The organism is Massilia sp. YIM B02443 (assembly GCF_030411955.1).
Classification (GTDB): Bacteria; Pseudomonadota; Gammaproteobacteria; order Burkholderiales; family Burkholderiaceae_D; genus Telluria.
On the sequence record NZ_JASNRA010000002.1, the window covers coordinates 57,241 to 114,911 of the forward strand.

The following is a 57,671-nucleotide window of genomic DNA, read 5'->3' on the forward strand; positions in this document are numbered from 1 at the left end:
GACCTGTGGCTGGATCAACGCGCCGGTTGCGCGCGCAGCCAGTCCATGTACCTGGCCACGCCGGTCGCCACGTCGGTGAACGGTTCATCGTAGCCGGCTGCGCGCAGCGCCGAGATGTCGGCCTGGGTGAAGCTCTGGTACTTGCCCTTCAACTTGTCCGGGAACGGCAGGTATTCGAGCAGGCCCTGGTCCAGGATCTGCTGCAGCGACAGCGGCGCATTGCCCTCGTTGGCCAGCGCATTCACGGTGGCCACCGCCAGGTCGTTGAACGGCTGGGCGCGGCCGGTGCCGAGGTTGAAGATGCCGCGCTGCTCCGGGTGATCCAGGAAGAACAGGTTGACCTTGACCACGTCCTCGACGTAGATGAAGTCGCGCATCTGGGCGCCAGCGTCGTAGCCGTCGTTGGCGCCGAACAGCTTGACCTTGCCGTCCTTCTGGAACTGGTTGAACTGGTGGAACGGGACCGAGGCCATGGTGCCCTTGTGCCCTTCCAGCGGACCGTAGACGTTGAAGTAGCGCAGGCCGACCACCTGGCTGCCGCTATCCTTGCCCTTGGCCTGCCAGTAGCGGCGCAGGTACTGGTCGAACAGGAACTTGGAGTAACCGTAGACGTTCAGCGGACGCTCCAGCGGGCGCTCTTCGCGGAAGGTGGTGCCGGCGCCGTAGACGGCGGCCGACGAAGCGTAGATGAAGGGGATGCCCTGGCGCTGGCAGAACTCGAACAACGCGACCGTGTAGTCGTAGTTATTCTTCATCATGTAGCGGCCGTCCATCTCCATCGTGTTGGAGCAGGCGCCCTGGTGCAGCACGGCGCTGAACTTGTTGTCGAATTCGCCGGCCTTCAGGCGCACCAGGAAGTCTTCCTTGTCCGCGTAATCCGCGATCTCGGCGTCGACGATGTTGTGGAATTTTTCGGGACGCGACATGTTGTCGACCGCGAACACGGAAAACGGCTGGCGCGCCGACAGGGCGTGCACCAGGTTCGCGCCGATGAAGCCTGCTGCGCCTGTGACCAGAATCATGGGATGTCCTCTTCAGTAAATCGTTCGAGCGGCCGCGCGCGCATTGCCATCGACGGCGGCCGCGGCGGCCAGCATGGGTTGCAAGGGCTGCCACACGGCCGCCGGCAGGATCTGCTTCATGCAGTTCTGGTGCCCCAGCGGACACTCGCGCTGCTGGCACGGCGAGCATTCGATGTGCAGCCACAGGATCTGCGCCAGTTGCGACAGGGGCGGCGTGTGGCGCGGGTCGGTGGGGCCGTAGATCGCCACCACCGGGCGGCCGAGGGCGGCGCCGATGTGCATCAGGCCGGAGTCGTTGGTGACCACGGCGGCGCACTGCGAGATCAGGGCAATCGCCTCCGACAGCGAGGTCGAGCCGGCCAGATTGTGCGCCCGCGGCACGATGGCCGTGATCTCGTCGCACACGGCGCGGTCTTTCGGGGAGCCGAGCAGCAGGATCTGCGCATCCGGACGATTGGCCAGGATGGTCTGCGCCAGCTCGGCAAAATAGGATGCGGGCCAGCGCTTGGCCGGGCCGAATTCAGCGCCGGGGGCGAAGGCCACGTACACGCCGGCGGGCAGCTGCAGGCGCGCGATCGCGGCTTGCGCTTCGCCCTCCTTCACCGTCATCCTCGGCTCCGGCAGGCGCTCGGGACGCGCAAGCGCGCGCACCGGCTGGGCGGCCAGCGCCTCGTAGAACTGCGCCATCGGCCGCGGCGCCGCCTTGTCGTCGTGGTGCATCACGTTGACCAGGCCATAGCGCATCTCGCCCTTGTAGCCGACGCGCTTCGGGATGCCGGCCAGCCACGGGATCAGGGCGAACTTCAGGGTGTTGGGCAGCACGTAGGAGTCGGCATAGCCGCGCGCCTTGAGCATCCTGGCGAACGCCTTGCGTTCCTTCCACTGCAGCGAACCGTGCTTCAAGGGCGACTCGATCACCGTGTCGACTTCGGCCATCGCACGCCATACCGGGGCGACCCAGGTCGGCGCCAGCACGTCGATCGGACGCTCGGGATGGCGCTCCCTGAGCCGGCGCAGCAGCGGCTGCGCCATGACGGCGTCGCCGATCCAGTTCGGGGAGATGACAAGGGTGCGCAGCATGGTGTCGTTTGGTTGAATGCGATGGGTCTTGGCCTGCGGCCACAATCCCCGATTATAGCAACCGTCGGCACGGCTCGCGGACCGTTCAGCATTCCTCCAGGCGCCAGCCGGCGCTGGTCGCCGACAGGCGGTGCGTCAGCCCGATCCGCTCCAGGAACACGCGGTCGTGCGATACCAGCACCAGCGCGCCGCCGTAGGCGCCCAGCATCGCCTCCAGCGCGCCCAGCGACGCCAGGTCGAGGTGGTTGGTCGGCTCGTCGAGCAGCAGCAGCGCCGGCGGCGGATCGGCATACAGGACGCAGGCCAGCGCCGCCTTCAGGCGCTCGCCGCCGCTCAGCTGGCCGGTCGGCTGCGCGATCAGCCGCGCATCGAGACCCAATTGCACCAGCCAGGTGCGCAGCATGTCCTGGCCTACGCTGCGGTTCACGGCCAGCAGCTGTTCGAGCGTGGAGCGCGCCGGATCGAGCGTGGCCAGTTGCTGGTCGAGCCAGGCGACGTCGGGCGCCAGGCTGCAGCGGCCGGCGACGGGCGCCAGGCGTCCGGCCAGCACCTTGAGCAGGGTCGACTTGCCGCAGCCGTTGGGGCCGACGATGGCGATGCGCTGGCGTCCGCTCACGGTCAGGTCGATGCGGTCGAGCGGTGCGGGCAAGAACGGCAGCGTCACCGCGTCCAGTTCGGCCACGCGGCGCTGGGCCGATTGCGTGAACTCACCGACATGGATGCGCACCGCGTCGATATCAAGTGCGTGGCTGGCCGCGTCGCGCACCCGCGCCAGGCCCTCGCTGCGCGCGGCGTCGTGCTGCCGTTGCAGGCGTCCGGAGCTGCCTTCGCTGCGTTCCTTGCCGCGACCCAGCAGGATCGCGGCCTGGTTGGCGTCCTTGCTGTCACGTGTGCCACGCGCCTGGCGCCGCTCCTGGCGTTCGCGCTGTTCGCGCCGCGCCTGCTCGTCGCGCTTGAGTTCCAGGCGCGCGTGGGCCAGCGCCTGCTGCGCGCTGTCCTGCTCGTGGCGGCGCGCCTCTTCATAGAAGGCATAGTCGCCGCCGTAGCTGCGCAGGCCGTGCGCCGACAGTTCGACGATGCGCTCCATCTCGCCCAGCAGTTCGCGGTCGTGGCTGATCACCAGCAAGCCTTTCGGCCACGTGCGCAACTGGGCGATCAGCGACTGGCGGTGCGCCCTGTCGAGGTGATTGGTCGGCTCGTCGAGGATCAGGATGTCGGGGTCCAGCAGCATGGCGCCGGCCAATGCCACGCGCATCGCCTCGCCGCCGCTGAGTGTGGTCACCGGCGTGGCGAGCGTTACGTGGCCCAATCCTTGCCGTTCGAGCGACTGCTGCAGGCGCGTGGCGATGTCCCATTGTTCGCCGACCGCGTCGAAATCGGCAGGGTCGCTGCTGCCGGCTTCGATGCGCGCCAGCGCACGCGTGATGGCGCCGATGCCGGCCAGGTCGCCCACGGAATGCGCGGCGCCGTCGCCGGCCTGCTGCGACAGGCAGGCGACCATGCCGGCGCGGCTGCAGCGGCCATGGGTGGGAGCGAGTTCGCCGGCGAGCAGGCGCGCCAGCACCGACTTGCCGGCGCCGTTGCGGCCGACCAGGCCCGTACGGCGGCCGTCGCATTGCCAGTCGAGATCGGAAAAGAGGGCCCTGCCGTCGGGCAGGATGAAAGCGACGCCGTCGAGCGTCAGGAGAGGATTCGTCATGTGATTTTTTCCATGGATGCCCGAACGCTTCCCGCTGAATCAGGGGAAGAGGAAGAAGAACCGTCATGTGGACGGCGGCATCGGGAAAAAATTACACAAGCGTCTCCGGCAGGAATCGAACCCGAATGGTAGCAACGACAACAGGCCGTGGCAAGCGCCGGGGGGCGCGGCGATCGGACAAATTGACCACCCGTGCGCGCCGCTCTGCGGCCGGCGCTATAATTTTCACATGCACACGCTTCGCACAACGCGCGTTTTTTATGGCTGGACCGTCCTCCTGGCGTTCCTGTTCGGCCTGTTCGCGCCTGCGCTGTCGCATGCCATGCCGCACCATGGGTCAAAGGCCGACCCGTCGTACATGACCGAGATCTGCAGCGCTAGCGGCACCCGCCACGTGATGGTGCTGGCAGACGACAACGCGCCGGCCGTGCCGGCGGTGCCGGACATGTCGCACTGCGACCTGTGCTGCTCGCACCACCACGCCGCGCTCGCCCCGCCGCCGCCGCTCGCGCCGGTGCTGGTGCCGGGTCAGCAGCGCGACCCGTATCCTGCCCTGTTCTACCACGCTCCCAGCCCGCAGTCGCCTGGTCGCCCACGCAGTCGCGCGGGCCGCCGTCTTCGCTTTCCTGAGTTCCTCCACGATTCCGCGGCGCCCTGTCCTGCCATCGGCAGATGCACGTCTGTCGCCGGAATCCCGTTGACCACTGCCGTCCGCACTTGCCTTCGGCAAGCGCCATGCCGCGCAACCAGGAAGCATCATGAAGATCAGTATTACCCCAACCCGGCGCCGGCTCGCGCTCGCCGTCGCCTGCGCCGCTGCCGCCTGGCAGGCGCAAGCCCAGACCGGCGACGCCAAGGCTATCCCCACCGTCGAAGTCAGCGCCGAAGCGCCGCGCGCCAACGGCCTGCTCAACCTCGACACCCCGATCGACACAGGCAGCCGCCTGGGCTTGAACTCGCGCGAGACGCCGGCCAGCGTCACTGTGGTCGACCGCGGTATCATCGACGTGCGCGGCGCCGCCGACACCCAGGAAATCCTGCGCGCCATCCCCGGCGTCACCGCGCACAGCGCGCCGGGCAATATCGGCGTCAGCTACCGTGGCTTCGGCAGCGGCTCGGTGAGCCAGCTGTTCAACGGCATCAACGTGCAGTATTCGATTGCAGCGCGGCCGGTGGACAGCTGGATCATCGACCGGGTCGAGGCGATCGGCGGTCCGTCCAGCTTCCTGTTCGGCTCCGGCGCGGTCGGCGGTTCGATCAACTACGTCACCAAGCTGGCCGAACGCCGCGACTTTTCGGAGGCGCGCCTGCGCCTGGGTGCGGACGACCTCAAGGAAGCCTCGGTCGGCCTGAACCGCCAGGTGGGCGACGGCCATGGCGCCCATTATGCGCGCATCGACGTCAACCACCGCGACGGCGGCAACCCGACGGACGGCACCGACAGCCGCTCGACCCAGCTGGCGGCCTCGTTGCGTTCGGACTTCGGCCACGGCTTCACTCACGTGCTGGCCTATGAATACCAGGAAGAAGACGTCGACCGCCCCTACTGGGGCACGCCGCTGCGCAATCCCGTCGCCGGACGCCTGCAGGTGGATGAGGGAACGCGCTTCAAGAACTACAACAGCCAGGACGGCGTCTACGACCAGCGCGTCAACTGGCTGCGCTCGATCGCCGGCTGGAAGGCGAGCGACGCGCTGCAGTTCACCAACACCTTCTACGTCTACGATGCGCTGCGCGACTACCGCAACGTCGAGACCTACCGCTTCACGCCCGACAATACGGCCGTGGTCCGTTCCGCCGCCCTGCTCCAGCGCCACGACCAGCGCCTGCTGGGCGACCGCATCGACGGCTTCTACAAGAGCCGCATCGGAGAAAGGCGCAGCGACTGGGCGTTTGGACTGGACTACAGCATCAACAAGCAGACGCGCTTCCCGAACAGCCTCGCGGCGACGGTGAGCACGGTCGACCCGTACGACTTCGTCACCGAGCGCTTCTTCGAGGTGCCGGGCATGACGCCGGGCTTCCGCCCCGACCGCGACAACAAGGTCACCACCACCGCGCTCTACCTCGAAAACCGCACCGCCCTGCTGCCGACGCTGAACCTGGTCACTGCGTTGCGCCACGAACGCATCGAACTGGATCTGGCCAACCGGCGCGAAGTCACAGCCACCAACCCGGCCACGTTCTCGCGCCGCTATTCGCCGACCACCGGACGCGTGGGCCTGGTGTGGGATGCGACGCCGAACATGAACGTGTATGCCACGTATGCGACGGCCGCCGATCCGCCGTCGGGCGCGCTGTCCACCGCCTCGTTCGCGGACGTGCGCAACAACAGCGAGCTGACCACGGGCCGCCAGGCCGAGGTGGGTACCAAGCTGGATTTCTGGCAGGGCAAAGGCACGGCGACGCTGGCCGCGTACCATATCACGCGCAAGAACATCGCGACCCAGGATCCGGACAACAGCCTGCTTACCATTCTGGTGGGCGAGCAGTCGTCGCAAGGCGTCGAGCTGGCGCTCGGGCTGCAGCCGACGCGCCAGCTCTCGGTGCAAGGCAACTTCACCTGGGTCGATGCCGAGTACGAGAACTACCGCCAGGGTGGCATTTCTCTGGCCGGGAAGACGCCGAACAACACGCCATCGAGCGTTGCCAACATCTGGCTGTCGTACGCGTTCACGCCGGCGCTGCAAGGGCACGTGGGCGTGCGCCACGTGGGCAAGGTGTATGCGGATGCGGCCAATACCCAATATTGGCCGGACTACACCTTCGTCGACCTGGGCCTGAGCTGGCAGGTGAATCGCAACGTGACCCTGGTCGGACGCGTGCGCAACCTGACCGACCGCCTGTACGCGGCCAACGTGACCAGCACCATGGCCTACCTGGGCGCGCCGCGCACGGCGGACGTCTCGCTGCGCCTGGCCTTCTGACGCGGAGTACAACATGCAAACGCACTTCAAGCGCTGGCTGTTCCTGATCCACCGCTGGCTCGGCATCGCGGTCTGCGTGCTGTTCGCGATGTGGTTCGCGTCGGGCATGGTGATGATGTACGTCGGCTATCCGAAGCTGACGGACGACGAGCGGCTGCAGCATCTGCTGCGCCTGGACGCGAATGCGGCGCTGCTGGCGCCTGGCCAGGCGCTGGCGCGGGCCGGCATCGCCGGGCCGCTGGACGAACTGCGGCTGGCTGCGGCCAGTGGCGGCCGGCCGGTGTACCTGGCCACGCCGCCGCGCGCGGCCGGCGGTGACGCGCACAAGCCGCCGCCCAAGGGGACCGGCATGGTGGTGGTCGACGCCGTCACCGGCGCCCGCCTGCAAGGGGCGGACCGGGCGCATGCCATGGCCAGCGCGGCCGCCTTCGCCGGACCGGGCGTCAAGCTGGGCTACCTGGGCGCCGTCGATGAGGATGCGTTCACCCATTCGCGCGGGCTGGACGCGCATCGCCCGCTGCACAAGGTGCAGATGCTGGACGATGCGCGCACCCTGCTCTGGATCTCCAGCCGCACCGGCGAAGTGGTACGCGACGCGCCGCGTACCGAGCAGCTATGGAATTACGTCGGCGCCTGGATCCACTGGCTGTATCCGTTCCGGGGCAACGCGTTCCAGCCCTATTGGACCGAGATCGTCAACTGGTCGTCGATCGTCGGCGTGGCGGTGGCGCTCAGCGGCACCGTGGTCGGCATCATGCGCTGGCGTTTCAGGAAGCCCTATCGCAGCGGGGCGCGCACGCCGTATCCGTCGGCGCTGATGCGCTGGCATCACATCAGCGGCATGTTGTTCGCGCTGGTGACGATCACCTGGATCTTCAGCGGGCTGATGTCGATGAATCCGTGGCGCGTGTTCGACACCGGAGCGCCGCAGCTGCAGCTGGACGCGCTGCGCGGCGGGCCGCTGGTCTTGTCGGACCGGGATGCGGCGCCGGGCGCACTGCTGCGCGCTGCAGGCGGCGACGTGCGCGAACTGCGCTGGGTGCGCGTGCTGGGCGAGAACCGGGTGCTGGCGCAGCGCGCCGGCGGGCAGCCGGAGGTGTTCGACAGCGCGGGCGCGCAGGCGCTGGCGCTCGATGCGGCGGCGGTGCAGGATGCGGGTTCGCGCCTGGTGGCGGCGCCGCTGGCGCGGGTCGAGCGGCTGACGCAGTACGACCTGTATTACTACGCGCGCGATGCGCACACGATGATGGGCGGCGTCGACAAGCCGCTGCCGGTGCTGCGCTTGGTGTTCGCCGATCCGCATGCGACCTGGGTGCACGTCGATCCGCATACGGGGGCGGTGCTGGGGCAGCTCGACAGCGGCAAGCGCGCCAGCCGCTGGCTGTTTGCGATGCTGCATTCGTGGGACTGGCTGCCGTTGCTGGAGCGGCGGCCGTTGTGGGATGCGGTGTTGATCGTGCTCAGCCTGGGCGGGCTGCTGCTCAGTGGGACGGGGGTGGTGATCGGGTGGCGCAGGTTGGGGAAGAAGCTGGGATCCAAGAGTGAAATTCGCGGAAACCTCGGCGAGCCTGCTGACAGCACGCCGATGGTCAGCCCCGACCAACGACCGGCTTAGTTAGCCCGCAATCCGTCATTCCCGCGAAGGCGGGAACCTAAGTTCTGTCTGCACAGCTACAAGCGCAATCGTAGGTGGCGGAGCTTGGGAACTTAGGTTCCCGCCTTCGCGGGAATGACGGATCAAAGGGTAACAATGGAAGGGCCTTTCCACTGCCCGAACGTGCACGTATTGCCAGAGGTTCGCTTATTGCCCCGCCGCCCCCGCCACATGCCGCCGCACGCGCGGCTGATCCGCCGCCGGCAAGCGATCATGATTGATCTTCACCAGCTTGAGCAGCGACAGCGAGCGGATCACCAGCCACCCCGCATCGAACTCCCACCACTTCATCGACAGCTTGGCCGACGCCGGATTGGCGTGGTGGTTGTTGTGCAGCTCGGCGCCGCCGAAGATGATCCCGATCGGGAAGAAGTTGCGCGAGTCTTCCTTGGTCTGGAAGTTGCGGTAGCCGACCACGTGGAAGATGCCGTTGATGAAGCCCGAGGCCCAGAACGGCAGGATCGACAGCTGGAACAGCCAGATCCAGAACCCGTTGGCCACGCCGAACACCATCATCTCGAGCGCCAGGAAAAACAGCGCGCCCTTGAAGCGGTGCCTGGTGTACAGGTGCTGGTCCATCCAGTCTTCCTTGATGCCGACGCCGTAGGCTTTCACCAGGTCGGCGTTGCGCGCGGCTTTGCGGTACAACAGCGTGCCCTTGGACAGGATGGTCCACAAGCCGTGGATGCGCGGGCTGTGTGGATCTTCTTCGGTGTCGCACTTGGCGTGGTGCTTGCGGTGCACCGCGACCCAGGTCCTGGCGGTGACGCCGTAGGTAGTGAGCCAGATCCACATGCGGAACAGCTGGCACAGCAATGGATGAAAGGTGATCGCGCGGTGGCTGCGCGAGCGGTGCAGGTACAGCTCGCTGGCGAACACGGTCATGATGTACGAGCCTGCCATCGTCAAGGCGACGCCTGTGGCGCTCAGTTGAATGAATCCTTCGAACACGGTGTTTTCTCCCTGGTTGAACGAACCGGACGTTTTAACGTCCTGAAATAATGAGAGAAGAATAGCGTTCTACTGCTGAGTTCGAATTGGTAAGAAGAGCGGCTTTTAGGCGCTAATTGCTTCAATAATGTCAAAAGATGGTCATGGGTTTTTCATGCGGTTTTTGTTACCGGCCGTGTAGCAGGCATGCGGGGAGCGCGGGTCTCGCCAATCGGACACCTCGTCGGCGGTCGACGTGCACGAGGTAGCAAAAGAATAAAATTGAGCAGCTGTTATAGTTACCGCTGATGCAATTTTTGTGAAGTGCCCCCATGCTGATTTGCCCGGACCCACGCGACCAGCTTGTCGCCCTGCTCTACCAGGCCATGCCGCCGCCAGTCATCAACGGTATCCGCAAGGATCCGAAGCCGGGCGGTTATTCCGATAGCGGCGCCGACATCGCCTTCGCACTGCGCAACGCCGGTGTGCGCATCGTGACGCCGCAGCCCGATCCCGATCCTGCCGAGGCGATGGACTGGGTTTTCCCCGACACGCCGGAAGGCATCGCCGCCGCGCTGGATGCCGGCGCCACCCTGCTCTTCGCCAACACCGTGCTGTTCGCCGGCCATCCGCTGGAAAGCGTGATGGGCCGCTGCTGGATCGTCGGCCAGTTGCCGGCGGCAATGCAGGCGGCGGACGACAAGTTCGCCACCAATGCCCGGCTGCGCGCAGCCGGATTGCCGGTGGCCGCGTCGGTCCTGGCCGCGCCCACTGCGCGCGACAACGTCCATGCACTGGAGAGCTTAACGCCGGAGAAGCTGGCGACGCTTGGCCTCGCCTTCCCGCTGATCGTCAAACCGGTACGCGGCCGCGGCAGCCAGGGCGTGACGCTGGTCGACGACCACGCGGCCTTCCAGCGCGCCAGTGCAGAGCTGATCGACTCCGGCCGTTTCGGCGACGAACTGATCGTCGAACAATTTTTGAGTGGCACCGAGATAACGGTGACCGTGATGCCGCAGCGGTTCGGCCAGGACGGTGTGATGCGGGCGCCACGGCCGCTGCCGCCGGTACGCCGCTTCAACCACGAGCACGGCGTGGCGCCCTACAACGGCATCGTCGCCGTCACCAGCAACAGCGTCGCCCTGACCGGCGCGGAGCAGGCCGAGCCGGCAATCAGCGCCATGCTCGACGCCTGCGTGCACGCCGCGCGCCTGGTCGAGGCGCGTGCGCCGATCCGTATCGACTGCCGCGCCGACGCCGATGGCACGCTGCGCCTGTTCGACCTCAACATGAAGCCGAACATGACCGGCGCCGGCCGGCCGGGCCGCGCCGACCAGGACAGCCTGAGCGCCATCGCGGCGCGCGCGTGCGGATGGGATTACAGCGAACTGCTGTTGCGCATGCTGGACGATGCGTGGAAGGAAGTGTGATGTGCCGCTGCGGCAAGGCGCCGCAGCGTGAGACAGCGCCGGTGCACGGGATGTGCGCCGGCTTTCTACCGCTTACGCCTGCGCGGGCGGCTCGTCGGCGTCGGCGTCGATGCGGGTGATGAGCACGGTCGCGATGCGGCGCTCCAGCACCTGCACCACCTCGAAGCGCAAGCCCTGCAGCTCGATCGCCTCGCCCGGCTGCGGGAGCGAGCCGAAACGTTCGAGCATCAGGCCGGCCAGCGACGTGTAGTCGTCGTTCTCGCTGACCAGTTCATTCACTTCGAGCACCTGCTCCAGGTAATGCAGGTCGGCGGTGCCGTCGACGCGCCAGCGTCCCGGGCCGTCTTCCTGCACCACCGGCTGCTCGTCCTCGTCCGGGAATTCGCCGGCAATCGCTTCCAGGATGTCGATCGGCGTCACCAGGCCCTGCAGCGTGCCGTACTCGTCGGCGATCAGCACCAGCTGGCCGTGCGAGCGCTTGAGGCGCTCCATCACCTTGAGCACGCCGCTGCCCTCGGGCATGATGATCGGCGCGCGGATGTGGGCCGGGTCGATCGCGCCCAGCTGGGTCAGGTCGCCGATCAGGTCCTTGGCGCGCGCCATGCCGATCACCTCGTCCAGTTCGCCCCGGCAGACCGGGAAGAAGCCGTGCGGCGTGGCCAGCAATTGCTCACGGATGACTTCGGCACTGTCCTCGATATTGATCCAGGAAATGTCCGAGCGGTTGGTCATGATCGAGCGTACCGAGCGCTGCGACAGGCTCAGCACGCCGCTGACCATATTCCGTTCTTCGTCCTCGAAAGCCGGCTCGACGGCCGTGTCGGCCACCGTTTCGGTTTCATCGCTCTGCTCGCTGTGACGCTTGCTGCCCAGCAGGCGCAGCACGGCGTCGGCGGTGCGGTCGCGCAGCGGGATGTGCGCTTCCTTCTTGTTGAAGTTGCGGCGCGCCAGCTGGTTCAGGGCTTCGATCACGACCGAGAAACCAATGGCGGCGTAGATATAGCCCTTCGGGATGTGGAAGCCGAGGCCTTCCGCGATCAGGCTCAGGCCGATCATCAGGAGGAAGCTCAGGCACAGCACCACCACCGTCGGATGCGCGTTGACGAAGCGCGTCAGCGGCTTGGAAGCGAACAGCATCACGCTCATCGAGATCACGACGGCGGCCATCATGACCCACAGCTGCTCGACCATGCCGACCGCGGTGATCACGGCGTCGAGCGAGAACACGGCGTCCAGGACAATGATCTGCGCCACCACGGCGGCGAAGCTGGCGTATTCGCGCTTGCCGGTCTGGACGTGCGACTTGCCCTCGACCCGCTCATGCAGCTCGAGCGTGGCCTTGAACAGCAGGAAGATACCGCCCAACAGCAGGATCAGGTCGCGGCCGGAGAACGACAGCGCAGCGATGGAAAACAGGGGTTGCGTCAGCGTGACCATCCACGAGATCACTGACAGCAGGCCGAGGCGCATGACCATGGCCAGCGACAAGCCGAGGACGCGGGCTTTCTCGCGCTGGTGCGGGGGGAGTTTGTCCGCCAGGATGGCGATGAAGATCAGGTTGTCGATGCCGAGGACGATTTCGAGCACGACGAGAGTGAGCAGGCCGACCCATATATTCGGGTCTAAGAGCACTTCCATTAGGGTAAGTTGGTAGTTAAGGAGGGGTCATTGTACGACATCGCGCCCGAACATCGGCAAAATGCCGGCCCGGGCGCCCCGTGAAACGTATCAGGGTGCGGCCGTCGCGGCACTGCCCTCGCCCGCCACCGGCACGCCGCGCAGCCATACCGAATGGATCTTGCGCGTATTGCGAATATCTTCCAGCGGATTGGCGTCCAGCACCAGGATGTCGGCCTGTTTGCCCGCCACCAGCGATCCGCGCTCCTTGTCGATGCCCAGGATCGCCGCATTGACCGAGGTGCCGGCCTGCAGCGCCTGCATCGGGGTGAAGCCGGCAATCGTCAACAGTTCCAGTTCGCGATGCTCGGCAAAGCCCTGGATGCGGGGAATGGTCGCGCCAGAATCGGTTCCCAGCCCAACCTTGATGCCCGCCTTGTGCAAGGCCAGCGCATTGGACTTGGCCATGGCCAGGTCCTTCTTCGAAACTTCCTTGACCTTGTAGTTCGGGCTGTTCAGCCATTCCCACACGCCGGCATCGAGCGCCCCCTTGAAGAACGGCTGCTGCATCCAGTCCGGCTTGTCGGCATAGACGAAGAAGGCCTCGTCCAGGTCGAGCGTCGGGATATAGGCGACGTTGTTCTTCTTCATCAGCGCGATCAGCTCGGCGTCGACCGGCTTGTCGCGCACGCTGTGGCCGAACAGGTCGACGCCGTCGCGCGCCAGACGCTTGGCGTCCTCGAGGTAATACACGTGGGCCGCCACCTTCAGGCCGTGCTGGTGCGCCTGCTGGATGACTTCGCGGTACAGGGCCGGATCCATCTTGCTGGTCTTCTTGTCGCCGAAATCGTCGACCCAGACCTTGACCAGATCCGGCTTGAGCGCGACCAGTTTCTTGAAGTCTTCGCGCACCGCGGCGATCGTGGTCGGGCGATACACCCGGTCCATGCCCATGGCGATCGGCGGCGCGCCATCCTTGACGCCGAAGCCGTGGCCGGCGGTAAGGATGGTGGGCAGGGTCAATTGGCCTGCGCGCTGTTCGTCGCGCATCTTGAAAATGAAATCGTGGTCGGTGCCGAACACGGCCACCGTGCCGATGCCGTGCCGCATGTACTTCTGCAGCTGGCGCGTGACGTTGGCTTCGGTGATGTTGGCCGCGCCCGAGGTCGCGCCATTCGTGATGCCGAGGTGGGCGTGGCCGGCGATCAGGGCCGGCATCAGGGTCTTGCCGCGCACGTCGACCACCTTGGCGCCGCTCGGCGGCTGCACGCCCTTGGACTGCACTGCGTCGATGCGGCCGTTGCGGATGACGATGTTGCCGTCCATTGGCGCTCCGCCATTGCCGTCGATGATGCGGCCGCCCTGCAGCACGGTAAGCTGGGACGACGACTGAGCCATGCCTGGCGCCGCCATGGCAAAGGAAACGGCGCCGGCCATTGCAGCCAGCAACTTGTGAATACGCATCGGGCACCTCGGTCTGAATGTGGCTAACTTTTTAATGTTAGCCCATCAACAAGGATCGTGCCGTGCGCTTCGCGCTTTACACTCGCGTCGGCATGGCCTTGCGGGATGGAAGCATTGGGTCGAGTAATTGCCCTGTCAGCATGTCCGCATGCGGCGTGTCAGTGCCCACTTCGGCCGGCCAATGGCTTGGCAGATAGTGGCTGCCGAACAGGCGGTCCAGGAAAGGCAGCGTGGACGCGTAGTTGCGGTCGATGTGGTCGTGGCGGGTGTGGTGCCAGTGGTGAAAGGCCGGCGTGGTCACCAGCCATTCGAGCGGCCCCAGGCGCCAGCGCAGATTGGCGTGGATGAAGAAACCCCACAGCGTGCCGAGCACCAGCAGCGCCGCCGGCGCCCCGCTGCCGGCCGCACTCGGACTGGCCAGACCCAGCAGGTACAGCGGCACCAGGCCGAACAGACGCGTAATGACCATGTCGACCGGATGGCTGCGCGTGTTGGCGAGAAAATGCATGCGTTCGGTGCTGTGGTGCAGCGCGTGGAAGCGCCACAGCCACGGCAGTTCATGGCTCAGCCGATGGCCCCAGTAGAAACCGGTCTCGGCCACCAGGAAAGCCAGCGCGAGGCGCACCGCCAGCGGCCAGGCGGCAATCGTTTCGACCAGGCCGGACGGCACCAGGTGCCGGGCCAGCGTTGCCAGCAGCGCCATCGGCACGGTCAGGAGCACGATCGGCACCAGGCTGCTGATGAAGTAATACGCGAGGTTGTGGCGCAGCTCGCCGTTCGGCTGCGCGTGGCGCAGGCCGAACCAGCGTTCGAGCGGGACGAACAAGGCGGTGAGCAGCGCCAGCCAGATACACAGGCGCAGCGCCGCGGTGGCGAACTCGACGAGCGAAAAATGCACGCGCGACAGTCCTGAATCAGGTGGCGGAACCCATGCGGCGGCGCGCCAGGAAGGCCAGCAGGCCGAGGCCGCCCAGCAGCATGGTCCAGGTTGCCGGTTCCGGCACGTCGGCCGCCAGGGCCACGTCGTCCAGCAGCATGAACGGCGGCGCGCCCGGCGCGGTGCCCTTGGCCAGGAACGACAGCACTTCGCTGACGCTCGTCGCGGTGAAGCTCATGGTGGCCGTCTTCCAGCCGCTGAAGCCCCCGTCTTCCAGGCTCAGCAGATCAGTGTTGCGGGTGGCCGAGCCGAAGCCGACTTCCCAGAAGTTGTCCTTGTTGGTGCCTTTGAAGCCCGTTTGCTGGGCCATCGCGTAGTTGAAGGTCAGCGTGTAGGCCTTGCCGATGGTCAAGCCGTTGACGGTTTGCGACAGCACGCCGGGCCAGTACAGAGCGTCGGACGCGAACACGTTGCCGCCGCCGGGCGATGCGCTGTAGCCGTTGCCGTTGTCGCGCAGCCAGATCGCCGAATCCCAGGTATTGGCTATGGCGCCGTTCAGCACGAAGTTGTAGCCGCCGTCATTGCCGTTGCTGCTGGTCCAGCCGGTGAGCGTGGTGCGGTCGCTGCGGTTGGTGACGTGCGAGGACAGTTGCTTGTTGCCGCCGTTGGTGGTCGACTCGAAATTGCCGTTGACCAGGATCGGCGTGGCGGTGGCGAAGCTGCTTGCGAAGGCGGCAACCGAGGTCAGGCACAGCAGGACAGACTTGATACGCATGAGGCGCAAGCTCCAGTGAATAAAGAAAGTGGATCCGGAAAGTTGGTACGACACTGCCGGCGGTTTTCTGGGCCGGCTACAGATCGACGAAACACTTTCGGTCGAGCTGGAGATTTCTGTCTGCGGGTTGAGGCAGAGTAATTAAATAACAACTGGAAAGATTCTATCAGAATCTAACTAGCTGTATTCAATATCTTGGAAGTAAATACATTGCTACAACCTTAATACAACAGGTTTCTGGGTTGCAATGATTTTCGGTGAGCGTGACGCGATGGCGTCGTGTCCGCTGTGCCCAACCGAATGGATGTGCCGCTGACGATTGCTGCGGCGCGACCACCCGGCCAGACAGTCGCGCGAAGCGTTGCCTGTTTATCGAACGTCGAGCAGTTCGACTTCGAAGATCAGGTTGGCGTTCGGCGGGATCGGACCGGCGCCGCCGGCGCCGTAGCCCATTTCCGGCGGCAGGATCAGGGTGCGCTTGCCGCCGACCTTCATCCCCTGCACGCCTTCATCCCAGCCCTTGATCACCTGCCCGCCGCCGAGCGGGAAGCTGAACGGCTGGCCGCCCTGCGACGAATCGAACTGGGCGCCGTGCTGCGACGGCGCGGTCGGGTCGAACAGCCAGCCGGTGTAGTGGACGACGGCGGTGGAACCTGCAATCGCTTCCTTGCCGGTGCCCGGGACGGTATCGATTTTCTGGAACGCCACGACATTGGCCGTCGCGGCTGGGCGCGGCTGTTCCGCGCGCTTGCAGCCGGCCACTGCCAGGGTGAGCGCCAGGCCGAGGACGGAATAGGAAAGCAGTCGTTTCATGTGGTTCTTTCGTGTGTTTGAGCGAATGGGCGCAGCATACACCAAGACGCTTTGGCGAATGTCTCTAGAAAATTTTTTGGGCCACGGTATTCGGTGTCACACTCTCGAACGAACTCATCGTCGACATCGCTTGAGAAAATCTCGGAGCATAAAGAATGGCGTTTTTTTCGCACAAGACTCTGCCAGGTATTTTTATGATGCTGCACCTGCCGGCCGTCATGGCACAGCAGCAGGTTACGGTATCCACCGGCAAAATCGCGGGGCTATCCATGCTTGATGGCAGTACCATTTTTTATGGCATCCCCTACGCTGCGGCGCCCATCGGCGAGCGTCGCTGGAAACCGCCGGCTCCGCGCGCGCGATGGGCTGGCGTGCTGGATGCGCGCAAGCAGGCGCCGGCCTGCGTCCAGGCGGACGTAGGGTGGAATCAATCCCTCATCGAAGACGCGAGCGAGGACTGTCTTACTGTTGCAATCCGCACACCGGCGCGCGACGCAACAGCGCGGCTGCCGGTGCTGGTATATATCCACGGCGGCTCCAACGCCGCCGGCGCCGCCGGCAGCCTGGAGAAAGACGCGCTGCACCGCGAAGGGATCGTGCTGGTCAAGATCCAGTACCGACTGGGCGCTTTCGGCTTTCTCGGGCTGGAAGCCTTGCGCAAGGAAGACCCGCACCGCTCATCGGCCAATTACGGCCTGCTCGACCAGATCGCCGCGCTCAAGTGGGTACAGGCCAATATCGCCGCCTTCGGTGGCGACCCGCAGCGCGTGACCATCAGCGGCAGTTCGGCGGGCGCCACCGACGCCTTGTTCCTCACCTACTCGCCGCTGGCCAGGGGATTGTTCCAGCGCGCCATCGTGCAGTCGGCGGCCCCGGGCGCGCCGCGGCCGCCGTCGGACAGCGACGCCATGGGCAACGAGTTGCTGGCGCGCCTGAAGCTGCCGGCGGGGGCCGCCGGCCTGGCCGCCCTGCGCACCTTGCCGGCGGATCGGATCAATGCGGCGGCTCTCAACCTCCCGGTGTCCATCGGCGTCGATCCCAGCTTCACGTGGGAGCAACAAAACCTGGATGGCCACGTGCTCCCGCACGACTACGCCGCAGCCCATGCCGGCGGCGCCGGACGCGACATTGCCATCATCATCGGCAGCAATACGCAGGAACTGGGGGCGGAGCGCAAGCCCGAGGCGGGTACGGCCATGGTGCAGGCGGCGTACGGCGCGAAGGCAGCTGAGGCGATGCGCCTGTATGGCTATCGCGATGGCAAGACGCCCCAGGCCGATGCGCTGCTGGGCCATGTGCCGACGCAAGTCATGACCGACATGTGGTTCCGCTGCCCGGCACGGTGGCTGGCGCATCGCATGCGCGATGCCGGCGCGCGCGTGTGGCGTTATGAATTCGGGTTTGGCGCACCCGGCTCGGGCAAGCCGCCGGAGCATACTACCGAGATGGACTATGTGTATCACGCGCAACCGGCAGCCGTGGCGGCAGGCACGTGGCCACCGGTACAGCGCTACTGGGCCAATTTCATCCGTCATGGCGATCCGAATGGTGCCGGCTTGCCGGCGTGGCCGATGGTGGCGCAGCGTGACGCTTCACTGCTTATCGCGCCGCATGGTATTGCAGCGGTGCACGGCGCGCGTGGCAAGTTGTGCAATCTGATGTTCCAAGGGGTTGATCATCCGCAGTCGACTGTCGTTCCGAATTGACGCTTGCAAGTCTGGAAAATGAAAAGCCCCTTTTCAGGGGCTTTCCAGTATCTTGGCGGAGAGATGGGAATCCCCTGAAAAACTCCAAACCCGGTATCCATGCGGGTTTCATCATGGTCGGCTCTGCTGTTGTAGACGGAAATGTATACGGTCGCAAAACATTGTCAACATTATGACATGCTTTCAATGCTCTGCTAGCACTCATCATGCCTCGGAAACTTTGTACGCTACAGCCAACGAGGCGCGACAGCACGTTGGGAACCCGACGAAAAGCCGTTCGCATTCTCCCTGAACATTAGGAAACCGTCTTATAGAACATATTATGCTTTTCTCCGGGATAGCGGGGTACCCATTCGTTGTCCTGTTCATCACCGATGTAATGAAACTCAGTGTTCGAGAAGACGATTTGAGTATCGAACTTTTGGGCTAACTCCTTCAATCCCTTCACGTACGAGCCAAGGTCATCATTGTTTATGTCATGCTGTTTTGGGGTATCCAAGATCAAGAACGGAAAGGCTCTTCTCCCTCTGCTCATAGCAAGTTCTAGTAGAGCAGCGTGAAAGGCAAGGACCGCACGGACTTTAGTACTTCCTTTTAACTGGGAAATTGTCTCAATCCCAAAGACTGGTTGGAAATCATCTCTGAATGATATGTTCTTATCAATATTGTCAGTGTTGATGATGTCGAGCCAACGCAAAAACATTTGGCGAAAATCCGAGCGCAACTTTATTATCTCTGAACTGAAAGATCTTTCGCCACTTAATGATTGATATCTCTCATACATTTTATCGCGAGACACCATCGCCTCAAAATATCTAGATTGGAGAACCTGATGCTTTTCAAAATCAGATCGTTTCGATTGCAGAGAAAAAATTTCAGATTTGATTTTCGAAACGGCTTCTATAACGGCCCGCATTTCACTACCGCCCAGCATCTTCTCTCGATCCCTAATTAATTCCAAATTTAGGTTTTCGTATCTATTTCTTTCAGCAATAAGCGCATCTATTCTTCCCTGGTCACTTCTAGAATTTCGCTCGAGGTCTTTTATCTGATCTTTGAGATACAGTAAATTTTTGGAATATGACGCTGAGCTTGCAGAGAAGAGTTGACAGCCCACAGATTGACAAATTTCGCTAAATGAAAGAAATATACGACGAGACTCTTCGTTCAAGCTCAGTGCGTTTATTTCCAAATTGATCTCATTGATTATTTGATTAACGCTCCGCTCACGCTTGCTTGCCTCCGAGAGTTCTGCATGGATATTCTTCAATCTCTCGCGGTTATTTCCAATTAGTCTATCCAGCACTCCGACTGCCCCATCATGACTCGAACCAGAAACAGTAAGGTTTTTTAATTCAAATTCCAAAGTAGCAAGTTTATCCGTTACCCCTTGCAAATCATCCGACCCGTCGAGATTGCGTCGAGCAAACTCCACATCGGCCTCTCGTTTCTTTACCAGCTCATCAAGGCGGGCCAGTTCTTGCTTTGTATCGATCCGATCCTTTCTTACATCGAACGAGTTTTTTATTGGCAAATCAAATAGCAGGCGGACCATCTCCGAAAACTGATCTTTGATGAAACGTGATTTGGGGCCATAAAAATCTCGGTAGCCATCGTCTTGATCAAGGTAAACGATAGGCAAGATGGTTGCGATGTACGGTTTTGAAAGTTTTTCGCTGGTTGTGATCAGATTAGGATAGGAAAGAGCTAGCAGTTCAAACATGAACTCAGAATACTCTGCCTCGGAATAGAAGCGTGCCTCTTCCCCTATCGGTCCTCGCACAGTGATATCGACATCTTTGCTTATGATGCGCGAGACTTCAAAAATCTGACCGGCCACCGAAAACTCCAAAACCGCTTTCGAACAGCGACGATAGATTTCATCCCTAAAGTCACCCGGGTAGCCCAAACAAAATGCAATTGCCTGGACCGTAGGGGTCTTTCCGCAACCGTTTGGACCATAAAGTTGAGTAATATGATTGCCGAAGACAAGCACGTCTGACTCAAGACCATTTCGTCCATTTGGGAAAATCTTCAAGCTCAAAAATTTCATATGAGTTCTAAGTCTTGTTGTCGTGATACACAAATATTACGGCATGCCAAGCTAATCTTCGATAGATTATATGCAAGATCGTCATCACCTTCGACCGCTCGAGCGATCACCTTTTTGCCCATTTCAGTGATAACGATTTTGGTATTTCTATTGGGTATTTCGACTAGACTCGCAAGCTCAAGGAAGTTCAGTGCTTTCACGGTTCGAACTCGAAGATTTGCAGACCATCCCAAATGCTGCGCAGAACCTTTGAAGCCTATCATACTTGCTTCTATGCTTTCTCCCACCAACTGCCCTATTTCGGCGATTTTTGGTTTCCGCCTATCTTTTGCCATAAGGAGAATAATAAGAGCAATTAGCGGCAACTGAAATAATGCTTCGTTGCCAAGACCGCGGACGCCTTGCACACAGTCTTTGGCGTCAAGCTCAATTTCCGAATTACCAACTCGATCAAAAAATTCATCGAAATTCATTGCTTATTCCTCACGAGCGAAGAGAAAAACCCGCCTAGAATTAATTCGGGAGTAAGATCATACGAGAGACCGTCTTGATCAAACTGAATAATAAGCGAGCGAATTTCCCTTCTTAATTCGGAAATTTTCACCTTCCCATCCATCCCAACATTTTGGCCCAGCGAATTTCGAATGCTGGAAATGATGGCTTGTAGGTCGAATTCCGGAATAATATGACGATTGTTCCGGAGCCAGATATCCCAATTAGTCTTACATCTAGAGCAAAACTCAATCTCACTGTTATCTGCACCAGCTTTTTTTAGAGTCCGCTGAATAATCGAAACAGCCTTTATGGCATCATCATCTCCAGCATCTAAGAGCGCACGATAAGCATCTTTGGAGATACTTAGTATGTCGAGTAAATCATCGATAGAGATGCCAGCCAACTTTTCAATGGATTCAGCGTTAATCTTTTCTATACGACCGGCAGATTTGCTTTCCACGAGAGCAAGCAACTTTATTAATATTTCGTCTACCTCAGTGCGTCCCAAGTCGACTTCGCTATAAAAATGAATTTTTTCACGTACAATCATACCGAAACCGTGGTCCTTCAGCTTCAGATGCTGGACGTCAGATTCGAAGCAAAGCTTCGTTATGCAACTTCGTATCTCGGAGTCAGTAAGTTTGCGCTCGAGCAATTCCTCTTTGAAGCAGTCATTAAAAATCTGCAACAATGCAATTGAGTATTTATTTGAGAACTTGCCCTCTCGAATGTCCTCGACTATCTCCAGTACGGCATCGTCTAGATTAATATTTGTTTGAAAGACTGTAGATTCGCAAGCGGTATCGAACAGGATCGCATGCAGCAATAATTTCCCGACGAAACTATCTTTAACGGTATCCAGTTGCTGCGCGGGCGGCTTCTTTCCTCTTCCCGTAGTAAGTCCGAAGATTTCATTAACCGTCCAATTCTTATTAGCTTTCGCCCGCGTTTTCACCTGAGTGAACACATACTGCCTACTTATTCCGATCGACTTTCTTATCACAAAGTCATCGTGCAAATCGCAGTAGACACGATCAATTTCTTTTCCTTCCAAAATGGAAAGAGCCGCGATAGCGGCTGCGCGCGTTTGGGCACGGTACCTATCGAACGAATCCCGGCCGTCTTGCTCTCTTGGTTGCCGCTCATGAAGCTCCAAGCTATACCCCATCTATAAAATATCCGGCCTTCGAGACCGAAGGACCGTTAAGTTGCCACATTAACACGCAGAGCGTCTAGGAAAGTATCAAATTTCCACGGAAACATGACAGCGGATGACGGGTGCTTTCACACTTGAAATGTTCTCCCTTCGGTGGCAGCTGATTACGTATTGACTACATAGCGCCTGTTCGGCTCACTTTGTGCAGCTGTAGTAGCAAATTAGACCCTCTTGCTACAGCAATGGGGAAAAAGATGACTACAACACATCAGTCAGGCTACATTTACCACGCAGCGAAGGACTTTGCGGAGCTTGCATCGCTTGGATACAACGACAGCAAATTCCTACCGAAACACGTAATGACGATAGTGGCTAACTATGCTTTGGGTGGAGTTATTTCTGAAGGCGAGTGATGCGCAGGTCACAGTGAACCGCCCCGGTTTTCGTGGAGGCCGGTTTATGTGAGTCAGGCCGGGGGTAGTCTGACTGCTCAACTGCTTGTAATAGTTTGCCTCAGCTTGAGCCGGCGATATATAGCCGAGTGGTTCCAACGGGCGATGATGGTTGAACCAGGAAACCCATTCCAGCGTGGCCAGTTCCACGGCTTCACGCGTCTTCCAAGGAACGCGGCGATGAATCAGCTCGGCCTTGTAGAGCCAGTTGATGGTCTCTGCCAGCGCATTATCGTAACTATCACCCTTACTGTCCACAGACGACTCTACGCCGACTTCTACAAGACGCTCACTGTACCGGATAGAGACGTATTGAGAGCCACGGTCGCTGTGGTGGACCAAGGCGGCAGTGCGCTCAGGCTGACGGTCGTACAGCGCCTGCTCCAGAGCGTCGAGCACGAAGTCGGTCCGCATCGAGCAGCTCACGCGCCAGCCCACAATCCGCCGGGCAAAGACGTCGATGACGAAGGCGACGTACACGAAGCCCTGCCATGTGGGGACGTACGTGAAATCGCTGACCCACAGCTGGTTCGGCCTCTGTGCCTTGAATTGACGGTTGACCCGTTCGGGCGGGCGCGGGGCTTTCGCGTCCGATACCGTAGTGCGCACGACCTAGCAACGCATGACGCCGCGCAGACCGGCGCGCCGCATCAGCCGCTCCACTGTGCAGCGTGCTACGTCAGTACCCTCACGGCGCAACTGCCGCCACACCTTGTCGGCGCCGTAGACCTGCGAGTTCGCCTGCCAGACGCGTTCGATTTCGACGCTCAGCACCTCATCGCGCTGTCCCCTGGCGCACTACAGTGCCGGGTTACGCTGCTGCGCTGCATGTCGCCAATAGCCCGACGGCGCGAACTGCATGACGCGGCAGATCGGCTCGACGCCGTAGACATGGCGGTGCTGGTCGATGAACGCTTTTACGACTTGAAGCGGCGGCCGAGCTCCGCTTGGGCGAAAAACGCGCTCGCCAGGCGCAGGATCTCGTTGGCCTTGCGCAGCTCACGCTTCTCTCGCTCCGGCGCTTTCATGCGCTCCTGCTCGGCGCTGCTCAGGCCCGGGCGCTGGCCCATATCGGTTTCCTGCTGGCGCACCCAGCGCCGCAGCGTTTCAGGCGTGCAGCCGATCTTAGCCGCGATCGACGTGATCGCTGCCCATTGCGATGGATACCCGCTGCCGGCTTCGCTGACCATGCGCACGGCGCGCTCGATGACCTCGGGGGGATACTTGGGTTGCTTCTTCGTGGCTCCATTCTCCTAAACAATGGATCCTCCTCAAAATCCGGGGCGATTCATAACTGCTCTCTGACTTGCCGCGATATAAGTCGAATCTTCTTCTCGTCGGTTACACACAGGCGCTTATCGATTGTGTTCATGAAAAATGTTCGGTCACCAAATGCTCCCAAGAACACCCAGTCACGAATGCCCCCTTGTTCACACAGATCCTTATTTTCAAGGAAGTGAACCTGAAGTGCGCCGTTATAGAGACCTTTACCGTCCGAGTATCCGGCGGCCATCGAGGCTGCTGACTGTGCTAAAACCAGTGCGCAGAATTGGGCGGTAAACTCAGGCAACAAGCGGGCGCGATAAATCGACAGGACAATGCCTCCAACAAACATGACAAACGCGATTACCAAAAGAGAGGTTTCATTTTCGAAATGAAAATCCAGCGCAAGATAAGCTGACACCCCCTTATAGAAATCGACAGCAAATGAGATGGCATATAGCAACACGAGGACACGCATTACGTTCCGTATAGAGTCTCGGCCACGCTCTTGCACCATAACATAGATAGCAGCAACGACAACAGGAACCGCCACAATCACGACAACCCGATTTAGCGGAGTGCTTATATAGTCCTGCAACCCCAGATACGGGAATATATTGAATCCGAAAGGACGCCAGAACGAGAAGATGTAACATGCACCAAGAAGCACCGCATACGCATATAGGACGATCCCGATTCCAAGCTTGTCAAGGCCGATCTCAAGAGGCATGATTTTTTTTCGCTGAGGTCGGAGTCTCATGTGATTTCGAAGAAAGGTTGTAAGTAAATGCTCATCGTAACAGTAATTATTGGTGCATCAACACCCCGGTAGGTAGCACCAGCCTCCGAACCTCATGCCTTAGCGAGCGCGGTTTAAACGAACTTGCTCAAGAGTCATTTGTTGGTTCACAACCAAATTCCGCCTGAAGCCTGCCGCTACCGTGCTTCCCACGGCTTAGACCAGTCTTGAAAAATCCTCAACACAGCCCTACACTAGACTTGCCGGTCCCACTACACCCGGCAGCATGTACATGAAAAGGCAACCTCCAATCTAACCATTGGAGGAACAGTGTCAAACAAAGAACGCTTGAAGCGAACGGTAGCTACGGTTATCAAGCACATCCACAGCAATGCACTTCAGTACGTAACCTTGATCGGAGCTTTAACCCAAGACGATTACTCAGCGGCCCTCACTTGCCTAGAAGTGATTGCTCTCCGGGCCTTAACCGGAGCGATACAACGAAAGATCAACCGTCGCAGAAAGGATAATGCGGACCAGCGAACTGACCAACACCAACCTTGACCTACCAAAGATCAACCATCGGAAGTGGAGAATGACAACACGAACCACTAAGCGCAGTCAGCAGTAACCTTTTCATGCCCGGAGGTTGAACCTCCAAACCAGCGATGTGGCTACCAGTACGCCACCGCAACGGTAGTGTAGTTAGGGCATTTAGCAACCGACACGGCGAGTCCATACATGCAGCTTGTGCGATCCTCAAGAAACACGCTGTTACGCCCCCTAATGATTGTTAGCGGGATCGCAGAGCGGCGATACACGCAATCCATGCCCAAGGTATTTGGCATGGTGAGTGGGTATGCTGAGGAACCGACAGATATCAGGGCTTACCTCAACGGCTTCATCGCCAAAGGTAGTCTGTTGATAGCTGGAAGATTACGCAAGGTGTTACCACGTCGGAGTGCAGGGTTGGGAGCGCAGGATGAGCCGCCCCAACAGCAAAGTTATGACCTTTGCCCGAATTGTTGTCTGAGAACTATGCTCGGTCCCGCCGTACGGGCACCACCTGCAGACACGGACGAGCAGCGCAATACAGCAAATAAAAAAGCGTTTTCCCTACTCCAAACCATCACTCCAAATCGGATAATGGATTAGACGGAAAACGCCTTAGAATCAACAGCTTACGTAATTCAGAAAATCTTGGCGGAGAGAGGGGGATTCGAACCCCCGATAGGCTATGAACCTATACACGCTTTCCAGGCGTGCGACTTAAACCACTCATCCATCTCTCCTGATGGGTGTTCGCGGGTGTCCCACGAAGCCCCCTATTATAGCAAGTATTCCCATCAGTACAAGACCGATAACGGTATCGCGTTGGCGCACGGTCAGCAGACCCGACAAGCGTTGCTCTCGGCACACCAAGTCTCATGTGACAAATGGTATTGTTGTTCGGATACAAATCCATTGAACACGTTCCCATCCCGGACCATCACGTGAAGCGCAAAGCACTCTATCTCGTCATCTTCGCCGTCGCCGCAGCAGGCGCCGGCACCGGCAGCTGGATCGTCAGCCGCAAGCCGTCCCCTTCCCCAACAGAGCAAGCCCAGCCCCAGGCCGCAAGCACTGCCTCCGAGGCGGGCGCCATCGCGACCGACCTGCGCGCCATGCTCGACGCCTACCGCAAGATCATCGTGCTAACCCACGACGAAGCAAAGCTGTCGGCCGCTGAACGCGCCCAGGCCAACAAGGTTGGCCAGCAGCTGTTCCACGAAAACCAGGAACGCATTGGCAAAGTCGACGCCGCCCTCGCCGCGCTGGTCACCTCAACGAACCCGCGCCGCTTCGACGCCATCGGCACCGTGCTCGACTACGTCGAATCCGGAGAAGGCCTGTACGACGCCGACCGTCTGGCGTTCCGCGAAACCATGCACAGCCTGCAGGCGCAGGTCGCCAACGATTCATCGCTGCAGGCGATCAAGCTGCACAAGCGCATCTCGGAAGACCTGGACGCACTGGCCGAGATCGAGCGCAACTATGAGAAAGAAATCCGCGCCGTCTTCGGCCGCTTCGAGACCCGCGCGATCGAGCTCAAGCGCGAGAAGTGGGACAGCTACGTCGCCTATCTGGGCACCCTGTACCAGCGCGAACGCATCCTGAAGGACTACGGCGTCGTCATGCCCTACCCGGCCAGGCCCGAGCCGGAACCCGAAGAACCGGCCGCGCCGCAGGCTGGCCGCGAAGGCGAGGAAATTTTCGGCAAGTCGCTGCCGAAGAAGACCGTGCTCCTGACCTTCGACGACGGCCCGCACCGCCGCTACAGCGAAGAGATCGCCGCCATCCTCAAGCAGTACAACGCGCCGGCCGTATTCTTCAACGTCGGCCGCAACCTGGGCTCGCTCGACGCGCAAGGTGCGGCCAAGCTGGGCACCGGCGCCCAGGTCAGCCGCAAGCTGAAGGACGCCGGCTACGTGCTGGCCAACCACAGCTTCTCGCACGCCCAGCTATCAAAACAGAGCGGCGACAACCTGAAGGCCGAGATCCTGAACACCGACACGCTGCTCAAGGCGGTCGATCCGGAGCGCTCGTCGCTGTTTCGCTTTCCCTACGGCGCGCGCAACCGCGAAGGCATGCAGATGCTGGCCAATGCGCAACTGAAGTCGATGATGTGGAATATCGACTCGCTCGACTGGGCCGACCCGGTGCCCTCTTCCATCGCCGACCGCGTCTTGCGCACGGTCGAAAAGGAAGGCCGCGGCATCATCCTGTTCCACGACATCCACGAGCGCACCGTCAAGGCGCTGCCGGCGGTGCTCGAACGCCTTGCGGCCGAGGGCTACGGGTTCGCCGGCTGGGATGGCGAGAACTTTACCGTCGCCGATGGCGCCAAAGCGGCCGCGGCGCCGGTGCCGCGCGCGGCTGCGACCGGCTACGCCAACTCGTGGGCGATCCTGATCGGCATCGACGCCTATCCGAAATGGCCGCGCCTGGAGTATGCGGTGCGCGACGCCGAGGGCGTGGGCCAGGCGCTGGTCGGCAAGTTCGGCTTCGCGCCCGAGCGCGTGATCACGCTCAAGAACGAACAGGCCACGCGCGAAGGCATCCTGGCCGCCTTCCACGGCCAGCTGGCGCACCGCGGCCTGCAGCCGAACGACCGCGTGTTCGTGTTCTTCGCCGGCCATGGCGCCACGCGCAAGCTCAGCTCGGGACGCGACCTGGGCTATATCGTGCCGTTCGACGCCGACCCGAATAATCTCGCGACCGACGCGATCCCGATGACCGAGATCCAGAACATCGCGGAAAGCCTGCCGGCCAAGCACGCGCTGTTCGTGATGGACGCCTGCTACAGCGGCCTGGGGCTGACGCGCGGCGCCGCCAACGCCTCCTTCCTGCGCGACAACGCGCGCCGCCTGGGACGGCAGATGCTGACCGCCGGCGGCACCGACCAATTGGTCGCCGATGGCGGGCCGAACGGACATTCAGTGTTCACCTGGACCTTGCTGCAAGGCCTGGGCGGCAAAGGCGACCTGAACGGTGACGGCTTGATCACGGCCACCGAACTGGCGGCCTACGTGGCGCCGGCGGTGTCGAGCGTGTCGCGCCAGACGCCGGCCTTCGGCAGCCTGCCGGGGTCGGAAGGCGGCGACTTCGTATTCGAGCTGCCGGAAGAGACCGAGTTCCTGAATACCTCGACGGCGCAGCTGTCGAACGATGCGATTGCGCTCAACAGCAAGCTCGACGCGCAAGCCTCGGCGGCGCCGTCCGGCACGGTGGTGATCAAGGACCTGCAGGGTGGCGAGACCCGGATCAAGGCGCCGGCGGCGGTGCCGGTATCCAGCCGGCAGTCGGCGCAGCGGGCCAACGACCTGGGACTGCAGCTGTATAAGGAGAAGCAGTATGCGCAAGCCGAGGCGCAATTTACCGAAGCCTTGAAACTGCGGCCGGACTTTGCGCTGGCGGCCAACAACCTCGGCTTCGTGTTCTATAAGCAGGAGCGCTTCGTCGAGGCGGCGCGCTGGTTCGAGAATGCGATCAAGATGGATCCGTCGCGCGCGGTGGCGTATCGCAATCTGGGGGACGCGTATGCACGCGCGAATCAGGGCGACAAGGCGAAGGCGGCGTTCAAGACGTATCTCGAGCTGGCGCCGACCGGGTCCGGTGCGGAGTACGCGAAGCAGCAGTTGCAAAGGCTGTAGGGTTGGCGGCTTCGCCGCCGACGCGGCGGCCGGCGCTCCGGTGATGGTTATCGGCTCCGCTTTCGCGCCGGATGATTTTGCCGCCAACGATCACCGCGTCGGCGGCGGAGCCGCCAACCCTACGATTCATAAAAAATGCCCGCGCCTCGTACGAGGTGGCGGGCATTTTTGTTGCGCGACCCAAAGGGCCGCGCCAAACCGCAAACCTTAAGCGCTTTCCTTGAGCTGCTCCAGGATCGCCGGATTCTCCAGCGTCGACACGTCCTGCGTGATGTTCTCGCCCTTGGCCAGCACGCGCAGCAGGCGGCGCATGATCTTGCCGGAGCGGGTCTTGGGCAGGTTGTCGCCGAAGCGGATCTCTTTCGGCTTGGCGATCGGACCGATTTCCTTGCCGACCCAGGTGCGCAGCTCGGCCGCCAGCTTCTTGGCGTCCTCGCCGGTCGGACGCGCCTGCTTGAGCACGACGAAGGCGCAGATCGATTCGCCGGTGGTGTCGTCCGGTTTACCGACCACCGCCGCCTCGGCCACGATCGGATGCGCCACCAGCGCCGACTCGATTTCCATCGTGCCCATGCGGTGGCCCGAGACGTTCAGCACGTCGTCGATGCGGCCGGTGATGGTGAAGTAGCCGGTGTCCTTGTTGCGGATCGCGCCGTCGCCGGCCAGGTAGTACTTGCCGCCCAGTTCATCCGGGAAGTAGCTGGTGCGGAAGCGGTCCGGGTTGTTCCAGATGGTGCGGATCATCGACGGCCATGGACGCTTCACCACCAGGATGCCGCCCTGGCCGTTGGCCACGTCGACGCCCGCTTCATCGACGATCGCGGCCATGATGCCCGGCAGCGGCAGCGTGCACGAACCCGGCACCATCGGGGTCGCGCCCGGCAGCGGGGTGATCATGTGGCCGCCGGTCTCGGTCTGCCAGAAGGTGTCGACGATCGGGCAGCGTTCCTGGCCGACGTTCTTGTAGTACCACATCCAGGCTTCCGGATTGATCGGTTCGCCAACCGAACCGAGCAGGCGCAGGCTGGACAGATCAAAATTCTTCGGATGCACTTTCTCGTCGGTATCCGAGGCCTTGATCAGCGAGCGGATCGCGGTCGGCGCGGTGTAGAAGATCGAGACCTTGTGCTTGGCCACGGTTTCCCAGAAGCGGCCGGCGTGCGGGAAGGTCGGCACGCCTTCGAACACGACTTGCGTGCCGCCCACCGCCAGCGGGCCATAGGCGATGTAGGTGTGGCCGGTGATCCAGCCGATGTCGGCGGTGCACCAGTAGACGTCTTCCAGTTTCAGGTCGAAGGTCCACTTCATCGTCAGCGCGGCCCACAGCAGGTAGCCGCCGGTCGAGTGCTGCACGCCTTTCGGGGTGCCGGTCGAGCCGGACGTGTAGAGGATGAACAGTGGGTGCTCGGCATCGACCCATTCCGGCTCGCACTGTTCGCTCTGGCCTTCGATGAAGTCGTGCAGCCAGATGTCGCGCCCTTCCTTGAAGGCGATGTCGCCGCCGGTGCGCTTGTAGACGATCACGTCCTTCACCGAATCGCAGCCGCCCAGGTTCAGGGCTTCGTCGACGATCGCCTTGAGCGGCAATGCCTTGCCGCCGCGCTGTTGTTCGTCGGCGGTGATGACGGCCACGGCGCCGGCGTCGATGATGCGTTCCTGCAGAGATTTGGCCGAGAAGCCGCCGAACACCACCGAGTGGGTGGCGCCGATGCGGGCGCAGGCCTGCATCGCGGTCACGCCTTCGATCGACATCGACATGTAGATGACGACGCGGTCGCCCTTCTTGATGCCGCGCGATTTGAGGGCGTTGGCAAACTTGCCGACGCGCGCGTGCAGTTCGCGGTAGGTGACTTTCGTGACGGCGCCGTCGTCGGCTTCGAAGATGATCGCGGTTTTATCCGCGTTGCCGTTGGTCAGATTGCGATCCAGGCAGTTGTACGAAGCATTGATCTGGCCATCGCCAAACCACTTATAGAATGGCGCGTTCGATTCGTCGAGCGTCTGGGTGAACGGCTTGTGCCAGTCGAGGTTCTCGCGCGCCAGGCGCGCCCAGAAACCTTCATAGTCGCTGGCGGCTTCCGCGCACAGCTTGTCGTAGGCGGCCATGCCATTGACGGCGGCCTTGTCGGCAAACCCGGCGGGAGGATTGAACACGCGGTGTTCCTGCAGGCCCTGGTTCTGATCCTGGGTGGTCTCGTTCTCGGCCATACTAGTCTCCATAGTAGTGTGTTTTGCCAAATACCTTAGGGGCGCTCGCTTACTTCCCCCTTACACTGAACCCTTCATCGCGCTGTCCATACAGGCGCCAGGCCACGGGTTTCTTGTCGCGGCGCGCCTTGCGACAGCGCCCACGCAACGATTCTACCGCCGTCCGTTGCAAAGCGTGCAAGAGCGCAGCGTGCGGCAGCGTCGCACCGCAGCACCGCATTACCCCAGGACTAAACACCGGTGTAAAATGCTGAGCTGAATTTTCACGCATTCCCCTGGAGTCTTCTTCCCGATGTCCGCATTACCACCGAACGCACCCATTCCAAAACTGACCCCGCTGAACAACCTGATCTTCGCCAGCCGCTGGCTGCAGCTGCCGCTGTACCTCGGCCTGATCCTGGCGCAGTGCGTCTACGTGTTCCATTTCTGGGTCGAACTGGTCGACCTGATCGGCGCCGCCATGGGCAATGCCGATTCGCTCAAGCACATCATCGACGCCGTCAGCGTGCCCAACGCGCCGCGTCCGACCAAGCTGACCGAAACCATCATCATGCTGGTGGTGCTGGGCCTGATCGACGTGGTCATGATCTCGAACCTTTTGATCATGGTCATCGTCGGCGGCTACGAAACCTTTGTCTCGCGCATGCACCTGGAAGGCCATCCGGACCAGCCGGAGTGGCTGTCGCACGTCAATGCTTCGGTCCTGAAGACCAAGCTGGCGATGGCGATCATCGGCATCTCGTCGATCCACCTGCTGAAAACCTTCATCAACGCGGCGGCGTATGACGAAAAGACCTTGATGTGGCAAACCCTCATTCACTTTGCTTTCCTGCTGTCGGCCATGGCCATCGCCTTTACCGACCGCATCGTGATGAGCACGCACAAGCACTAACACTGGACCTCAGATCCAGATTTCCCCTGGTACTCCTGAACGAGAGCGAACAATGGCAACCGTGATTACCCAAGACGACCTGATCGAATCGGTCGCGGCAGCACTGCAGTACATCAGCTACTACCATCCGGCGGACTACATCCAGCACCTGGCGCGCGCCTACGAGGCCGAGCAGAGCCCGGCTGCCAAGGACGCGATCGCCCAGATCCTGACCAACTCGCGCATGTGCGCCGAGGGCAAGCGTCCGATCTGCCAGGACACCGGCATCGTCAACGTGTTCCTGAAGGTCGGCATGGGCGTGCGCTTCGAGGGCTTCACCGGTTCGGTCACCGACGCCGTCAACGAAGGCGTGCGCCGCGCCTATAACTTCAGCGCCAACAAGCTGCGCGCCTCGATCGTGGCCGACCCGCACTTCGAGCGCAAGAACACCAAGGACAACACCCCGGCCGTGGTGCACATGGAACTGGTCGAAGGCGACACCGTCGATGTGAAACTGGCTGCCAAGGGCGGCGGCTCGGAGAACAAGACCAAGTTCGTCATGCTCAATCCGTCCGACTCGCTGGTCGACTGGGTGCTCAAAACGGTGCCGCTGATGGGCGCCGGCTGGTGCCCGCCAGGCATGCTCGGCATCGGCATCGGCGGCACCGCCGAAAAGGCAATGCTGATGGCGAAAGAGTCGCTGATGGAAGACATCGACATGTACGAGCTCAAGCAGCGCGGCCCGCAAAACAAACTGGAAGAGCTGCGTATCGAGCTGTGCGAGAAGATCAACGCGCTCGGCATCGGCGCCCAGGGCCTGGGCGGCCTGACCACCGTTCTGGACGTGAAGATCAATATGTACCCGACCCACGCGGCCTCGAAGCCGGTGGCGATGATCCCGAACTGCGCCGCCACCCGCCACGCCCACTTCGTGCTGGACGGCTCGGGCCCGGCCTACATCGAACCGCCGGCGCTGTCGACCTGGCCTGAAGTGCACTGGACCCCGGATACCGAGAAATCGAAGCGTGTCGACCTCAACACGTTGACCAAGGAAGAAGTCGCTTCGTGGACGCCGGGCCAGACCCTGCTCCTGAACGGCAAGATGCTGACCGGCCGCGATGCCGCTCATAAACGTATCCAGGACATGCTGGCTCGCGGCGAATCGCTGCCGGTGGACTTCACCAACCGCGTGATCTACTACGTCGGCCCGGTCGATCCGGTGGGCGAGGAAGTGGTCGGCCCGGCCGGCCCGACGACCGCCACCCGCATGGACAAGTTCACCGACATGATGCTGGAAAAGACCGGCCTGATCTCGATGATCGGCAAGGCCGAGCGCGGCCCGGCGGCGATCGAGTCGATCCAGAAGCACAAGTCGGCCTACCTGATGGCGGTCGGCGGCTCGGCCTATCTGGTGTCGAAGGCGATCAAGTCGGCGAAAGTGGTCGGCTTCGAAGACCTGGGCATGGAAGCGATCTACGAGTTCGACGTCACCGACATGCCGGTGACCGTCGCCGTCGATTCGACCGGCACCTCGGTCCACAACACCGGTCCGAAGGAATGGTCGGCCAAGATCGAGTCGCTCAAAGGCATCCCGGTCAACGCCGCCTGACGAACGAACCGTGCGATGCCCTCCCGGGCATCGCGTAGGGTTGGCGGGTCCCCCGCCGACGCGTCCAACCAGCCCAAACATGGTCGCTCAATGACCGCTTCCCTTCCCTCAGCCCACGCCCCCGTCGGCATCTTCGACTCCGGCCTCGGCGGCCTCTCGGTCCTGCGCCACATCCACGCGCAACTGCCGCACGAACACCTGCTCTACTTCGCCGACTCCGGCTTCGCCCCCTACGGCGACAAGCCCGAGCCGATCGTCATCGAGCGCGTGCTCACCGTCGCGCAATATCTGCTGGGACAAGGCGCGAAAGCCCTGGTGGTCGCCTGCAACACCGCCACGGTGGCCGCCGTGCGCGAATTGCGCGAACGCCACCCCGGCATGCCGATTGTCGGCGTCGAACCGGGCCTGAAACCGGCCGCCGCCCTGTCGAAGAGCGGCAAGGTCGGCGTGCTGGCCACCGAGCGCACGCTGCGTGGCGCCAAGTTCCTGGCCCTGCGCGACCAGATCCACCGCGACAGCGGCGCCGAATTCCTGCTGCAGCCCTGCATCGGCCTGGTGGATATGATCGAGACCGGCGACCTGGACTCGGAAGCCATGCGCGCCATGCTGGCGCGCTACGTCTGGCCGCTGATCGACCACGGCGCCGATACGCTGGTGCTGGGCTGCACCCACTATCCGCTGGTGCGTGACGCGATCGAGCGCGTGCTGGCTGCGTACGGCGCGCCGGGCGTGGCGCTGGTCGACACCGGCGACGCCGTGGCGCGCCAGCTGGCACGGCTGCTGGCCGCCGACGCGTTACTGCGCGCGGATGACGGGACCAACGACGCCGCCCTCACCGGCTACACCACCGCCGGCGCCGCCACGTTGACCACAGCGTTCAACAGCCTGCTCGGCATCGACCCGACTGTGCGCGAGGTCGACCTGCCGCTACCGGCCGGCTGGCTGAGCAGTCCGCACATTTAAATTTGCCAGTTTGCGAAGTAGCTCGTATAATCTCGTTCTGTCTCGGCAACACAGAGATAGATTGAAAGAAAATGCAGTAAATCAGTGGTGGCTGTAGCTCAGTTGGTAGAGTCCAGGATTGTGATTCCTGTTGTCGTGGGTTCGAGTCCCATCAGCCACCCCAAAGAATTCAGCAAACAAGGTCACCTGCTCCGGCACGTGGCCTTTTTTGTTTTCTGGAAGGTGCTTGCAATGCAGATTGTTGGAGAAACTCTTGGCCGTGCCGAGATCGAGGCGCTGCTGGCGCAAGGCACCCTGTCCTTGCAGGAATGCACGCTGGACGGCGCCGACCTGTCACGGCTCGACCTGCGCGCCTGCTCCTTCAGCAATTGCAGCATCGCCGAGACCTCGTTCTACGCCGCCACGCTCGGCCAGAGCACATGGCGCCGCTGCCGCGGCCGCCAGGCCGACTTCGAATCGGCCGACCTGACCGACGCCCAATTCCACAGCTGCGACCTGAACAACAGTAACTGGCGCCGCGCGCGCATGGCGTCGAGCACGCTCAAGGGCTGCAAGCTGACCGGCGCCAGCTTCGAGGAAGCCGCGCACCTGGGTTTGACCTTCGAGGACTGCCTGATGAACAGCGCCGACCTGCGCCGCATGTCGTTGCGCAAGGCGCGCCTGATCGGACTGGACCTGGCCGACGCCGACCTGGGCGGCTGCGATTTTCGCGACGCCGTGTTCGAAGGCGGCAGCCTGCGCGGCGCCAACCTGAAGGGCGCGCGTTTCGACAACGCCGACTTGCGCGAAGCCGACCTGGGCGGCGTGCGCCTGGCCGACGCCAGGCTGTTCCAGGGCGCCTGGATCACGCCGCGCCAGGCGGCCGAGCTGGTGAGCGAACTGGGCCTGCGGGTCGGTTGAATGCACGGGCGCCGCCCCGGTATTGGCAACTGCAACGTGTTGCGCCATATCCGACACCAATGTAAAAGAGTTCAACCTGACGTTTGAACCACGGGCGATGTGAGACAATCGCAAAGTTTTCTAAATGAAATAAAAGCGCCTCTACCTGCCGGATGGCAAGCTCGCGGCGTTTGACTTTCAGTTCATATTCATGCCAGACAAGAGTGCCGATCCCCGTATCACCCGCCTGACCGCCGAAAAACGCCCCGCCGTCCGTTACGCCATCCTGTTCGTGGTCGCGCTGTGCCTGCTGCTATTGACGATCCAGAGTTCCGACGCCTGGCGCGCCCGCGCCGACCGCCTGAAGGAAGTCGGCGTCGGCACCACCAATATGTCGCATGCGCTGGCGGCGCAAGGCGAAAGCGCGGTGCGGGTGGTCGATACCGTGCTGGCCGGCGTGGTCGAGCGGGTCGAGACCGATGGCTTGCGCGGACCGCTGGGCAGCGACAACAGCCGCCTGCACCAGCACCTCAAGAACATGGTGGCCCAGGTCGAGGAACTGCACGGCCTGTTCGTGTTCGGCGCCGACGGCAGCTGGCTGATGACCTCGCTCGATCGCACGCCGCTGCACAACAACGCCGACCGCGATTACTTTACTTATCACGCTACCCATACCGACCGCGGCGTGCACCTCGGCAAACCGGTGCGCAGCCGCTCGACCGGAGCGTGGGTGCTGCCAGTCTCGCGCCGTCTCGACAACCCGGACGGCAGTTTCGCCGGCGTGGCGCTGGGAACGATCCGCATCGAATACTTTTCCAAGCTGTACGAGAGTTTCAACGTCGGACGCGAAGGCGTGATCTTCCTGGCGCTCGACGACGGCACCCTGGTCTACCGCCACCCGCACAGCGAAAAACTGATCGGCACCGACATCAGCAACGGGCCGGTGTACCGGATGTACCGCGAACAAGGTCCGGCCGGCACCGCCATGCTGCGCTCGAACATCGACAAGATCGAGCGCCTGTACAGCTACCGGCACCTGGAAACCTATCCGCTGATCGTCGCCACCGCGCAGTCGCGCGACGAGATCCTGCGCGAATGGTGGCACTCGACCCTGACCCAGGCCGGGATCACCGCGGTGGCGATCGTGCTGCTGCTGCTGTTCGGCGGGCGCCTGGTACGCCAGATCATGATCCGCGACCGCCTCGAGCACGAACTGGTGCAGGCGCGCGAGACGCTGCAGCAGCACAACCGCGAACTGGCGGTGCTGGCCGACCACGACGGCCTGACGGGAATAGCCAACCGGCGCCGCTTCGAGGAAGCGCTGCAGCAGGAAGCCGGCCGCGCCGCGAGGAGCGGCGCGCCGCTGTCGCTGGTGCTGTTCGACGTCGATTACTTCAAGCGTTTCAACGACACCTACGGCCACGTGGAAGGCGACGCCTGCCTGCGGCGGGTGGCGGACGCCCTGCGCGCCAGCCTGGCGCGGCCGGCCGACCTGGCGGCGCGCTATGGCGGCGAGGAATTCGTGGCATTGCTGCCGGATACCGACGCGGCCGGTGCGCGCATGGTGGCCGAGCGCATCCGCGCCGCCGTGATGGCGCTCGACATCCCGCACGCCGGCAACGGCCCCGGCATCGTGACCATCAGCGCCGGGGTTCACACCCTGGCCGGCGGCGAGGCCGCCGACACGGCGGCCCTGGTCGAGCGGGCCGACGTCCTGCTGTACCAGGCGAAGCAGTCGGGCCGCAACCAGGTGTGCGGCGGCGATTACGCCGCCGCCTGAACTTCATCCCTGTCCGTCCGGCGGCGCGGCTTCTACATTGCCTTAGTTGCGATACGGATTGTTCGGACGGCTGTCGTAGCGGTTTGGCACGCCGTCGCGGTCGCGGTCACGCAGCGCCGCATGGCGTTCGGCGCGCCAGCCGCCGCGTTCCAGGTGCCAGCCGTCACGGTCATGGCGCCAGTTTGCGCGCTGATAGACATAGCCCGGACGCAGTTTCTCCCAGTGGCCGGCAACCCATTCGTGGCGGCGGCCATTCCAGTTCCAGTAACCCGGCACCCAGTCATAACCGCGGCGCGCCTTCGGCACGGCTTCATGGCGCGGCGCCGGCGGCGCCTTTTTGATGATGATTACATCGGCGCGCGGGTGGTGTGGCTGGGCCTGTGCCGGCGCGAAGCTGGCGGTGGCGATCAGGGCAGCGGCGGTAGCGGTGAGAATGGCTTTCATGGTGCTCTCCTTCGGTTTGTGTGAGTCCACTATAGCCAGCCGACCACCAAAAAAGGTGATTTGAAGGAAGTCTTTACAGTGGATACATGCCGCAACAAATTTGTAACAGCGGACGTGAACAGGCGCACGCAGGGGGCGTGGCGGATGCGGGAATGGGCGTTGCGAAGGGAGGCGCCGGAGTGGACGCGAACTGCGGGACGGGGCTGTTACAGAAGAATGAGTACTGCAGAAAGCACACAGCCGGCGCAAAGGCCGGCTGTGCCTGGGAAAATCAGTCCAGCTTGAAGGCGTAGTCGACCTTGGTCCAGGTCTGGGCCGGCGCGCCATCCTTGGTGCCCGGCTTGAACTTGCACGAGGTCAGGCCCTTGACCAGCGCCTTGTCCAGGTTCTTGAAGCCGCTCGACTTGTCGATCTTCGAATCCGCCACGCTGCCGTCGGCATTGACCAGGAACGAGGCCGAGGTCGTGCCCTGCTCTTCGTTCATCAGCGATGCCTTCGGATATTCGATCGAGCACTTCTTCGGATCGAACGATGCCGGGACTTCGGCGGCGACGCTCGCGCCAACGGCGCCGGTCAGGGTCAGTGCGACGAACAGCTTAGCGGACAGGTTTTTCATGATTTCCCCAATAAGGTTTTTAGGTAAGGTTTGTCAGTCTCTCTGTGCGCCGGCCTGGGGGCCGGCGCTACATACGTCTTGTGTGCTGCGTGCTACGTATTTGTTGCTTACTTCTTGCTTACTTTTTTGATGACATCTCGAGTCACCCGGGTACTGCTTAGAATTCTTCCCACTCGTCGGCGCCGGCGGTGGCGGCCTTCTTCGGCTTCGGCTGGCTTTGCGCTTCAGCCTCGGCTTTCGGCTTGGCCGCAGCCGGCTTCTTCAGTGCCGGCGGCGCAGTGCGCTTGGCCGGCTGGCGCGGCACCACCGCAACCGCGGTGACCGGTGCTGCGGCAGCTGCCGGGGCCACTGGAGCCGGCGCATCGAACTGGAACTGCTCGCCTTCTTCCAGCTTGAAGATGCTGACCACGCGTGCCAGTTCGGCGGCCTGGTCCTGCAGGCTCTGGGCGGCGGCGGCCGCTTCTTCGACCAGCGCGGCGTTCTGCTGGGTCATGCTGTCCATCTCGATGATCGAGGTGTTGACCTGGGCGATACCGGCGCTCTGCTCGGCGCTGGCGCTGGCGATGTCGCTCATGATGTCGGTCACGCGCTTGACGCTCGACACCACTTCGTCCATCGTCACGCCGGCCTGGCCGACCAGCTTGCTGCCGCGCTCGACCTTCTCGACCGAATCGCTGATCAGGGTCTTGATTTCTTTCGCTGCCGCAGCCGAACGCTGAGCCAGGTTGCGCACTTCGGAAGCGACCACCGCGAAGCCGCGGCCCTGCTCGCCGGCACGGGCTGCCTCGACGGCAGCGTTCAGCGCCAGGATGTTGGTCTGGAACGCGATGCCGTCGATCACGCCGATGATGTCGGCGATCTTGCTGGCCGAGGTGTTGATCTCGCCCATCGTGCCCACCACCTGCGACACCACTTCGCCACCCTTCAGCGCCACGCTCGACGCGGTCGCGGCCAGCGCGTTGGCTTCACGGGCGTTGTCGGCATTCTGTTTCACGGTCGAGGTCAGCTGCTCCATCGCCGAGGCGGTTTTTTCCAGCGAGCTGGCTTGCAGTTCGGTACGCGACGACAGGTCGATATTGCCGGCGGCGATTTCACGCGAGGCGGTGCCGATGGTCTCGGTGCCGCGGCGCACTTGCTGCACGATGCCGACCAGGCTGTTGCGCATTTCCTTCATTTCGACCAGCAGGCTGCCGCGGTCCGATTCCTTGGTGTCGATCGCGATCGACAGGTCGCCGTGGGCGATGCTGCCGGCGATCTTGGCGGTGTAGCCGGGCTCGCCGCCGAGCTGCTTGATCAGGCTGCGGGTGATGAACCAGGCTGCTGCAGCGCCCATCACGACCGCGATCACCAGCAGGGTCAGCATGAAGTTACGGGCATTCGAGAACGCGGCTTCGGCGTCGACCTTGCTCTGGGCGTTCTGCTTTTCTTCCTGGATCGCCAGCTGGTTCAGGGCGTCGGTCCACTTCTTTTGCACCGGGCGCACTTCGCGGATCATCACGCGGGTGGCGTCCATGGCATTGTTGGCCAGGTACAGTTCGGAAGCGCGGGCGATGGCCGGCATCGCGGTTGCTTCATGTTCCTTGATCTGCGCCAGCAGGGTCTTCTCTTTGTCGTTGGCGTATTTGGTGAAGATGCCGGCGAGCTTGTTCTGCGCTTCGGTGTACTTGGCGGTTTGTTCCTTGAACTTGGCCAGTTCCGGTTCCATGTCGGCCGGGTCGGTCATCAGGGTCAGCACGCGCAGCGACGCCAGGCGGTCGCTGACGTTGTTGCGCATTTCGATCACGAGGCCGGTCGAAACGTTGCTGACGCTGACCACGTGGTCGAGGCGATCCTGGATCTGCGCCATGCGCAGGATGCCGACCACAGCGACCGCTACCAGCAGCACCAGGACCAGTGCGAAACCGAGGGCCAGACGGGTGCCGACCTTCATGTTGTTCAAGTTCATTCGTGTTTTTCCCTGTAACTTTATTGATCGAAACTCGCGCGGAGAGCGTGGCGCCGTGCGAAGCGCGTGTGAAGGTGATGTTGCTCATCCCTTTCACTTGTTTCCTACAGGATAAATCAAAAGCTTCGCTTTATCGCCGGAAAATCTCTTGCTCTACCGAACTGTTTCAGCACTACAACAACGTTGACACTGCGCAACTGCTGGGACAGAGCCGCATTATCAGCGGAAGATTTCCATGCAGCAAGCTTCCTAACGGCAATAATGATTTCTTTGCCAATTAAATGTATCAATTTGTCGACAGGAAATGAAAAAAGGCGTGCTGCCGCACGCCTTTTCTTGTGTTTACGTCAAAGATTTTATGCTGCGACCGGCATTTTCGCGGCCGCTTCCAGCAACAGGCGCGGATCACCCGTCGCCAGCCGCTTGGAGTCAGACATTATTTGGCGGAAGGCACGTGCACCCGGCAAACCGGCCATCAGGCCGAGCATGTGGCGCGTGATGCTGTTCAGCTTCAGGCCCAGCGGTCCGTACAGGCGCAACTGTTCTTCGATGTAGGGAATCATCGCTTCCAGCACCTCGATACGCGAACGCGGCCTATGCTCGGCGCCATAGAAGCGCGCATCCCAGTCGGCCATCACCCACGGGTTGTGATATGCCTCGCGGCCCAGCATCACGCCATCGACGTGTTCCAGGTGCAGCGCGACTTCGTCGCTTGTCTTGATGCCGCCATTGATGATGATTTCCAGGTCCGGGAATTCGCGCTTGAGTTCATAGGCCACCGCATAGCGCAACGGCGGAATCTCGCGGTTTTCCTTGGGCGACAAGCCCTTGAGCACGGCATTGCGGGCGTGCACGATGAAGGTCTTGCAGCCGGCATCGGCGATCGTGCCGACGAAGTCGCGCACGAAACCATACTCGTCGTTGTAGTCGATGCCGATGCGGTGCTTGACCGTGACGTCGATCGACACCGCGTCGCGCATCGCCTTGACGCAGTCGGCCACCAGCTGCGGCTCGTTCATCAGGCAGGCGCCGAACGCGCCCTTCTGCACCCGCTCGGACGGGCAGCCGCAGTTCAGGTTGATCTCCTCGTAGCCCCATTGCTCACCGAGTTTCGCGCTGTGCGCCAGGTCGGCCGGATCGCTGCCGCCCAGCTGCAGCGCCACCGGGTGCTCGATGCCGTCGTAGCGCAGGTGGCGCTCGACGTCGCCATGGACCAGGGCGCCGGTGGTGACCATCTCGGTGTACAGCCAGGTGTGCTGGGTGATGTGGCGGTGGAAGACGCGGCAGTGGCGGTCGGTCCAGTCCATCATCGGGGCCACCGACAGGCGGCGCCCGGTGGCCGCCTTCGCAGGAACAGAAGTCATTGAATGCATAGGGAAAACGCGCCGCGCGGGCGAAGCCCGACATGATAGAGCAAAAGGTCGCTGGCGTCAGGTTGAGTACCGTTCGACCATGAATGCTGTTTGCTGCCGAGACGATGTCCGCATGTCGGACCTGAGGTAGTCCGGGTTTCTCGCACATCCATCGCGACACAGGACTGGGTGCACCGGCGCTGCCACATGCCCCCGCTGCACTCGGGTGCGCGCCGCCGCCGATTGACCTGCTACCATGCGTCGTATTTACGCAATGCGCCGCGTCACCGGCTTGTCCCATGCAGCCTAGCTCCCCGGCGGAGGTCCTGCGCCGCCTTCATGATCTGCACGACCATTTGCCGGCCGGGGTGGTGGCGCATGCCGCGGACGGACGCATCCTGTTCGCGAATCGGCTGGCGCAGGAATTGCTGGGCCGCACGCTCGAGCAGCTGATCGAGGCCGGGCCCGTGAATGAGGAGTGGACGTTCGTGCACGACGACGGCTCTCCCCTGTCGCCAGAGGAATTGCCAGTCAACATAGTGTTGCGTACCAAGGCCAAGCTGGCCGGCCTGGTCATCGGTCTCAAGCGGGATGCGACGAGTCGCTGGTTGCTGTGCAACGCCTATCCCGAATTCGACGGCGCCGGCACGCTGCAGCAGGTGGTGGTGTGTTTCACCGATTGCACCACCCTGAAGACCACCCAGCAATCGCTGGAAGAATCCGAGGAACGGCTGCGCCTGGTGCTCAAGGGCTCCACCGATGCGCCGTGGGACTGGCACCTGGCGAGCAGCGAGGTGTATTACTCGCAGCGCTGGTGGAACATGCTCGGCTACCGCGGCGACGAAGGCTATGCCAACCCCGACGGCTGGGTGCGCCTGCTGCACCCTGGGGACGTTCCGATGATCGAGCAATACGTCAACGAGCTGCTGCCCAGCACGCGCGACAGCTTCAGCGTGGAATTCCGGCTGCGCCACCGCGACGGCCACTACGTGCCGGTGCTGGCGCGCGGCTACGTCTCGCGCGACGCCACCGGCCTGGCCCTGCGCATCTCGGGCGTGAACACCGATCTCACCGAACGCAAGCGCACCGAAAAGCGCATCTATCAGCTGGCCTATTGCGATCACTTGACGGGGCTGCGCAACCGCCGCTTCCTGATCGAGGAATTGGAACACGTGCTGGCGCGCGGCCAACGTTCCGGACGCTATGGCGCGCTGCTGTACCTGGACCTGGACAACTTCAAGCTGCTCAACGACACCATGGGCCACGACATGGGCGACGCGCTGCTGCGCCAGGTGGCCCGGCGGCTGCGCTCCACGGTGCGCCACAGCGACGAACTGGCGCGCTTCGGCGGCGACGAGTTCGTGGTGGTGCTGGAAGACCTGCACGGCTCGCGCCAGGGCGCGGCGTCGGAAGCCGGGCGCATCGTCGCCAAGATCCTGGCCGTGCTGGACCAGCCCTACCAGTTGGATGCCTTCGTGTTCAAGAGCACGGCCAGCGTCGGCATCACGATCTTCGACGGCGACGCCACCAGCACCGAAACCCTGCTCAAGCAGGCCGACCTGGCCATGTACAACGCCAAGGCCGACGGGCGCAACGGCGCCTGCTTCTTCGACCCCGCCATGCAGGACGCCGCCAACCGCCGCGCCGCCTTCGAGGCGGCGATGGTCGATGGCTTGTCGATGGGGCAGTTCCGCCTGTTCTGCCAGCCGCAGTTCGATGGCGAAGGGCAGCTGGTCGGCGCCGAAGTGCTGGTGCGCTGGCAGCGCAGCGAGCGCGACCTGATCGGCCCCGACCACTTCATCGGCTTCGCCGAAGAGTCGGGCCTGATCCAGCCGCTCGGCGCCTGGGTGCTGCAGGAAAGCTGCCGCGCGCTGGCGCGCTGGAGAGAAGACGGAGCGCTCGGGCGCCTGAAACTGGCGGTGAATGTCAGCGTGCACCAGATGCGCGATCCGCAATTCCCGCTGGCGGTCGGCGAGATCCTCAGCGGCACCGGCGCGCCGCCGGAACGGCTGTACCTGGAACTGACCGAGAGCGTGTTCGCGGAAAACGTCGACGCCATCAGCGAACGCATGCACGCGCTGCGCGCGCGCGGCATCTGTTTTTCGCTCGACGATTTCGGCACCGACTACTCCTCGCTCGGCTACTTGATGCGCTTTCCGCTGGCGGCGCTGAAGATCGACCGCTCGTTCGTGCGCGACGTCGACCGCAGCCCCGGTTCGGCGCCGATCGTCGAAGCCATCATCGCGCTGGGCCGCAAGCTCGACCTCGAGATCGTGGCCGAAGGCGTCGAGCACGAGGCCCAGCGCAGCTTCCTGGTGCGCGGCGGCTGCTCGCTATTGCAGGGCTACCTGCTCGGGCGGCCGATGCCGCTGGCGCAGTTCGAACAGACCTATCGCGCCACGGCTGGCCACGCCTGAAGTGTGTCTGCAAGTGTCGAATTTCTTTACAGTAACCTTTCCGATTTGCCATAACAGCACACTATCTGACTGTTTTTCAAATGAATTTACTTTCTGGCACGCATATTGCTTCAACTGCAAGAATTCCAACTGAGGAGTTTCGCCTTGAATTTAAAGCACGCAGCCAGCGCCCTGTTCCTGGCCATCGCATCCGCCACGTCGGTCGCCCATGCAGGTGTCATCGGTTTCGATGACATCGTGTACGATCAGAGCGGTGACCCGGCCGCCATCGCCAACGGTTATCAAGGCTTTGACTGGACCAATTTCTGGTCGGCCCGTGCCAGCTATAACTTGCAGATGGGCAGTGGCCTGGTCTCCGGAGAAAACGTCGGCTTCATGCTCGCCGAGGCCAGTGTGACATCGTTCTCCAGCGCCACCGCGTTCACCTTCAACAGCATCAACATCGCCAAGATGTACTACGACGGCCTGACCCGTTTCGAAGGCTACGCCGGCGATACGCTGCTGTATTCGAAAGATGTGTTCTCCGCGGCGGGCGTCAGCAGTCTGGCGACCTTCGACTGGAGCGGCGTGACCCGCATCGCCATTTCGGTGCTGGACGGTTCGGAGCGCGTGGTGTTCGACGACCTGACCGTCAATGCGCAAGTCGCGCAGGTGCCGGAGCCGGCATCGATCGCCCTCGTTCTGGCTGGCCTCGGCCTGGCCGGCGTTGCGCGCAAACGCAAGAACAACAAGGCGTAACGCCGTCGGTTCACTTCCCAGGAGCTCGCGCGCGCCGGCCAGCTCGCACGACAGGCCGGCGCACACGCACACGGTGAGCGCGGGTGGCGCAGTCTCGCCTTCCTTGGCCACGTCGAAGTGGTGGTAGCAGGTGGCGACCCCGACCACCTCGGCCTGGGCCAGGCCCAATTTCTGCGCCAGCGCCGCCAGGTGCTGGCTCGACAGACAGCCATGGCGATCCTGGATGGCGTGCAGGTATTCGACCAGCAGGTCGCGCCGGCGCGGGGCCTGGCCCAGCAGGGCCTGCACCTCGCTAAGTGCCTGCGGCTCGACACGGCGACCTTTCGGCGCTTCGCGCTTGCGCGCGCGGCTGACGCCGACTGGCTGCGCTGCGCGCTGGCATGCGCGAGCGCTTCGTTTCGTCGGTGGTCGGCTAGCCGGGCGTCGTCGCGGCCGGGCTGGAAGTGGCACTGCGCAAGATGTGGGTGCAATGGTGTGAAGGCAAAGAACCGCAAGCGATCCGGATGGCCTGTCGGAACTGAGCAATGCAGCGGACAGCGAAGGCGCGCCGCCCCGCGCCATGACCTGGATGCGGCCGTCCGGGTGGGGCTGACGGCCAAATGTGACGGGTGCCGATAAAAAATAAAATAATTTCCGCACGGCACTTAATGAAGTGGTGAAAGCGGTCGCCTTGTACTTGTGAGAGCGAGTGACGCACTCGAAACACAGAATTCACCCCCAATATAATCAGGAGTTCACCATGCTGAGCCTTCACACCAACAACGCTGCGCTGTCCGCACAAAACGCCATCACGCGTAACCAAAGCGCGCTGTCGACCTCGATGACCCGTCTGTCGACCGGCTATCGCATCAACTCGGCAATGGACGATGCTGCAGGCCTGCAGATCGCAACCCGTCTGAAGGCACAGAGCAGCGGCATGGCTGTCGCAATGCGCAACACGCAGAACGCCACCTCGATGATGCAGACCGCCGAAGGCGCGCTGAGCGAAGCAAGCAATATTCTGGTCCGCATGAAGGACCTGGCTACTCAGGCTGCCGATGCATCGTCGAACGCCGCTGACAAGACTGCCATGCAGTCGGAATACGATGCACTGGCCAGTGAACTGACCAACATCATCGGCAATACGTCGTTTGGCGGTGCTAAATTGCTCAACAGCAAAGCCACCGCTGCCGATGTTGATGCTGCTGCGGCAAAATCGACCGCAGCCGCCGCAGCCAAGGTCAATGCAGACCTCATGCTCGGGTCCTCAACTCCTGGCGCTACCGCAGCCGATGCTCCGACAGGTACCGGTGCTGCGCAGGCATACATGCTTGCAGTACACAATTATAACAACGCGGCAAATGACGCTGACAAGTTAGCTGCATATGAGCCAATGAGAACTGCCAAGATCGCTTTTGACAAAGCGACCGAAGCGTCTGCAAAGGCCGATACGGCAGCAACATCGGCAGCAAACTATCTTGTGAGCGTTACCGCCTCGCAGGCGGCGGTCGGCGGAGCAGGTAAGTTCAGCGATAAGATGACTTTCCAGATCGGTGCGTCGAGCAGTGAAACGATGGAACTGGATCTGAAAGATCAAATGACCGGCATGCAAAGTGCGCTCGTAGCCGTCAGCGCGCGTTACAATTCTTTCGGCGTTGCGAATACCACGCCAGGCAGCGAACTGACCACCGACGGTAGTGCAAACCTGGCTGTCGACAGCCTGCAAGCCGCGATTGACTCGCTGGGCGCAGTTCGTTCCTCGCTCGGCGCAACCGCCAACCGCCTGGAGCACGCCAGTACTAACCTGGCGAACGTCAGCGCCAACACCCAGGCAGCCGCCGGCCGTATCATGGACGTCGACTTCGCCACCGAAAGCGCCGACATGACCTCGAACCAGATGCTGCTGCAAGCCGGCACTGCCATGCTGAAGCAGTCGAACAGCCTGTCGTCGATGGTCATGTCGCTGCTGCAGTAATGACCGCCCACCCAGGCCACTTGCCCGGGTAGACTGTGAAGGCCAGCCCTGCGGTTGGCCTTTTTTCATTCCTGAACCGGGTTCATCATGGCCAGCATCGCCTTCCCTGTCCTTACCTCACCAGCGGCGACACTGTCGCCGGTCCCGGCGGTCGCCGCGATCGCCCCGGCTGCCCTGCAGGCAGGCGCTACCGACGCGCTGCCGCTGCCCTATTCCCAGCCGCTGGCAGCCGGCAACGGCCCGGCCCAGGCGGCACCGGAAGGCGCTGCGGACGGTGCGGCGAGCGCGGCCATGCGTCCCGACCAGCTGCTGATGGCGCGCCAGCTCGCTTACCCGCAGCAGGACGGCGCCGGTCTGGCGCGTGCCTGGCGCAGCCAGGTGCGCAACCACGGCAGCCAGCTGACCAGGAGGGCGCTGGCCGCCAGCGCCGGCCAGCTGTCGCCGGCTCAGCTGATGGCGGCCCAGCAGGGCCAGGTCACGCAGCGCCCCGAACTGCTTGCCGCACACCAGGATGCCTGGCGCTTCACGGTGCATGCGAATGGCGCCGCGGCCCAACACCTGGAAGTCGTGGCCGAAGATGCGGACAAGCCGTCCGGCCGACGGCGCCGCCCACGCGCCGCGCTGCGTCTGGAACTGGAATTGGCCGACGGCAGCGCGGTGGTGATCCAGGTAGAGCCGCTGCCGCAAGGCGTGGCGCTCGAGATCTGCGCGCCCGACAGCCGCGCGCTGACGCGGCTGCGCTGGCTGCAGCCGCAACTCGATACGGTGCTGGCGCGGGCCGGAGTGCAGGTGCTGCGCTGGCACTACCGCGATCGCCTGCCGGCGGGCGCCAGCCACGCCATGCTGGCCAATGCGGAGCAGGCGGCGCAGGTGCTCACGCCGGCGGTGTTTCGCGCGGTGGCCGAACTGGCGCTGATGCTGCCGGCCCAGCCGGCCGACTGACGCCCGGACGCGGGCGGTCAGCCCACCGTGCCGACAATCGACACGTCGCGGTTCTCGGGAATCTCGTTATACGACAGCACGTGCAGGCCCGGCGCGAACAGGCGCGCATAGCGCGCCAGCAGCGGACGCACCTGCGGCAGCACGAGCAGCAGCGGCGGCGTATGCTGCCCTTTCATCTGCTCGCGCGCCACCGGCATGTTGATCTGCAGCTGCGACAGCAGTTGCGGGTCGATCGGGTAGTTATCCAGCGCCACCTTGCCGCCGCCGTTCTGGCGCGCCTGGTTGAGGGAACCGAGCAGCATGTTTTCCAGTTCCGCCGACAGGTTAAAGGCCGGCATGTCCTTCTTCTTGCCGTACAGGCTGGAGACGATCTGGCGCCGCAATGCGCAGCGCACCTCGGCCGCCAGCAGAATCGGATCCTTGGTGGTCTCCGCGCTGTCCAGCAGCGTGGTGGCGATCACCACGATATCCTTCAGCGACACGCCCTCGGCCAGGAGCACGCGGAACACCCGCAGCAGCTGGGTATGGGTCAGCGCCTTGTCCAGCGCCGCGGCCAGCTTGGGCGACAACGCCGCCAGGCGCTCCATGATGGCCGGTACGTCTTCGTGGCGGAACAGCTCGTGCAAGTAGTCGCGGATCACTTTCGAGGCGTGGGTGGCGATCGCCGACGGCGCCTCGACCACCTGGTAACCCAGGCCGAGCGCGTGCGCCTTCTGCTCGGGCGCGATCCAGGTGATCGCCATGCCGTAGGCCGGCTCGATGCCGGGGATGCCATCGAGTTCGCCGTACACGTTGGGCGACGGGATCGCCAGCAGGTGGTCGGGCACGATCTCGGCCTCGGCCACCACCACGCCCGACAGGCTGATCGCGTACTGGGTTGGGCGCAGCGCCAGGTCGTCGCGCACCGCGATCGCCGGCAGCAGCATGCCCATCTGCTCCGACAGGCTCTGGCGCACGCCCTTGATGCGTTTCGCCAGCGGCTCGCCCTGGGCCTTGTCCAGCATGCCGACCAGTTTATAACCCACCGCCACCGTCACCGGCTGCACCACGGGCAGCGCCTGCCAATCGAGTTCGGCCACCCGCTCCTCGCGCAGCGCGGCTTCGATCTTCGCCACGCCGGCGTCGTCGGGCGCCTTGACGCGCTGCGACAGCTTCCAGCCGGTGAATACCAGCACCCCGGCCGCGATCGTGAAGAACCACCACGGCATGCCCGGCACGATGGCCATGATGAACATCACGCCGGCCGCCGAGTACAGCACCGGCGGCTGGGCCAGCAGCTGGTCGCCGACCTGCTTGTCGAGGTCGCCCGATTCGCCGATGCGGGTCACCAGGATCGCCGCGGCGGCCGACAGCAGCAGCGCCGGAATCTGACCGACCAGGCCGTCGCCGATGGTCAGCAAGGCGTACACGCGGAACGCTTCGCCCATCGGCAGGCCGTGCATCAGGGCGCCGATGGCGACGCCGCCGATCAGGTTGATGATCAGGATCAGGATCGAGGCCACGGCGTCGCCGCGCACGAACTTGGAGGCGCCGTCCATGGCGCCATAGAAGTCGGCTTCCGAGGCGACGTCCTTGCGCCGCGTGGTGGCCTGCTCCTGGTTGATCAGGCCTGCATTCAGGTCGGCGTCGATCGCCATCTGCTTGCCCGGCAGCGCGTCCAGCGTGAAGCGCGCCGACACTTCCGAAATACGCTCGGCGCCCTTGGTGACGACGATGAAGTTGATGATCATGAGGATCACGAACACCACCAGGCCCACCACGAAATTGCCGCCGATGACGACGTTGCCGAACGACTCGATCACCTGGCCGGCCGCGTGCGTGCCTTCATGGCCGTGCAGCAGCACGACCCGGGTAGAGGCGACGTTGAGCGCCAGGCGCATCAGCGTCGTGCCCAAGATCACGGTCGGGAACACCGAGAAGTCGAGCGGACGCTTGGCCGTCACCGCGACCAGGATCACGATCAGCGCCAGCACGATGTTGAAGGTGAACAGGACGTCGAGCAGGATCGGCGGCAGCGGCAGGATGATCATTGCCAGCAGCGCGATCAGGAACGCCGGCGCTGCGAACTTCTGGCGCCGCAGTTCGCTCACAAAAGCGTTGAAGTTGTTCACGAAATTCATGCTTGGGCCTCACTCAGGTGAGATGGCACGGCCACCTCGTTGGGGAACCGCGGCGGCGCCTGGCGCCGTCCTGCGCGGAACGCATTCAGTTGTAAAACGTAGTTCAGCACCTGCGACACCGCCGCGTACAGCGCGGCCGGGATCTGTTGCTGCACCTGGCTGGTGTTGTAGATGGCGCGCGCCAGCGGCGGCAGCTCGAGCGTCTCGATCCGGTGCTCGCGCGCCACGCTCTTGATATAGAGCGCCATCTCGTCGACGCCCTTGGCCACCACGAACGGGGCTTCGGCGCGTTCGACGTCGTACTTGAGGGCGACCGCGTAGTGCTCGGGATTGACGATCACCACGTCGGCGGTCGGCACCGACTTGCGTACGCTGCGCTGGGCCAGCTGCTGCTGCAGCTGGCGGATGCGCTGCTTCACTTCCGGCTTGCCTTCGTTGCTCTTGTGTTCTTCTTTCAGGTCTTGCTTGCTCATGCGCTGGTTGCGCATGAACAGGAAATGCTGCACCGGCACGTCGATCAGGGCGAACACCACGAACACCGCCACCATCGCCATCAGGGCATCGAACATCAGGCCGGCGCCATGCGCCACCGCGTCGCCCAGGGCCATGCGCTGCAGTTCCAGGTAGCCCTTGGTGCCGCTGCTACATACGAACCACAGCACCAGTCCCAGCATGACGGCCTTGCCGGCGGAGGTGGCAAAGCCGATCCAGTGCTTTTGCCCGAACAGGTTGCCCAGATTGGTCATGGGACTCAGGCGGCTCATCTTCGGCTGCATGTTCTTGGTCGAGGCGATCCAGCCGCCCGGCACCAGGGACGCGACGATCACCGCGCCCGGCACCGCCAGCAGCGGCAGCACCATCTTCATCAACAGCACCAGGGCCGATCCGAACACGATCGACAAGGCGTTTTCCATCGACCCGGCTTCGCCCAGCGGCACGAACACCAGGCGGAACAGGCTGCGCAATTCTTCCAGGTAGCCGGGCAGCAGCAGCGCAAACAGCTTCAGGCTGATCAGGATGCCGACCGCCGTGGCCAGGTCGCGCGAACGCACCACCTGCCCTTCCTGGCGCGCCTTCTTCAGCTTCTGCGCTGAGGGCTTTTCGGTCTTGTCGCCGCCGCTGCCGTTGTCCGCCATCAGCGCCCTCCCCCACTATTGGCCATCTGCTGCTGCAGCATTTCCAGGATCTGGTTGGTCATCGCGATGTAGTGCTCGGGCACGAAGCGCACCAGCTGGATCAGCATCAACAGGCCGAAGATCGTCACCAGCGAAAAGCCGAGCGAGAACAGGTTCAGGCTCGGCGCCACCCGGTTCAGGAAACCGAAGCCCACCTGCACCACCATGGTCGAGAACACGATCGGCAGCGCCAGCAGCATCGCGGCCGAGAACACCCAACCCAGGTTCAGGGCCACCGCTTCCAGCAGCATCGGCTGCCAGCCGCCGCCCACCGGCCAGGCGCGGAAGCTCTGGCCCAGCACCGCGGTCAGGACCAGGTGGCCGTCGATGGCGAAGAACACCAGCATCGCCACCAGCGCCATCAGGCCCGAGATCACGTCCGACACCTGGCCGTTGACCGGGTCGTTCATCTGCGCCATCGAAAAGCCGATCTGGCTCGAGGCCAGGAAGCCGAGCATGGTGACGGCGGCCGTCGCGAACTGCAGCGCGAGGCCGATCACGGCGCCGATCACGGCCTGCTCGAACATCACCAGGACGCCGGCCAGCGAGAACGGGTCGGGCGCGGCGCCGCTGCGGGTCAGGGGCAGCATCAGGAACGACAGCACCAGCGCCAGCAGCGCGCGCACCGGAATCGGCACGTTGCCGTCGCCCAGCACCGGGGCGGTCGACAGCAGCGCCATGATGCGGCAGAACGGCCACCACAACGCGCCGATCAGGGGCAGCAGGAAGCCGGCCAGCTCCATCGCTTCAACCGACCAGCGTCGCGGCGCGCTGGAATACCGAGACGCAGTAATCCATCAGGGTGGTGGTCATCCAGTGGCCGGCCAGGATCACGGCCAGCAGCGTCACCAGCAGGCGCGGCAAAAAGCTCAGGGTCTGTTCGTTGATCTGGGTGGCGGCCTGGAACAGCGCCACCACCAGGCCCGTGATCAGTCCCGGGATGACCAGCGCCATCACCAGCAGCATCACGATCTGCAGGGCTTCGACCATCAGGTCGACCGCAATGTCGGGACTCATCGTCTGTCTCGATTCGTATTTAATATCCGTGGATGCTGCCGACCAGCGTGCTCACGGTGAGGGTCCAGCCGTCGACCAGCACGAACAGCAGCAGCTTGAACGGCAGCGAGATCACCAGCGGCGACAGCATCATCATCCCCATCGCCATCAGCACCGAGGACACCACCAGGTCGATGATCAAAAACGGGATGAACAGCATGGCGCCGATCTGGAACGCGGTCTTCAGCTCCGACAGCACGAAGGCCGCCAGCTTGACCGGGAAGCTGTGCAGCTCGGGGCGGGCCTGTTCGGCTTCGCCGGCCAGGCGCGCCACCTGGGCAAGCGAAGCCTTGCTGGTCTGGGCCAGCATGAAGCGCGACACCGGCACTTCGGCGATCTTCAAGGCCTGCTCGAGGCCGATCTGGTCGCGGTCGTAGGGCAGGAAGGCCTTGGTCCAGACTTCTTCGCCGACCGGGCGCATCACCAGCATGGTCAGGATCAGGGCGATGCCGGTGATCACCCGGCTCGGCAAGCCTTGCTGCAGGCCGAGGGCCTGGCGCAGCAGCGACAGCACGATCACGAAGCGGGTAAAGCTGGTCATCATCATGACCATCACGGGCAGCAGCCCGAGCAGGGTCATGAGCACCAGGATCTGCGACTTGACGCTCATCCCGTTGCTCGATGCGGTGGCGGTGCCCGACAGGACGTTGGACAGCACGTCCTGCTGCTGGGCGGCGGCGCTGAGCGGCGTCAGCGCCGCAAAGAGGATGGCCAGCGCCAGCGCGGCGCGGGGCGATGCGTCGCCCCGGGCGCCGCGGTCCAGATGCATCATGGTGCGAGCAGGTCCGAGTTCAATCCATCGAGGTCGATCACCTTCAGGCCGTACTGCTCGCCCGCGACCACCACTTCGGCGCGCCCGATCGGGGTGCCGTTGACCTTGATCACCAGCGGCTCGCCGGCCAGCGAATCGAGCGGCAGCACCGACGACGGCTGGATCGCCATCAACTCCTGCAGCGAGACACGGGTCGAACCGACTTCGAGGGTCAGGGTGACCGGAATGCGGCGCATCATCTGCGGCAGCGAGCGTCCCGCGTTGCGGGTGGCGGCGGCGGCGCCATCAAGGCCGAGGCCATCCAGGTCGTCGATGATCACGTCGCCGGTGAGTTGCTCGTTCAGGTTCATGTCCATTATTCGGCATCTTCAAATGAGGTTAAACACAGCTTGCCCTTGTGTTCGGCCACGGCGGCCGTGAACAGGCGGGCGTCGTCCAGCAGCACGTCGGCGCGCCCGACCGAGACCGGGATCACGTCGCCGACCTTCAGCGCGAACAGCGCGGCCAGCGTGACTTCCTTGCTCACCAGGCGGCCGTCGAGCTTGACGTTCAGGCTAGACTCCAGCGGCTCGCTCGGCCTGCGCGGCCCGCGACTACCCGTCCTCTTGTCCATCAGGCCCTGCAGCACGTGGGCCATCAGGGCGTGGTCGAGCGCGATCCAGATCTGGCCGTCCTGCGAGGCCGGCGCGGTCGCGGCAACCGGCGCCGCAGCCGCATCGTCCGCCGGCGCCACGCCGTCGGACGCGGGTTCCACCACCGCGGCGGCGGCCGGCGCGCCATACGGCGCGCGCAGCACGATGCGCAGCACCCATTCGGTCTTTCCGGGCGCGCTGGCCGGGGCCACCGCGGCGCGGCTGGCCTGGTTCGGGGTCAGTGGGGTCGGCTCGGCGCCGGCCGCCGCCAGGCCGTCGGCCACGCGCGTATCGAGCAACGCGGCCAGTTGCTGGGCCAGCGTCGCCGCCAGCCGTTCCTCGGTGGCGGTGACGCGCTCGGCCTGCGGGTCGCGCTGCGCCGCAGCAGGAGCGTTGCGCGCATAGCGCCCTTCCAGCAGGCCCAGCAGCAAGGCGCGCTCGAAGGCGACCGCCGCCATGCCATACGGACCGTTCACACCCAGCCAGCGCAGCTGGCGCTCGTCGGGGGCGCGCTCGAAGGACAAACCGGCCAGGCGCCAGGCGCCCCAGTAACGGCGTCCGCCGGGCGCGGCGATGGCGGCGCCCAGCGTTTCAGCCAGCCGGTTGGCAAAGGCCGGCAACAGGTGCACCGGACGCCCCAACAGGCAGGGGTCCAGGACCTGGAATTCGCGTGCTCGCGCAGGTGGATTGATGGGCATTTTTATTAACAAGGAATTAATAATGGATGATTTTTTTTCATTCCACACGGCAACTATTATACAGGGAACTTGCCCGCCAAAACCTTGACATTCTTCTTTGATTTATCACTTGCCCTACGGTAAGATTGCACTGTCGCATCGCAACAAATTGCTGTTGCCCTCTAGGTTCAGAGGTAAAAGCGCCTGCAGGGCCGCACCGGAAAACCTGGAATAAAACGGCCGTTCGTTGACAGAGATTTCACAATCACTTTGTCGACGCAGGCTTTTGCACGATAGAAATAGCAAGTTTCTGTCGCGATCAAACAACAACGCTGATATGGGAACCACGATGGCAACCGAACTCGCCGGCCTGATCCGGGCCGACCTGGCACAACTGACCAACGACGCAAATCGCCTGGCGATCGCGCCCGCCTTCGACATGCCGGCCGCAGGCGCCGGGGCGAACGGCGAGAATGCCTTCTCGTTCACCCAGACCATGAAGAACGCGCTCGACAGCGTCGACGCCGAAGACCGCGCCGCCAGCGCGCGCGTGGCCGCGGTCGATGCCGGCAAGAGCGACGACCTGGTCGGCGCCATGCTGGCCAGCCAGCAAGCCAGCCTGTCGTTCTCGATGCTGGTCCAGGTGCGCAACAAGGTGATGGGCGCCGTCGACGAACTGATCAAGCTGCCGGTCTGAGGGCCTCGGCCTGCATTCCGCCCGCTGTCGATCCCTCTCTCTCTAGGTCAATCTTTCCGTGATCTCTACCCTCAAGTCCGCCTTCGGCGGCAAGCTCGCGCTGCCGGCGCTGCCGCCCGCCGTGCGCAACAACCTGCCCCTGGTGCTGGGCCTGGCCGTGGCCCTGAGCGCCGCCGTCATGATGTACCTGTGGCAGGACCAGTCCAGCTACAAGCCGGTGTTCGGCGCGCGCGAGCGGGTCGCCGCCAGCGACATGATGAGCGTGCTGGAAGCCGAGCAGATTCCCTACCGCGTGCACCCGGACAGCGGCCAGGTGATGGTGCCGTCGGGCGAACTGGGCAAGGTGCGCATGCTGCTGGCGGCCAAGGGTGTGACCGCCCAGTTGCCGGCCGGCCTCGAGCTGATGGACCGCAACGACCCGCTCGGCGTGTCGCAGTTCGTGCAGGACGTGCGCTTCCGCCGCGGCCTGGAAGGCGAACTGGCGCAGAGCATCCTGACCATGGACGCGATCGCCAGCGCGCGCGTGCACCTGGCGATCGCCAAGTCGAGTTCCTTCGTGGCCGGCGCCGGCGTGTCGGACGGCTCCTCGGCCTCGGTGGTGGTGGCGATGAAGCCGGGCCGCCAGCTGTCGAACGAACAGATCGCCGCGATCGTCAACCTGGTCTCGGGCAGCGTCGCGGGCCTGAAGCCGCAGCGCGTGTCGCTGGTCGACCAGGCCGGCAACTACCTGTCCTCGCGCGTCGACCTGGCCGACGGCTTCGACGGATCCGCCCAGGGCGACGCCGCCGCCAAGCACTACAGCGACGACGTGCGCAGCAACGTCAACGACCTGCTGGCGCCGATCCTGGGCGCGGCCAACTACAAGGTCAGCGTCACCGCCGAGGTCGACAACGACCGCATCGAAGAAACGACCGAGAAATACGGCGAAGCGCCGAAAGTCACCAGCGAAGCGATGCGCGAAGAGATGGAGCGCAACCGCATGGCGCTGGGCGTGCCGGGCACGCTGTCGAACCGTCCGCCGCAGCAGGCCGAGGCCGGCCAGGATGCGAATGGCGAAGGCGGCGCCGCCAAGCCGGACGACGGCAGCGCGCGCAAGAACGCCACCACCCGCCAGTACGCCTACGACCGCGCCATCACCCAGATCAAGCGCTCGCGCGGCCGCCTGAAAAAACTGTCGGTGGCCGTGGTGCTGAACAACGCCAGCGCGGCCGACGCCAAGGCCTGGACCCCGGCCGAACTGGCCAACATCAAGACCATTCTGGCCGGCGGCCTTGGCATCAGCGCCGCGCGCGGCGACGTGCTGGCCGTGTCCAGCCTGAACTTCCCGGCCGCCCCGGTGGCCGAGGCCTGGTGGCAGGAACGCGACAACGTGGTCGACATGACGGGCTGGGCCATGACCATCCTGGGCGCGGTACTCGCTTACTTCTTGCTGCTGCGCCCGCTGCTGCGCGCAGTCACCGGCCGCCTGGCGCCGCAGCCGCCGCTGGCTCCTGCCGTGCCGGCGCTGCCGGGCGCGGGCGGCGCGACTGCCGCCGCCGGTGCCGCTGCTACCCCTGCCCTGCCGGCCGGCGTCGCCGCATTGGCCGCGCCGGAAGGCGCCACGGCCGCCGCCGCCGGCGGCCCGGGCGCGGTGGTCCCGCTGCTCGAGAACTACGACCTGCCGCCGAGCGGTTCGCCGGTCGACGTGATGGTCGACCACCTGAAAGTCCTGGCCGGCAAGGAGCCCGAGCGCGTTGCCGAAGTCGTCAAACAATGGGTACAGAAAAAACATGGCCGACCTGAATAACTACGACGAAGACGACAACGTCGTCCTCAGCCCGGTCGAACAGGCCGCCATCGTGCTGCTGTCGATCGGCGAAGAACAGGCCGCGGCGGTGCTGCGCTGCCTCGAACGCGACGAATTGATGGAGCTGACCCAGGTGATGTCGCGCATGAGCGGCATCAAGGTCGACACCGTCAAGTCGGCGCTGCAGAATTTCTTCGACGACTACCGCCAGCAAAGCGGCCTGCACGGCGCCTCGCGCAGCTACCTGAAGCGCTCGCTCGACCTGGCGCTGGGCAGCGACATCGCCAACAGCGTGCTCAATACCATCTACGGCGATGCGATCCGCCCGATGATGGCGCGCCTGCAGTACGCCTCGCCCAAGTGGCTGGCCGAATTCGTCTCCAGCGAACACGTCCAGATGCAGGCCGTGTTCCTGGCCTTCCTGCCGCCGGCGCTGGCTTCCCAGATCCTGGAAGCGCTGCCGCTCGAGGGTCGTGAACTGGTGCTGCTGAACATGGCGCGCCTGGACGAGATCGACCGTGACGTGCTGCAGGAGCTCGAGGAACTCGTCGCGCGCTGCCTGGCGGCGCTCGATACCCAGAGCGCCAGCGTCGAAGGCGTGCGCCAGGTGGCCGACATCCTCAATCGCCTGCAGGACAACCGCGTCGGCATGGTCGAACTGCTGCGCGCCCACGATCCGGACGTGGTCAACAAGATCGAGATGTCGATGTACGACTTCTTCATCCTGTCGCGCCAGACCGAACAGGTCATCACGCGCCTGCTGGACGAAGTGCCGCTCGAGCAGTGGGCGATCGCGCTGAAAGGCGCCGAGCCGCCGCTGCGCGATGCGGTGCTCAGCGCCATGCCGAAGCGCCAGGCGCAAAGCTTCGAAGACCTGATGCGCCGCTCCGGCCCGGTGCCGATGTCGCGCATCGAGCAGACCCGGCGCGAGATCATGGCCACCGTCAAGGAACTCGCCGACGCCGGCGAGATCGACATCCAGCTGTTTGCCGAGGCGACTGCCGAATGAAGCAGTTCCGGTCCTATCACTTCCCGCCGCTGCACCAGTTCAGCGCGGCGCGTCCCCAAGGCGCCGGCGCGGCCGGCGCACGCTCGGATGAAGAATGGCAGAGCGCACTGGCCGACGGCTACCGCCAGGGCCAGCGCGAAGGCTACGAGGTCGGCCTCGACCAGGGCCGCGCCGAAGGCGTGCCGCAGGGCCGGGCCGAAGGCCTGCAGCGCGGCATCGAGGAAGGCCGCGCCATGGCGCAGGAACAGTTCGCCCAGCTGGCGCAGCCGATCGACGCCATGCTCGACGGCCTCACCAAGCTCAAGGACGACCTGCGCGCGGCCCAGCGCAACGAAGTGGTCGAACTGGTCGGCAAGATCGCGCGCCAGGTGATCCGCGCCGAACTGGCCCTGCAGCCGGTGCAGCTGCTGGCCCTGGTCGAGGAAGCGCTGGCGGTGATGCCGCCGTCGCGCGAGCAGGTCGAGGTGTTCCTGAATCCCGAAGAACTGCGCCGCGTGCTGGAACTCGATCCGAAGCGCGCCGCCAAATGGACGCTGCTGCCCGACCCGGCCCTGGTGCCGGGCGAATGCCGCGTGCGTTCGGGAGACCATGAAGTCGACGCCGGCTGCCAGGGCCGCCTGGCGGCGGTGATGGAACAGGTCGAACAGCAGTTGCTGACCGAGGAGCCGCAGGCATGATGGCGCT

44 protein-coding genes, 2 tRNA genes, 3 pseudogenes and 1 other annotated feature (1 of these 50 running past the window's edge) are annotated in these 57,671 nt (G+C 63.3%); of the genes and pseudogenes, 21 read left to right on the forward strand and 28 right to left on the reverse strand.

The features are described 5' to 3' along the window. Positions 1 to 14 precede the first annotated feature (14 nt). The 3 genes from rfaD to QPK27_RS02680 all read right to left on the reverse strand — a co-directional run bounded on the left by rfaD (position 15) and on the right by QPK27_RS02680 (position 3,801). On the reverse strand, positions 15 to 1,022 hold the full coding sequence (gene rfaD / locus QPK27_RS02670; RefSeq protein ID WP_290416662.1) for an ADP-glyceromanno-heptose 6-epimerase: 1,008 nt from the start codon (positions 1,020 to 1,022) through the stop codon (positions 15 to 17). Positions 1,023 to 1,034: 12 nt separating this feature from the next. Continuing rightward, positions 1,035 to 2,102, reverse strand: coding sequence for a lipopolysaccharide heptosyltransferase II (gene waaF, locus QPK27_RS02675; RefSeq protein WP_290416663.1), 1,068 nt, complete (start codon positions 2,100 to 2,102; stop codon positions 1,035 to 1,037). Positions 2,103 to 2,187: 85 nt separating this feature from the next. Beyond that, positions 2,188 to 3,801 (reverse strand): ABC-F family ATP-binding cassette domain-containing protein, encoded by a 1,614-nt coding sequence (locus QPK27_RS02680; RefSeq protein WP_290416664.1) that lies wholly within the window; start codon positions 3,799 to 3,801, stop codon positions 2,188 to 2,190. Between the two features lie 322 nt (positions 3,802 to 4,123). On the opposite strand from QPK27_RS02680, the pseudogene QPK27_RS25410 reads away from it, so the two are divergent. From QPK27_RS25410 to QPK27_RS02690, 3 genes and pseudogenes are all read left to right on the forward strand, one after another. Next, positions 4,124 to 4,348: pseudogene (locus QPK27_RS25410) on the forward strand (DUF2946 family protein); the annotation flags it as partial. 211 nt (positions 4,349 to 4,559) lie between these two features. Continuing rightward, positions 4,560 to 6,728: a TonB-dependent siderophore receptor gene (locus QPK27_RS02685; protein WP_290416665.1), complete on the forward strand. Its 2,169-nt coding sequence runs from the start codon at positions 4,560 to 4,562 to the stop codon at positions 6,726 to 6,728. A gap of 13 nt (positions 6,729 to 6,741) precedes the next feature. Then, the gene (locus tag QPK27_RS02690; protein ID WP_290416666.1) at positions 6,742 to 8,343 is read left to right on the forward strand and encodes a PepSY domain-containing protein; all 1,602 of its coding nucleotides are present in this window, start codon (positions 6,742 to 6,744) and stop codon (positions 8,341 to 8,343) included. A gap of 186 nt (positions 8,344 to 8,529) precedes the next feature. Here the strand turns inward: QPK27_RS02690 and QPK27_RS02695 are convergent, their stop codons facing one another. Further along, positions 8,530 to 9,333, reverse strand: coding sequence for a fatty acid desaturase (locus tag QPK27_RS02695; RefSeq protein WP_290416667.1), 804 nt, complete (start codon positions 9,331 to 9,333; stop codon positions 8,530 to 8,532). A 311-nt stretch (positions 9,334 to 9,644) separates the two neighbouring features. On the opposite strand from QPK27_RS02695, the gene QPK27_RS02700 reads away from it, so the two are divergent. After that, positions 9,645 to 10,742, forward strand: coding sequence for an ATP-grasp domain-containing protein (locus tag QPK27_RS02700; RefSeq protein WP_290416668.1), 1,098 nt, complete (start codon positions 9,645 to 9,647; stop codon positions 10,740 to 10,742). Positions 10,743 to 10,814: 72 nt separating this feature from the next. Here the strand turns inward: QPK27_RS02700 and QPK27_RS02705 are convergent, their stop codons facing one another. From QPK27_RS02705 to QPK27_RS02725, 5 genes are all read right to left on the reverse strand, one after another. Next, positions 10,815 to 12,380 (reverse strand): TerC family protein, encoded by a 1,566-nt coding sequence (locus QPK27_RS02705; RefSeq protein ID WP_290416669.1) that lies wholly within the window; start codon positions 12,378 to 12,380, stop codon positions 10,815 to 10,817. A gap of 90 nt (positions 12,381 to 12,470) precedes the next feature. Then, positions 12,471 to 13,823, reverse strand: coding sequence for an amidohydrolase family protein (locus tag QPK27_RS02710; RefSeq protein WP_290416670.1), 1,353 nt, complete (start codon positions 13,821 to 13,823; stop codon positions 12,471 to 12,473). A gap of 76 nt (positions 13,824 to 13,899) precedes the next feature. Beyond that, positions 13,900 to 14,721: a sterol desaturase family protein gene (locus tag QPK27_RS02715; RefSeq protein WP_290416671.1), complete on the reverse strand. Its 822-nt coding sequence runs from the start codon at positions 14,719 to 14,721 to the stop codon at positions 13,900 to 13,902. 16 nt (positions 14,722 to 14,737) lie between these two features. Beyond that, a complete protein-coding gene (locus tag QPK27_RS02720) occupies positions 14,738 to 15,475 on the reverse strand; it encodes a PEP-CTERM sorting domain-containing protein (RefSeq protein ID WP_290416672.1) in 738 nt (245 codons plus the stop codon). A 369-nt stretch (positions 15,476 to 15,844) separates the two neighbouring features. Continuing rightward, complete coding sequence (locus QPK27_RS02725) at positions 15,845 to 16,288, reverse strand: FKBP-type peptidyl-prolyl cis-trans isomerase (protein ID WP_290416673.1); 444 nt, start codon at positions 16,286 to 16,288, stop codon at positions 15,845 to 15,847. 155 nt (positions 16,289 to 16,443) lie between these two features. Between QPK27_RS02725 and QPK27_RS02730 the strand changes: the two genes are divergently transcribed. Then, complete coding sequence (locus QPK27_RS02730) at positions 16,444 to 17,994, forward strand: carboxylesterase/lipase family protein (RefSeq protein WP_290416674.1); 1,551 nt, start codon at positions 16,444 to 16,446, stop codon at positions 17,992 to 17,994. Positions 17,995 to 18,289: 295 nt separating this feature from the next. Here QPK27_RS02730 and QPK27_RS02735 read toward each other — a convergent pair whose 3' ends face one another. The 6 genes and pseudogenes from QPK27_RS02735 to QPK27_RS02760 form a co-directional block, all read right to left on the reverse strand. Further along, entirely contained in the window at positions 18,290 to 20,047 is a 1,758-nt protein-coding gene (locus QPK27_RS02735) for a hypothetical protein (RefSeq protein WP_290416675.1), read from the reverse strand. Then, on the reverse strand, positions 20,044 to 20,520 hold the full coding sequence (locus QPK27_RS02740) for a hypothetical protein (RefSeq protein WP_290416676.1): 477 nt from the start codon (positions 20,518 to 20,520) through the stop codon (positions 20,044 to 20,046). The genes QPK27_RS02735 and QPK27_RS02740 overlap by 4 nt, the downstream gene beginning before the upstream one ends. Beyond that, positions 20,517 to 21,698, reverse strand: coding sequence for a dsDNA nuclease domain-containing protein (locus QPK27_RS02745; protein WP_290416677.1), 1,182 nt, complete (start codon positions 21,696 to 21,698; stop codon positions 20,517 to 20,519). The genes QPK27_RS02740 and QPK27_RS02745 overlap by 4 nt, the downstream gene beginning before the upstream one ends. A 479-nt stretch (positions 21,699 to 22,177) precedes the next feature. After that, positions 22,178 to 23,340: pseudogene (locus tag QPK27_RS02750) on the reverse strand (IS3 family transposase); the annotation flags it as partial. Next, positions 22,997 to 23,113: a sequence feature (AL1L pseudoknot), on the reverse strand. It overlaps the preceding pseudogene by 117 nt. Positions 23,341 to 23,438: 98 nt before the next feature. Beyond that, positions 23,439 to 24,143: a hypothetical protein gene (locus QPK27_RS02755; protein WP_290416678.1), complete on the reverse strand. Its 705-nt coding sequence runs from the start codon at positions 24,141 to 24,143 to the stop codon at positions 23,439 to 23,441. Between the two features lie 1,210 nt (positions 24,144 to 25,353). Further along, a tRNA-Ser gene (locus tag QPK27_RS02760) sits at positions 25,354 to 25,444 on the reverse strand. A gap of 201 nt (positions 25,445 to 25,645) precedes the next feature. On the opposite strand from QPK27_RS02760, the gene QPK27_RS02765 reads away from it, so the two are divergent. Beyond that, positions 25,646 to 28,345, forward strand: coding sequence for a polysaccharide deacetylase family protein (locus tag QPK27_RS02765; protein ID WP_290416679.1), 2,700 nt, complete (start codon positions 25,646 to 25,648; stop codon positions 28,343 to 28,345). A gap of 207 nt (positions 28,346 to 28,552) precedes the next feature. Here the strand turns inward: QPK27_RS02765 and acs are convergent, their stop codons facing one another. Then, complete coding sequence (gene acs / locus QPK27_RS02770; RefSeq protein WP_290416680.1) at positions 28,553 to 30,553, reverse strand: acetate--CoA ligase; 2,001 nt, start codon at positions 30,551 to 30,553, stop codon at positions 28,553 to 28,555. Between the two features lie 292 nt (positions 30,554 to 30,845). On the opposite strand from acs, the gene QPK27_RS02775 reads away from it, so the two are divergent. From QPK27_RS02775 to QPK27_RS02800, 6 genes are all read left to right on the forward strand, one after another. Next, a complete protein-coding gene (locus QPK27_RS02775; protein WP_290416681.1) occupies positions 30,846 to 31,445 on the forward strand; it encodes a TIGR00645 family protein in 600 nt (199 codons plus the stop codon). A 52-nt stretch (positions 31,446 to 31,497) separates the two neighbouring features. Further along, the gene (locus tag QPK27_RS02780; RefSeq protein ID WP_290416682.1) at positions 31,498 to 33,033 is read left to right on the forward strand and encodes a fumarate hydratase; all 1,536 of its coding nucleotides are present in this window, start codon (positions 31,498 to 31,500) and stop codon (positions 33,031 to 33,033) included. Between the two features lie 90 nt (positions 33,034 to 33,123). Further along, positions 33,124 to 33,996 (forward strand): glutamate racemase, encoded by an 873-nt coding sequence (gene murI, locus QPK27_RS02785; protein ID WP_290416683.1) that lies wholly within the window; start codon positions 33,124 to 33,126, stop codon positions 33,994 to 33,996. A gap of 87 nt (positions 33,997 to 34,083) precedes the next feature. Continuing rightward, a tRNA-His gene (locus QPK27_RS02790) sits at positions 34,084 to 34,159 on the forward strand. A 68-nt stretch (positions 34,160 to 34,227) separates the two neighbouring features. Continuing rightward, on the forward strand, positions 34,228 to 34,896 hold the full coding sequence (locus QPK27_RS02795) for a pentapeptide repeat-containing protein (RefSeq protein WP_290416684.1): 669 nt from the start codon (positions 34,228 to 34,230) through the stop codon (positions 34,894 to 34,896). Between the two features lie 190 nt (positions 34,897 to 35,086). Further along, positions 35,087 to 36,655 (forward strand): sensor domain-containing diguanylate cyclase, encoded by a 1,569-nt coding sequence (locus tag QPK27_RS02800; protein ID WP_290416685.1) that lies wholly within the window; start codon positions 35,087 to 35,089, stop codon positions 36,653 to 36,655. Between the two features lie 42 nt (positions 36,656 to 36,697). Here QPK27_RS02800 and QPK27_RS02805 read toward each other — a convergent pair whose 3' ends face one another. The 4 genes from QPK27_RS02805 to dusA all read right to left on the reverse strand — a co-directional run bounded on the left by QPK27_RS02805 (position 36,698) and on the right by dusA (position 41,024). Beyond that, entirely contained in the window at positions 36,698 to 37,099 is a 402-nt protein-coding gene (locus QPK27_RS02805) for a YXWGXW repeat-containing protein (RefSeq protein ID WP_290416686.1), read from the reverse strand. Between the two features lie 271 nt (positions 37,100 to 37,370). After that, positions 37,371 to 37,715 carry an energy transducer TonB gene (locus tag QPK27_RS02810; protein WP_290416687.1) on the reverse strand — a complete coding sequence of 115 codons (345 nt, stop codon included), beginning with the start codon at positions 37,713 to 37,715 and terminating at the stop codon, positions 37,371 to 37,373. 157 nt (positions 37,716 to 37,872) lie between these two features. Beyond that, positions 37,873 to 39,660 (reverse strand): methyl-accepting chemotaxis protein, encoded by a 1,788-nt coding sequence (locus tag QPK27_RS02815; protein WP_290416688.1) that lies wholly within the window; start codon positions 39,658 to 39,660, stop codon positions 37,873 to 37,875. Between the two features lie 356 nt (positions 39,661 to 40,016). Beyond that, on the reverse strand, positions 40,017 to 41,024 hold the full coding sequence (gene dusA, locus QPK27_RS02820; RefSeq protein ID WP_374047000.1) for a tRNA dihydrouridine(20/20a) synthase DusA: 1,008 nt from the start codon (positions 41,022 to 41,024) through the stop codon (positions 40,017 to 40,019). A 287-nt stretch (positions 41,025 to 41,311) separates the two neighbouring features. Here dusA and QPK27_RS02825 point away from each other — a divergent pair, with 287 nt between their 5' ends. Together QPK27_RS02825 and QPK27_RS02830 are read left to right on the forward strand one after the other, a co-directional pair. Next, positions 41,312 to 43,429 (forward strand): bifunctional diguanylate cyclase/phosphodiesterase, encoded by a 2,118-nt coding sequence (locus QPK27_RS02825; RefSeq protein ID WP_290416690.1) that lies wholly within the window; start codon positions 41,312 to 41,314, stop codon positions 43,427 to 43,429. A gap of 105 nt (positions 43,430 to 43,534) precedes the next feature. Then, entirely contained in the window at positions 43,535 to 44,167 is a 633-nt protein-coding gene (locus tag QPK27_RS02830) for a PEP-CTERM sorting domain-containing protein (RefSeq protein ID WP_290416691.1), read from the forward strand. 30 nt (positions 44,168 to 44,197) lie between these two features. On the opposite strand, the pseudogene QPK27_RS25305 reads toward QPK27_RS02830, so the two are convergent. Continuing rightward, a pseudogene (locus tag QPK27_RS25305) lies at positions 44,198 to 44,728 on the reverse strand (NAD(P)H-dependent oxidoreductase subunit E); the annotation flags it as partial. Positions 44,729 to 44,906: 178 nt separating this feature from the next. On the opposite strand from QPK27_RS25305, the gene QPK27_RS02840 reads away from it, so the two are divergent. Next, positions 44,907 to 46,121, forward strand: coding sequence for a flagellin (locus tag QPK27_RS02840; RefSeq protein ID WP_290416692.1), 1,215 nt, complete (start codon positions 44,907 to 44,909; stop codon positions 46,119 to 46,121). An 87-nt stretch (positions 46,122 to 46,208) separates the two neighbouring features. Then, entirely contained in the window at positions 46,209 to 47,063 is an 855-nt protein-coding gene (locus QPK27_RS02845; protein WP_290416693.1) for a hypothetical protein, read from the forward strand. Positions 47,064 to 47,080: 17 nt separating this feature from the next. Here QPK27_RS02845 and QPK27_RS02850 read toward each other — a convergent pair whose 3' ends face one another. From QPK27_RS02850 to QPK27_RS02880, 7 genes are read right to left on the reverse strand one after another with little or no spacing between them, the layout of a single operon-like run. Further along, entirely contained in the window at positions 47,081 to 49,183 is a 2,103-nt protein-coding gene (locus QPK27_RS02850; protein ID WP_290416694.1) for a flagellar biosynthesis protein FlhA, read from the reverse strand. After that, positions 49,180 to 50,319: a flagellar type III secretion system protein FlhB gene (gene flhB, locus QPK27_RS02855; protein ID WP_290416695.1), complete on the reverse strand. Its 1,140-nt coding sequence runs from the start codon at positions 50,317 to 50,319 to the stop codon at positions 49,180 to 49,182. The genes QPK27_RS02850 and flhB overlap by 4 nt, the downstream gene beginning before the upstream one ends. Continuing rightward, entirely contained in the window at positions 50,319 to 51,101 is a 783-nt protein-coding gene (gene fliR / locus QPK27_RS02860; RefSeq protein ID WP_290416696.1) for a flagellar biosynthetic protein FliR, read from the reverse strand. Before fliR ends, flhB begins: the two co-directional genes overlap by 1 nt. Before the next feature lie 4 nt (positions 51,102 to 51,105). Further along, positions 51,106 to 51,375 (reverse strand): flagellar biosynthesis protein FliQ, encoded by a 270-nt coding sequence (gene fliQ, locus QPK27_RS02865; RefSeq protein WP_290416697.1) that lies wholly within the window; start codon positions 51,373 to 51,375, stop codon positions 51,106 to 51,108. Positions 51,376 to 51,394: 19 nt separating this feature from the next. Beyond that, positions 51,395 to 52,186, reverse strand: coding sequence for a flagellar type III secretion system pore protein FliP (gene fliP / locus QPK27_RS02870; protein WP_290416698.1), 792 nt, complete (start codon positions 52,184 to 52,186; stop codon positions 51,395 to 51,397). Then, positions 52,183 to 52,536 carry a FliM/FliN family flagellar motor switch protein gene (locus QPK27_RS02875; protein WP_290416699.1) on the reverse strand — a complete coding sequence of 118 codons (354 nt, stop codon included), beginning with the start codon at positions 52,534 to 52,536 and terminating at the stop codon, positions 52,183 to 52,185. Before QPK27_RS02875 ends, fliP begins: the two co-directional genes overlap by 4 nt. Positions 52,537 to 52,541: 5 nt before the next feature. Further along, positions 52,542 to 53,516, reverse strand: coding sequence for a FliM/FliN family flagellar motor C-terminal domain-containing protein (locus tag QPK27_RS02880; protein ID WP_290416700.1), 975 nt, complete (start codon positions 53,514 to 53,516; stop codon positions 52,542 to 52,544). Between the two features lie 328 nt (positions 53,517 to 53,844). On the opposite strand from QPK27_RS02880, the gene QPK27_RS02885 reads away from it, so the two are divergent. The 5 genes in view from QPK27_RS02885 to fliI are tightly spaced (at most 58 nt apart) and all read left to right on the forward strand, a layout consistent with a single transcriptional unit that may run on beyond the window. Then, positions 53,845 to 54,192, forward strand: coding sequence for a flagellar hook-basal body complex protein FliE (locus QPK27_RS02885; protein WP_290416701.1), 348 nt, complete (start codon positions 53,845 to 53,847; stop codon positions 54,190 to 54,192). 58 nt (positions 54,193 to 54,250) lie between these two features. Further along, positions 54,251 to 55,978: a flagellar basal-body MS-ring/collar protein FliF gene (fliF, locus tag QPK27_RS02890; RefSeq protein WP_290416702.1), complete on the forward strand. Its 1,728-nt coding sequence runs from the start codon at positions 54,251 to 54,253 to the stop codon at positions 55,976 to 55,978. Continuing rightward, positions 55,962 to 56,987, forward strand: a complete 1,026-nt coding sequence (locus QPK27_RS02895; RefSeq protein WP_290416703.1) for a FliG C-terminal domain-containing protein — start codon at positions 55,962 to 55,964, stop codon at positions 56,985 to 56,987. The genes fliF and QPK27_RS02895 overlap by 17 nt, the downstream gene beginning before the upstream one ends. Further along, positions 56,984 to 57,664: a flagellar assembly protein FliH gene (gene fliH, locus QPK27_RS02900; protein ID WP_290416704.1), complete on the forward strand. Its 681-nt coding sequence runs from the start codon at positions 56,984 to 56,986 to the stop codon at positions 57,662 to 57,664. Before QPK27_RS02895 ends, fliH begins: the two co-directional genes overlap by 4 nt. Next, a protein-coding gene (fliI, locus tag QPK27_RS02905; protein ID WP_290416705.1) for a flagellar protein export ATPase FliI crosses the window boundary here: on the forward strand, positions 57,661 to 57,671 show its start. The gene runs 1,306 nt beyond the window's last position; 11 of the gene's 1,317 nt are visible here — the first part of the coding sequence; its start codon is at positions 57,661 to 57,663; its stop codon lies beyond the right edge, outside the window. Before fliH ends, fliI begins: the two co-directional genes overlap by 4 nt.

Excerpts from the sequence above, each read along its gene's own strand:
- rfaD (WP_290416662.1), bottom strand. The coding sequence starts at position 1,022 with ATGATTCTGGTCACAGGCGCAGCAGGCTTCATCGGCGCGAACCTGGTG.
- waaF (WP_290416663.1), bottom strand. The coding sequence starts at position 2,102 with ATGCTGCGCACCCTTGTCATCTCCCCGAACTGGATCGGCGACGCCGTC.
- QPK27_RS02680 (WP_290416664.1), bottom strand. The coding sequence starts at position 3,801 with ATGACGAATCCTCTCCTGACGCTCGACGGCGTCGCTTTCATCCTGCCC.
- QPK27_RS02685 (WP_290416665.1), top strand. The coding sequence starts at position 4,560 with ATGAAGATCAGTATTACCCCAACCCGGCGCCGGCTCGCGCTCGCCGTC.
- QPK27_RS02690 (WP_290416666.1), top strand. The coding sequence starts at position 6,742 with ATGCAAACGCACTTCAAGCGCTGGCTGTTCCTGATCCACCGCTGGCTC.
- QPK27_RS02700 (WP_290416668.1), top strand. The coding sequence starts at position 9,645 with ATGCTGATTTGCCCGGACCCACGCGACCAGCTTGTCGCCCTGCTCTAC.
- QPK27_RS02705 (WP_290416669.1), bottom strand. The coding sequence starts at position 12,380 with ATGGAAGTGCTCTTAGACCCGAATATATGGGTCGGCCTGCTCACTCTC.
- QPK27_RS02710 (WP_290416670.1), bottom strand. The coding sequence starts at position 13,823 with ATGCGTATTCACAAGTTGCTGGCTGCAATGGCCGGCGCCGTTTCCTTT.
- QPK27_RS02720 (WP_290416672.1), bottom strand. The coding sequence starts at position 15,475 with ATGCGTATCAAGTCTGTCCTGCTGTGCCTGACCTCGGTTGCCGCCTTC.
- QPK27_RS02725 (WP_290416673.1), bottom strand. The coding sequence starts at position 16,288 with ATGAAACGACTGCTTTCCTATTCCGTCCTCGGCCTGGCGCTCACCCTG.
- QPK27_RS02730 (WP_290416674.1), top strand. The coding sequence starts at position 16,444 with ATGGCGTTTTTTTCGCACAAGACTCTGCCAGGTATTTTTATGATGCTG.
- QPK27_RS02735 (WP_290416675.1), bottom strand. The coding sequence starts at position 20,047 with ATGAAATTTTTGAGCTTGAAGATTTTCCCAAATGGACGAAATGGTCTT.
- QPK27_RS02740 (WP_290416676.1), bottom strand. The coding sequence starts at position 20,520 with ATGAATTTCGATGAATTTTTTGATCGAGTTGGTAATTCGGAAATTGAG.
- QPK27_RS02755 (WP_290416678.1), bottom strand. The coding sequence starts at position 24,143 with ATGCCTCTTGAGATCGGCCTTGACAAGCTTGGAATCGGGATCGTCCTA.
- acs (WP_290416680.1), bottom strand. The coding sequence starts at position 30,553 with ATGGCCGAGAACGAGACCACCCAGGATCAGAACCAGGGCCTGCAGGAA.
- QPK27_RS02775 (WP_290416681.1), top strand. The coding sequence starts at position 30,846 with ATGTCCGCATTACCACCGAACGCACCCATTCCAAAACTGACCCCGCTG.
- QPK27_RS02780 (WP_290416682.1), top strand. The coding sequence starts at position 31,498 with ATGGCAACCGTGATTACCCAAGACGACCTGATCGAATCGGTCGCGGCA.
- murI (WP_290416683.1), top strand. The coding sequence starts at position 33,124 with ATGACCGCTTCCCTTCCCTCAGCCCACGCCCCCGTCGGCATCTTCGAC.
- QPK27_RS02795 (WP_290416684.1), top strand. The coding sequence starts at position 34,228 with ATGCAGATTGTTGGAGAAACTCTTGGCCGTGCCGAGATCGAGGCGCTG.
- QPK27_RS02800 (WP_290416685.1), top strand. The coding sequence starts at position 35,087 with ATGCCAGACAAGAGTGCCGATCCCCGTATCACCCGCCTGACCGCCGAA.
- QPK27_RS02805 (WP_290416686.1), bottom strand. The coding sequence starts at position 37,099 with ATGAAAGCCATTCTCACCGCTACCGCCGCTGCCCTGATCGCCACCGCC.
- QPK27_RS02810 (WP_290416687.1), bottom strand. The coding sequence starts at position 37,715 with ATGAAAAACCTGTCCGCTAAGCTGTTCGTCGCACTGACCCTGACCGGC.
- QPK27_RS02815 (WP_290416688.1), bottom strand. The coding sequence starts at position 39,660 with ATGAACTTGAACAACATGAAGGTCGGCACCCGTCTGGCCCTCGGTTTC.
- dusA (WP_374047000.1), bottom strand. The coding sequence starts at position 41,024 with ATGACTTCTGTTCCTGCGAAGGCGGCCACCGGGCGCCGCCTGTCGGTG.
- QPK27_RS02825 (WP_290416690.1), top strand. The coding sequence starts at position 41,312 with ATGCAGCCTAGCTCCCCGGCGGAGGTCCTGCGCCGCCTTCATGATCTG.
- QPK27_RS02840 (WP_290416692.1), top strand. The coding sequence starts at position 44,907 with ATGCTGAGCCTTCACACCAACAACGCTGCGCTGTCCGCACAAAACGCC.
- QPK27_RS02845 (WP_290416693.1), top strand. The coding sequence starts at position 46,209 with ATGGCCAGCATCGCCTTCCCTGTCCTTACCTCACCAGCGGCGACACTG.
- QPK27_RS02850 (WP_290416694.1), bottom strand. The coding sequence starts at position 49,183 with ATGAATTTCGTGAACAACTTCAACGCTTTTGTGAGCGAACTGCGGCGC.
- flhB (WP_290416695.1), bottom strand. The coding sequence starts at position 50,319 with ATGGCGGACAACGGCAGCGGCGGCGACAAGACCGAAAAGCCCTCAGCG.
- fliR (WP_290416696.1), bottom strand. The coding sequence starts at position 51,101 with ATGGAGCTGGCCGGCTTCCTGCTGCCCCTGATCGGCGCGTTGTGGTGG.
- fliQ (WP_290416697.1), bottom strand. The coding sequence starts at position 51,375 with ATGAGTCCCGACATTGCGGTCGACCTGATGGTCGAAGCCCTGCAGATC.
- fliP (WP_290416698.1), bottom strand. The coding sequence starts at position 52,186 with ATGATGCATCTGGACCGCGGCGCCCGGGGCGACGCATCGCCCCGCGCC.
- QPK27_RS02875 (WP_290416699.1), bottom strand. The coding sequence starts at position 52,536 with ATGAACCTGAACGAGCAACTCACCGGCGACGTGATCATCGACGACCTG.
- QPK27_RS02880 (WP_290416700.1), bottom strand. The coding sequence starts at position 53,516 with ATGCCCATCAATCCACCTGCGCGAGCACGCGAATTCCAGGTCCTGGAC.
- QPK27_RS02885 (WP_290416701.1), top strand. The coding sequence starts at position 53,845 with ATGGCAACCGAACTCGCCGGCCTGATCCGGGCCGACCTGGCACAACTG.
- QPK27_RS02895 (WP_290416703.1), top strand. The coding sequence starts at position 55,962 with ATGGCCGACCTGAATAACTACGACGAAGACGACAACGTCGTCCTCAGC.
- fliH (WP_290416704.1), top strand. The coding sequence starts at position 56,984 with ATGAAGCAGTTCCGGTCCTATCACTTCCCGCCGCTGCACCAGTTCAGC.